The following is a 57023-nucleotide window of genomic DNA, read 5'->3' as shown; positions in this document are numbered from 1 at the left end:
GCCGCGCAGAAAGCTAAGGCTTACGCCCTTCAACGCTTTGGTGCCGGCGAACTCCTTCTCGAGATTCCTCAGTTCAACCAGTGGTGTCGCGTTCATCGCCGTCACCTCAGATAAACTTGAGATGGACTTCTTCACGGTTGAGAAGCGCATTTGCTCCAACCGCGACGATGAGCACCAGTCCCTGGAAGATGTGGCGGGCGGCAAAGGGGAAGCCGACCATATTCATCCCGGAATCCACCATATACAGGAAAAAGACGCCAACGAGAGTGCCAAACAGATGTGGCTTGCCCTTTCCGAGCACGGTTGCGCCAAGGAACACCGCGGCGAAGGCCTCGAGGAGGTAGCCCTCGCCACCGACCGGTTGCGCCGAGGATGAGATAGCGGTCACGATCACGCCCGCAATCCCCGACATCAATGCCGAAAGCACGAATGCGAGGATGACCCATCGATAAACGTTGATCCCGGAGTAGAACGCCGCCATCGGATTGTCGCCGACCGCCGCGATGTAGTGGCCGATCCGTGTCCGCGCTGCGGCGATGAGGGCTACGATGAACACCGCTACCAGGATGATTACGGGCACGCCGACGATTCCGAGCTTACCCTGGCCGAGATAAAGGAATGCGGTTTCGTCGTAGCTAACAGGGACCTGATAACCGCCCGTGATAAAAACGTTGATCCCATCGAGCACGAACATCACGCCAAGCGTGACGACAATGCCCGATAGCCGTCCATAGGTCACCAGAAGCCCGTTCACCACACCGATCAGGCATGCGGCAAGCAGAGCAAACACGATTGCAAGCCAAGGGCCGGTGATAGGGATCAGAAAGGCGACGAGGATTGATGATGTCGTCACTGTGAGACCGATCGAAAGGTCAAAGCTCCCCGCGATCACGACCCAGGTCAATCCCATAGAGACCAACGCACTGACGATCATCGAAAAGAGGATGTTGTTCAAGTTGGAAGCGGTGGCGAAGTAGGGCGAGGCTATGGAAAATCCAACGGCGGCCACGACCAGGACGATGATTGTTCCCCATTGCCTGAGAAACCGCATGACGGCGGATTCGCGTCTTCCCGCTGGCACTGCGTTGACGGCAGTGCCCTTGGCTGTGTTCGCCTTGGCAAGGCTTTCCTGCTCCACATGCGTCACTTTTTAGATTCCAGTCGTTCGTTGATCAGATGCAAGGGTACGGTCCAGTGCCACGCGATTGCCGTCACCAAATGGATTGGGTCCCGGCACCCTTCGGCACGAGTCGCATTCTGCTGAAAGCGGGGCATACGGCGGCAACGCTCTGCTCGCCGTATGCCAGTTCGCGTCTAGCCGCCGTACTGTTTCAGCAGGGCGATTGCCTGCTCGTCCCAGCTTTTGAGTTCGGCGAGAGCCTCGCTCGCCTGATCCGGCGTCTTGGTGATCACGGGGATGCGGTAGACGATATTTGGCACGTCCTCGCCTCGCGCGAGCTTAACCGCGAGTTCGCCGGTCTTGCGGCCGATTTCAGGGAAGGGCGAGTCGCAGCTGAAGACCACCGGCACCTGCTTGGCCGCCCAGGCTTCAAGGAACTGGGTCGACAGGTAGTGATTGAACAGCGGAACGTCGTCCCTGTTCATCTGTTTCAGCGCCTGCGCCGCGCCGAGCGTGAATGGCCACCACCACGAGATGAAGGCCGCAAGCGAACCAGGCTCCGGATGGGCCTGCAAAAGCGACAGCATGTTCTTACGGCCGACCGAAATCTCATCGGTCGTGCCCTGGCCGCCGTCGATGAAGGGCAGCACCTTCATGCGCGGCTCGTAGCGGCACATGAGTTCGAACATGTCCACTTCCATGTCGAACGGCGTGAAATAACCACGCTGTTCCGCGGTCTGGGCGAAGGTGCCCTGGCGGCCGGTATAGTTCTGAACGAAGTAGCCGAGCGTGGTCGCAGTTCCCCAGACATCGTCCATGACGGCCGGTGAATTCTTGACCGGAATGGTGAAGCCGACCGTCTTGATGCCTCTCTTGTGCGCCTCGTCCGCAATATAGGCGGTTTCGGATTCTTGCGAGTAGATCCCCATCACAAGCGCGTCGATCCCGCGGTCGAGCAGCGCCCGCTCGGCGGACTGTTCGCTTGGCTTTGTCGGCTCGCCGCGAATCGTGACGACCTCGCCTCCGGCATCGAGCACCGCCTTGACGATCTGCCAGCAGCCACGGCGCCACGGCTGATTGAACGGCCCGTAGGTCAGCGGGACGCCAATGCGCACCTTCTTGCCGGCAGCGGGCGGCGTTATTTCCTCGGCGCTGGCAAGTATCGATGTGCTTGCAAGCGCCGCGCCGCCGATCAGACCGCCCACACTCTTCAGAAGAGTCCGGCGATTGAAATCGGTGTATTCGGTGGCCTCTTGTGCAAGCCGGCGTAACCGTTGCGGATCATCAAAAATATTCATGCGCTTCCTCCCGTTTCTCTATCCGTTCTTGCGAAGACCCGACCGGTCACCTCAGCGACTGAGCGTTCTCACGCTTCGGACCGTTGCCGACACGACATCCCAGCGTTCGCGCACCAGCAAGGCGTTGGTACCGCATGTCCGCAGTTGCCAATGAACCATATTGCCAGGTTGCCTGACAAGTTAAATCTGCTATTCTGACAAAAGAAAATTCGCGGCGGCGTGGGTACAACAGAGCCACAACGGCTTAGATGTGCCGTCCGAAAGCGACGATGTTGGAGCACCGTATGGTTTATGATGAAAAGGTTAGACGAGGACCTTCACTTGCCGATTCCGTAGCCTCGAGGATCAGGAGCGACATCACTTCGGGCGCACACGCCAAGGGCGACAAGCTGCCAACGGAGCACGAGCTATCGGAAAAATATGGTGTGAGCCGGCCGATCGTCAGGGAAGCAATCGGCATCCTCAAACGCGACGGACTCGTTGCAACCCGGCAGGGTCTAGGGGCGTTCGTAATCGAGACGAAGGAGATGGCGTTTCGATTGGCCGGTGTTGATCTGACCGATGCATTGGATGTTGAAAACATCATCGAGCTTCTGATGGCGGTGGAATCGGCTGCAACAGCTTTGGCTGCCGAACGGCGCTCAGCAAAGCAGCTTGCGGCGATTGAAATGCAATTACATGCCATCCAGCGGGCGTTCGACAACGATGAAGCCGGCGTTGAGGAGGATATGGCCTTTCACAGAGAGATCGTCGATGCCTGCGGCAATCCGCATTTCAAGGAAATGTCCAATTTCCTGGAGTCGCATGTACGGAATTTTATCCGAAAGGCTCGCGCCAGTTCGCTGCGAAATGCCCTACTCTCTCAAGTTCAGGAAGAGCATATCGCCATATTCAACGCGATCGCGGAGGGGAATCCACAAGAGGCTCGCAAAGCTGCGGAAAAGCACCTTCGAGGAGCTGCAAATCGACTGTCCTTGCATCTGGGACTGAAGTGAGCCCGTTCGCCTAAAGTGCGCTCCCCAGTGAGATCAGGGTGTGAACGTCCTGCACGGCGCGACGGCAATCTCTGCATGGTCCATGAAGGTTGCTACATTGGCGCCCGCTGAGGAACAGCTAAAGCTCCTCAGGGGGCAAACCTCGTCACGCCCCCGCAGATCAGAAGATCGAATTGGTGATCGCCTTGACCGGTCCAAGCAGCACCGATCCGTCCGGCACGCCGGCGTCGATCGGAATCGCCTGTCGGTTGGCCGTCGCCACCATGGGTTGGCTGGCGTCGCTGGTCACGACGACCGGAGTCTTCGAGGGCACGCGATCATAGAGGTCGATAATGTCCTGGTTCATCAGACGCACGCAGCCTGACGAGACCGACTTGCCGATCGACCGCCACTCAGGCGAGCCGTGCAGACGATAGAGCGTGTCGACATTGCCCTGGAACAGATAGAGCGCGCGTGCGCCGAGCGGGTTCTTCAGGCCGCCGGGCATGCCGCCATTGTCGGCGCTATAGGGCTTCAATTCCGGCTGACGGGCGATCATTTCGTCCGGCGGCGTCCACTTCGGCCATTTCTGCTTCCACTGAACGACGGCGTCGCCGGACCATTCGAAGCCGGCACGGCCAAGGCCGACACCGTAGCGTATCGCCTGACCGCCTGGACGAACCAGATAAAGGAAGTGGCCGGTGGTATCGACGACTATGGTTCCCGGCTTCTGTCCCGTCGGGTCGGGAACGATCTGACGCAGGAACTGCGGATCGATCTTGTCGACGGGGATGGCCGGCAAGTCGAAGCCGCCGTCGCTGACAGCGGCGTACATCGTCACATAATCGGCCAGAGGCGGCTCGACATAGGTTGGTGGCGGCGGCTCGACCGGACCCGGCCCGGTGGTAGCGCATGCGGAAACCGCGATCGAAGCGGCGCCCAGGGCTGCGGCGTTGAGAAAGCCGCGACGGCTCAGGCGAAAAGATTCGATTTCGGTAATGGACATGGTTGCCTTCTTTAAGTCTCAAATCGCAACAAAACGTGAATTCGCCGACAGTTGCGCGGGTGCCTGACAACACCTGGGGCGATAGGCGGTTCCGATTCTGGCCCGAACGTGGGCAAACAAAGGCGAAGCTGTGACCAGGCTGCTACTGTGGCGCCAGAGACACAGGTTTCCTAGCTGCCGGGCACAAGGGCTTCGAGCGACGGCAGGATAAGGGCCGGTGGGAAATCCCGGTATTCTTCGGGCTGGTTGGAGCGGTTGATCCACACCGTGCGAAAACCGAATTTGGTGGCGCCTGCAATGTCCCAGCGATTGGACGACTGGAAGGAAACCGCGCCGGGGTAGAGGCGCCAGCCGGTGGCGACCATATCGTAGACCGCCGGGTCGGTCTTGAAGCGCCGCACCCTATCGACGGAATAGATGTCATCCAGAACCTGGTCGAGCGCGGCGGATTTGACCGCCGCCTGCAGCATTTCGGGCGAGCCGTTGGACAGGATCGCCAGCCTCGCTCCCGAAGCCTTGAGCGCCTTGAGCACGGCCGGCACTTCCGGATAGCAATCCAGCCGCCAGTAGGCATCCAGCAATATCGCCTTGAGACCGGGGTCGGCCGAGGGAACCTTGCGGAAGGCGAAATCGAGCGCCTGTTCGGTCAGTTGCCAGAAATCGGCATAGGCGCCCATCAGCGTGCGCACCCAGGAATATTCGAGCTGCTTGGCGCGCCAGATCTCGGACAACAATTGGCCGTCCGGCCCGATCCGGTCGGCATGACGACGCACGGCGGCATGCACGTCGAACAGCGTGCCATAGGCGTCGAAGACATAGGCGGCGTATTGCATGACAGCAGTTTTGAGGGCAGGTGCGACAAGGTGCAAGCTTTGATTGCATTGCGCCCCGGCACTGGCCTCAACAAAACTCCATGATGCCGGTTGACGGCGCCCGCCAAAGCATCTTCCAATGGCCGTCACACGAGACCGATTGAGGCGGGACCACACGATGACACTGGCGGCGGCGGCGCAATCCGCGACATGGACTTTCGTCGATGGTGATTGGCACGAGGGCAACGTCGCCATTCTGGGGCCGCGCAGCCACGCCATGTGGCTCGGCACCAGCGTGTTCGACGGTGGCCGCTGGTTCGAAGGCGTGGCGCCGGATCTCGACCTCCATGCCGTCAGGGTGAATTCTTCGGCGATCGCACTCGGCCTGAAGCCGAACATGAGCGCCGACAAGATCGTCGGGCTGACATGGGACGGGTTGAAGAAGTTCGACGGCAAGACGGCGGTCTATATCAGGCCGATGTACTGGGCCGAGCATGGCGGCTATATGGGCGTCCCGGCCGACCCGGCGTCGACCCGCTTTTGCCTTTGCCTCTATGAATCGCCGATGATTCCGGCGACTGGCTTTTCGGTGACCGTGTCGCCGTTCCGGCGTCCGACCATCGAAACCATGCCGACCAACGCCAAGGCCGGCTGCCTTTACCCCAACAACGGTCGGGCCATTCTCGAAGCCAAGATGCGCGGCTTCGACAACGCAATGGTGCTCGACATGCTGGGCAACGTTGCCGAGACCGGGACCTCGAACATCTTCCTGGTCAAGGACGGTCATGTCTTTACACCGGCGCCGAACGGCACCTTCCTGTCCGGCATCACCCGCTCGCGCACGATAACGCTGCTTGGCGAGTATGGGTTCAAGACCACGGAAAAGACGCTGTCGGTGCGCGATTTCCTCGAAGCGGACGAAATTTTTTCGACCGGGAACCATTCCAAGGTCGTGCCGGTCACGCGTATCGAGGATCGCAATCTGCAACCCGGGCCGGTGGCCAAAAAGGCGCGCGAACTCTATTGGGATTGGGCGCATTCGACTTCCGCTGCTTGAGCGGATAAAAAGGCGACCGACGCTTCATCCGGAGTTGTCCCAATCCATTCCAGACCTATCTTACTCCGGTATCGACACCGGATTTTTCCACGAGGGAGTACTATCCATGGCCTTTGAATTGCCCGCTCTGCCTTACGACTATGAGGCCTTGCAGCCTTACATGTCGAAAGAGACGCTGGAATATCACCACGACAAGCACCACAAGGCGTATGTCGATAACGGAAACAAGCTCGCCGCCGAGGCAGGCTTGGGTGATCTGTCGGTCGAAGAGGTGGTCAAGCAGTCGTTCGGCAAGAATGCCGGCCTCTTCAACAATGCCGCCCAGCACTACAACCATATCCATTTCTGGAAGTGGATGAAGAAAGGCGGCGGCGGCAACAAGCTGCCGGGCGCCTTGCAGAAGGCAGTTGATAGCGATCTCGGTGGCTATGACAAGTTCAAGGCCGACTTCATTGCCGCCGGCACGACCCAGTTCGGTTCCGGCTGGGCCTGGGTTTCCGTCAAGGATGGCAAGCTGGCGATCTCGAAGACGCCGAACGGCGAGAACCCGCTCGTCCATGGCGCGTCGCCGATCCTCGGCGTCGATGTCTGGGAGCATTCCTATTACATCGACTATCGCAACGCCCGGCCGAAATATCTCGAGGCGTTCGTCGACAGCCTGATCAACTGGGACCATGTCCTTGAATTGTACGAAAAGGCGAAGTGATCGATTTCCAGGAAGCCCCGGTATCACCCGGGGCTTTTCTTTTTCAGTGTCCCATAAAAAGCAAAGATCTGGCAAAAGTCGTCCGGGGAGGGAATTTTCCTCCTGCGGCATCCGTTAACGTCCTGTCCCGAAATGCCTTCATCATGGAGCCAATTGAATGAGAAAGCTTGTTATCGCCATCTCTATGCTCGCACTCGCGGCCTCGGCGGCTTTTGCCGACCCGGTCCTCGACCGGCAGGCACTGATGAAGGAACGTGGAAAGATCGTCGGCGGCCTGTCGAAAGTTGTCAAGGGCGAGGAGCCCTTTGATGCCGCGGCTGTGCTGACGCAACTTCAGGCGTTGCAGGCGAATGCGGAAAAATTTGATGCCGATGCGCTGTTTCCGGCCGGCAGCGACACCGGCGACACCACGGCCTCGCCGAAGATCTGGCAAGACATGGCTGGCTTCAACGCAGCCGAGGACAAATATCTCGCAGACGTGAAGGCCGCGGTCGCTGCGGCTCCCGCCGATGCCGACGCGCTGAAGGCGCAAGTCGGCGCTATCGGCTCGGATTGCGGCACCTGCCATCAAGGCTACAGAATCAAGAAGGGCTGATCACCAGCCATGGCATGGCTGAAGAAACTTGTCGGCGCCGTCGTCATTCTGGGCGGCGTCGGCGCGGTTGCCGGGTGGGTCCTGTCGGCGCCGGTGAGGCTCGACAGGGAAACCCTGGCCAAGCTCGGTCCTGGTGACGCAGCCAGGGGCAAGCGCATCTTTTATGCCGGCGGTTGCACATCCTGCCATGCAAAGCCGGGCTCACAGGGCGACGCCCGGCTTCAACTCGTGGGTGGCCTTGAACTCAAGACGCCGTTCGGAACCTTCGTGCCGCCCAACATTTCGCAAGATCCCAGGGACGGTATCGGCGCATGGTCTGTCGAGGACCTCGCCAATGCCATGCTGAAGGGCGTGTCGCCGTCTGGTGAGCATTTCTATCCGGCGTTTCCCTACGCATCCTACGCGCGCATGAATCCGGCTGACATTGGCGATCTCTATGCCTTCTTGAAGACGTTGCCGGCCGTCGCCGGCAAGGCAGCGGGCAATTCGCTCGATTTCCCCTTCAATGTCCGCCGCGGCATCGGCCTGTGGAAATTGCTCTATCTCAGCGATCAGCCGGTTGTTGCCTTCCCCGAAGGCACGCCTGATCCGGTGATGGCAGGCCGCTACCTGGTCGAGGGTCCGGGCCATTGCGGCGAATGCCACACGCCGCGCGATCTTGCGGGCGGCACGAAGAAGAACGAGTGGATGGCGGGCGCCGTGGCCGCCGAAGGCAATGGCGTCGTGCCGAACATCACATCGGGCGAGGGCGGTCTCGCCGAATGGTCGGAGGCCGATATCGCCAACTATCTCGAAACCGGCTTCACGCCCGATTTCGATTCGGTCGGCGGCGCCATGGTCGATGTCCAACGGAACATGGCCGAACTGACGCCGCAGGACCGTGCGGCCATCGCCGCCTATCTGAAGGCGATACCGGCGCATCCAAACGGCTATCCGGCCCGCAAGAAGACGGCAAACTAGACCGAGTCTTCAGACAGGTGACGGTCGCCGAGAAAATCGAAACCCGTCTCGAAGAAATGGTTGTAGTTGCAGGTCAGCTCTTCGCCAGGCGCGATGTCGCGCAACGCAAAGCTCTCCTCCGGTGAGGAGACGTCGCAGTTCGGCTCGTCGGCATGGTTCATGTAGCGCGCGTCGTCGGCTTCGAAGACGATGTAGTTCGGATCGCGGCGGTCGGGATAGGAGTAGCGATCGAGATAGCTCTTCACCGGACCGGCCGCACGTTCATAAGTCTCGACCTCGATGAGCCGATCGAACCTTGGGTCCAGCTTCCAGATCAGAGTGCCACGAGGAATGTGGTTCTTGGCAAAGACGCCGATTCCCTGGATAGGCGATTTGTCGAGATAGACGTCGACGAGCAGCATAATGGACCTTTACGCGATTGGAGGCTGTCGGGCCGGGAAAACCGTGCACTGGGTAGCGCGCGGTCATCGCAATTGCGAGTGAAAATGAGCAACGGGAACCTAAAAAGCCCTGATCGCGCAGCCTCTTCGGAAGGCGCGTCGATCATCGTCTGGAGTCAGCGTTGCTGCAGCGCCAGACGGACGCCCAAAGCGCAGTAGATGCCGCCGACAACTTTGCCCTGCCATCGTAACACCGACGAATTTCGGCGCAGGAACGTGCCGAGCCGGCCAGCGCTCACGGCAAAGACGACCGTGCTGAAAAGGCCCAGTACGACGAAGATGGCCCCCAACACGGTCATCTGAAGCATCACCGTCCCGTTTTCAGGCCGCACGAACTGAGGCAGGAAGGCAAGGAAGAACAGAGCGGTCTTGGGGTTGAGCACTTCGGTCAGGACAGCCTGTCGAAACGCCTTCCCGGCAGAGATCGCAAGCGCGCCGGCAGCCGGGCCGCCTGGTGTTTTCTCCATGATCGCGCGAATGCCGAGATAAACCAGGTAGCCCGCGCCGATGTACTTTATGACGCTGAACAGCGTCGCCGATGCGGCGATGATCGCCGATATGCCGATCATGGCCATGACGGTGTGAAAGATGTCGCCGACAGCGATCCCGGCGCCGGTCGCGATGCCAACCTTGGTTCCGGAACTCGTTGCCCGCGCTATGGTAAGGAGCGTGGCCGGACCCGGGATGAAGACGAAGCCGAGCACAACCGCGACATAAGCAATCAGTGTAGCGAGATCGATCATCGGTCGATTTCTCCCGTAGGCTGCGCCTTACCCATCACCTTCAGCGCGAAGGAATAGGTGTAGGCGATCTCCTCCAGCCGCGAAAACCGGCCGGAGGCACCGGCATGGCCGGAATCCATGTTGATCTTGAACAGGACCGGATTGTCCCCGCTCTTGCGGTCGCGCAGCCGGGCCACCCATTTGGCCGGTTCCCAATAGGTGACGCGCGGATCGGTGAGACCGGCCAGCGCCAGGATCGGCGGATAGTCGTGATCAGCGACATTGTCATAGGGCGAGTAGGCGGCAATGGTCCGGTAGTCGTCGGCGGACGCGATCGGGTTGCCCCATTCGGGCCATTCCGGCGGCGTCAGCGGCAGGGTCGCATCGAGCATGGTGGTGAGGACATCGACGAAGGGAACCTCGGCGACGATGCCGCCAAAACAATCCGGCGCCATGTTGGCGACGGCACCCATCAGCATGCCGCCGGCCGAACCGCCCTGGGCGACGATACGGTCATGCGCCGTGTAACGCTCCGTCACCAGATGGCGCGCGACGGCGATGAAATCGGTGAACGTGTTCATCTTGTGCTCCCGCTTGCCGTCATCGTACCAGCCATAGCCCTTGTCCTTGCCGCCGCGAACGTGAGCGATGGCGAAGACGAAGCCACGGTCGACCAGCGAGAACCAGTTGGTGTTGAAGGCGGCGGGCACGGTGATGCCATAGGAGCCGTAGCCGTAAAGCAGGCAAGGTGCGGATCCGTCCAGCGGCGTGTCGCGATGGTGCAAAAGCGAGATCGGCACCAGTTCGCCATCGCTGGCCGGCGCCATCAGCCGCCGCGTGACATAGTAGTCCGCATCATGGCCGGACGGCACTTCCTGGGTCTTCAGCAATACCCGCTCGCGGGTACGCATATTATAGTCGAACACCTGGGCCGGCGTCGTCATCGACGAGTAGGAAAAGCGCATGATCTCGGTGTCGTACTCATAGGAACCCGACAGGCCGAGCGAGAAGGCCTCCTCGTCGAGGGACAGAAGATGCTCCTCGCCGCTGGTGCGGTCGCGCACCACAATGCGCGGCAGGCCTTCCTTGCGTTCGAGCCGAACCATGTGGTCTCTGAAGCCGATCACCGACAGGATCAGCCGGCCGGGCTCGTGCGGCACCAGTTCCTGCCAGTTGGCGCGCACGGGATCGCCCGCTGGTGCCGTCATGATCTTGAAGTCCTTGGCGCCGTCGGCATTGGTCAGGATGAAGAAGATATCGCCGCCTTCTTCCAACTCGTACTGAAGGCCAATCTCGCGCTGCGACACCAGTTTCGGTTCGGCAAACGGATCGTCGGCGCGCATCAGGCGGTATTCCGAGGTCTCGTGATCGTTGATGCCGATCATGATCCACTCGTTGTTGCGGGTGCCGTCGACATTCATGAAGAAGCCGGGATCGGTTTCCTCATAGATCAGCCGGTCGCTTTGCGGGCTGTTGCCAAGCGCATGGAACAGCACCTTCGACGGGCGGTGGTTGGGGTCGAGACGTGTATAGAAGAAGCCGTCATTGGCGGCGTTCCAGACACCTGAACCGCCGGTGTCGGGGATCTGGTCCGCAAGTTCCCTGCCGTCGGCAAGGTCACGCACGCGAAGCGTGTAGAATTCGGAGCCCTTGTCGTCGAATGCCCACAGCAGCCTTGCGTGGTCGGCCGAATGGTCGACGCCGCCAAGACGGAAATAGGCCTTGCCCGCGGCCTCCGCGTCACCATCGAGCAGGATATGCTCGGCACCGCCGTCTCGCGGCATGCGGAAATAGCGCGGCTGCTCGCCACCAAGTTTGAAGGACGAGCCATAGGCATAGGGCCCATCCTTCATCGGCACGGAAGAATCGTCTTCCTTGATACGGCCCTTCATCTCCTTGAAAAGCTGCTTTTGCAGTTCGACCGTGTCGGCCATCAGCTTTGACTGGTAGGCATTCTCCGCCTCGAGTTCTGCGCGGATCCCGGTATCGAGCAATGACGGGTCGCGAAACATTTCCTGCCAGTTGTCGGCCCGCAGCCAGGCATAGTCGTCGGTTCGCGTGATGCCGTGATGCGTGTCGGAAACCGGCCGCTTCTCGGGCGTTGGCGGGCTGACGATCGGAAATATGGATGTCTTGGTCATTGCGTCTCGCTTTGCCAGTATCTTCAATGGGCCAGTATCTTCAATGGGCCAGTATCTTGAATGGACCATCTCGAATGGAGAATATCTTGAACGGCGAATGAACACGCCGATCAGGGCAGGTTCAAGAGCCGGAGCGTATGGATTGTGTCGGCTCCAGGAGATGAGCCGGGAGGAGAGATGATGACTATTTGGTCTCGGACTGCTGCGGCTTTCGCCGTTGCTTCACTAACTCTGGCCTTTGCCGGCCAGTCTCATGCGACCGTATTCGCGGCTTGGCAAGTGGCCAATGTGCCGTTCGGCGACACGCTCAATGTGCGCAAATACCCTTCGGGCGCATCCCAGAAGCAGGCGGCATATCCGAACGGGACCGTTCTGCAGATGACCGGGCGATGCACCGGCGGAATAAACCTGCTCGACATCGCCAACCAGCCGGCATGGAAGCAGGAACAAAAGATTCGTTTTCGCTGGTGCGAAGTCTGGCATGATCCGGCCCAGAACGGCAAATTCGTCACCGGCTGGGCGTATGGCAAATACATCACGCCGCATTGATTGATCCGGCAGCAATCAGCCGATCCGCCGGATGACAGGCATGTCGCCTGATTGCTTGCGTATGACCACGGCAACCTGTGGTTTTGTGGACAAATATGAACAACCAATATTGCCCGACGATAGCCAAGCAAAATCAAACATTAAAACCCATTCCGTGAGATGCCGCGAATGTAACGGCGAGCTGACGTTGCGTCAGCCGTTGCCGACGAGCGCGCGAAATATCGATAAATTACACAATGCACGAAAGATTGAAGCTGATCGCGGAATAATTGATCAATATCGTTCAATATAGCGTAAGGGCCGAATTGACTTACTTGGTCTGGGCGCTCATTGATGTGCCCGCGACACGAATCGTAGAAACTCTACCTGCACAAAATTCGTGCGATGCCCTGCTTGTAAAAAAGGGCGCAGATCGATGTAACTCTTGTTGGGGCCCGAAGACCATGGATATTGTCGAAACACCTTCCAGAAACAGCGATGCGCTGATCGAATTGACCGCCGATGTGGTGGCCGCCTATGTCAGTAACAATCCCGTGCCGGTCGGCGAATTGCCGAACCTGATATCCGATGTCCATGCTGCGCTCGGGCGTGTGGGCGGAACCGCCGAACAGCCGCCTGCCGACAAGCAGAAGCCGGCGGTCAACCCGAAGCGGTCGGTTCATGACGACTACATCGTCTGCCTTGAAGACGGCAAGAAGTTCAAGTCGCTGAAGCGCCATTTGATGACCCACTATGACCTGACACCGGACCAGTATCGCGAAAAGTGGAACCTTGACCCGACCTATCCGATGGTTGCACCCAACTATGCGGCTGCCCGGTCACAGCTTGCCAAGAAGATGGGCCTCGGCCGCAAGCGCAAAGCGCGGTAATCGCTGCCAGAGCAATTCAAGGAAAAGTGAAACGGTTTTCCCGGGAAAGCGCATAGAGCTCTCCCTTGGGAATTGCGTCAAAATAAGCCAGATCGGATCGACATCAACGGCGCCTTCGGGCGCCGTTTGATTTTTGCGCCGCGAGGCGCGGATCCGGTATGAAGGTGTCAGGCGGTCTGCTTGAGCGCTGCCTCGGCGTCGCGCTTGATGCGCTTGACCATCGAGCGAAGGCCGTTGGCGCGCTGCGGCGACAGATGTTCGTCGAGGCCGAGTTCTTTCAATGTCGCTTCCGCATCGGTCTGCTGGATTTCGCTGGCGGTCCTGCCGGAAAACAGCGCAAGTATGATCGCAACCAGTCCACGCACGATGTGAGCGTCCGAATCGCCCGTGAAGGTGATGACTGGGTCGGCTCCAGCCCCGCGTTCGGTGGTCAACCAGACCTGGCTCACGCATCCTGGCACCTTGTTGGCGGCGCTGCGCTGCTCGTCGGGAAATGGCGGCAGCGCCTCGCCGAGTTCGATGACATAGCGATAGCGGTCTTCCCATTCCTCGAGGAACGAAAAATCGTCGCGGATCGTCTGGATCGTGGTGATCATAATGCCGGATATAGTCACGCGGCGGCGCCGCGTCACGGAAAAAACAAGGACACCGCGGGCGTCGAGAGGGCAGACAGCCCGCGGTGCGCCGTCGAAACGGCTTAATTCTGAGGAGGCAGGTTGACGGTCTCGGGCAAGACGATTTCTTCGGGCAGGCTGCCAGTCATCGTCGACGTGTCGGGGCCGGCGGCGGACTTGTCGTCCATCATCGCTGCCGCGATCTTGGCGGTCTCCTTGGCGCGGGCGGTGATGGTGTGCATCGCCGACTTGCCGGTCTCGCAGACATCGGGTTTGCGTTCGCAAATGCCGGCGATATCGCCAACCGCTTCGCGTGCCGCAAACAAGGCCTGGATCGGCCCGACGCTTTCGCGGCCCGATTCATCGGGGCCGACAGCCAGCGGCAGCGCCAGCAGCACCAGCGAAAACCAGAAAGCCATTCTTATGAGGAAGACCATGCCCTTGCCCTCTCGTCGTGACCGGATCATGCATCCATATGGCATGACCTCTTTTGTAGGCAGGATCTTGGCACACAGGCGCAAAGGACGGCTTGCGGGCAAAGAGAGAATTTTCCTCAAATTTTAGGCAAATTCGAAACGAAGCGTTCTGCAATCGATTTGTCTCAATTGCCAGTGATTTTCCTTAACAACAAATAACCATACATCCCCATGATTTTCCTGTATTTTTCTTTGAATGTGGAAGTCCGGGTGCCGTGTGCGCCTGTCCGATAGGTGCCGTCGCCGGATAACTCTCCGTTTACTATGGCTGCATTTGCCCGTGCTTTCGGCGGCCGGCATCCCGATATTTGCCGCAGGCCAGGGCCTTGGTCGGCCCTGCCTTATCCATTCCTTAAACGCTGGATGCGAGTTTCAAAGCCAACCAGAACCATCTGCAAAGCAGAGCTGTCCACGACAAGTGCGAGTGCGTTGAGTTGAGTTCAATCAAGGCCAGATACGTTGAATTGCCTGGCGCGATTTCTGCCGGTTGCGAACGTATGGTCCATCCGTCCATCCTTGGGCGGAGCGACCGCGAGCGCCAGCGCCGTTTCATCGGCGTCATGCTCGCCGCTCCTTTCTTTGCCGCCGGCGCCGCGGTCATGCTGGTCACTTCAGGCATGGGCGTCGCCGTCACCATGGCCGCCATCTTCGCCGCTTTTGGCCTGTGCTGGTTCGTCGCCTTGCTGGTGGCGGCGACCGGCAAGATGGCGATAGCGAGTGGGCTCGCCCTGGTGCTGGCCGGCATTTCGCTCGGCAGTGTCATTGCCGCCGCGGGTGGGTTGGGTTCGCCTGTCGCCATGCTTGTCCTGGCGCTGCCTTTCGAAGCCTGGTGGATTGGCGGCTCGCGACGTGCAGCACTGTGGGGAGCCGTGTCGGCCGCTGTCGCCATCCTGGCTCAGCCTCTGGCTGGAACCGTATTTCCGTTCGCAGGAGCGCAGATCGCGGCGTGGCACTGGCTGGTGCCGTTGGCGTGGGCGCTTACGCTGATGCCGCGTGCATCGGCATTTCAAAACACCGCCGACGCGGCTGTGGTCGACACTGCCGACCGGCTCGAAGAAATCATCGATGCGGTGGTCTTGCGGGTCGCCCGCCATGGCGAGGTCCTGGACGCGTCGCCGAAAGCGCGCACGCTTTTGAAACTGCCGCCCGAACTGCTGTCCGGAAACGGCCTCTTCGATCGCGTCCATCTGTCGGATCGCGTTTCCTATCTCAGCGCAATGGCCGACATGCGCGACGGTGCGTTGTCGCGCCGGCTCGAATTGCGCATCCGGCTGCCTCAGAACGGCAATAGCCTGACGGCCGACAATTACCGGCCGTTCTCGCTTGATCTGGTGCGTGGTGAGGAACAGGGTGACATCTTTACGCTCGTCCTGCGCGAGAATGACGAGATCGCCCGGTTGCGCGAGGATCTCGCCGCAGCCAATGAGGCGGCCGCATCCGCCGAAGTGGCGAAGGGGCGCTTCCTGGCGGTGGTCAGCCACGAACTGCGCACGCCGTTGAATGCCATCATCGGCTTCTCGGATATGCTGCTGCATGAGATGTTCGGCGGCTTCAAGGATCCGCGCCAGAAGGAATATGTCGGCCTGGTGAGGGATTCGGGCCAGCATCTGCTCGCCGTCGTAACCTCGATACTCGACGTGTCCAGGATTGAATCGGGCGTTTATGCGACCGAGCCGGAGCCGTTCCGGTTCGCGGAAGCGGTCGACATGTGCCAGTCGATGATGCAGCTGCAGGCGCAGGCCAAGAACATCGATCTGCGGGCGCAGATCGCGCCGGACGCCGGCGACATCAATGCCGACCAGCGCGCCGTGCAGCAGATGCTGATCAACCTGGTCTCCAATGCGATCAAGTTCACCCCCGACGGCGGCGACGTCGTCGTCGCTGCCAAGCGGATCGGTTCGCGCCTGCATTTCTGGGTCAGGGACACCGGCATCGGCATCGCCGAGGAGGATTTCGCCAATCTCGGCAAGCCCTTCATGCAGATCCAGAACGACTATACCCGCCGTTTCGAGGGGACTGGTCTTGGCCTTTCACTGGTCAAGGGCCTTGTGGCGCTGCACGAAGGCACGATGTCCATCGAAAGCATGCCGGGCGAGGGCACCACGGTGACCATCAGCCTGCCGGTGAACGGACCGAAGGGACATCAGGCGGAGAAGGCCGGCGTGCTGACCATGCCTGTAGCGATGGCGAAAGGGGACAGAAATGGCTCGCTCCGCAAAACAGGCTAAGGCGGTCAAGCGCCGCAGCAACGCCTTTCAGGACGGCGCTGTCGCCGTCGGCGGAATGATCTCGCGCAACCCTGTCCTGGTGGGCGGCTCGACGGCATTCCTGGTGACGCTGTTCTACGTCTCCGCAAATGCCTTGTGGTACCAGCCTTTCCCGCATGCCGGCGCATTCTTCGCGACCCGCAGCATTGCGGGCTTTCCGCACGCGGCGCCCGACGAGCCGGAAACGACGTTCAACATCGTGCGGCCATCCGGCGCGCCGGCACCGATCAAGGGCGATCCGGTTGTCGAGCAGGTGCAAGGCATATTGAAGGATCTTGATTTCTATTCGGGAACGGTCGACGGCATTTCCGGACCCAACACCCGCAAGGCCATCCAGGACTATCAGCAGAAGGTCGGGCTCAACGCGTCCGGCGAGATCGACGCGCTTCTGCTCGATCAACTGGGCGCGACGCCGAAAACCGCTTCCGTCGTACCCAGGCCGCAGCCGCGCCCGGATATGCCGGCCGCCGTTCCGGTGTCTTTGCAGACAGGTTCAGGACAGACAAATTCCGGGCAGGCGGATGCCGAGACGCAAGCGCCCGATGCCCGCATCGTCAAGATCCAGGCCGGGCTCAAGGCGTTCGGCAATGACGACATGCAGCTGGATGGTGTCGTCGGCGCGCGAACCAAGGCGGCGATCAAGGAATTCCAGTCGCTGTTCGGGCTGCCGCAGACCGGCGAGCCCGATGAGATCGTCTACGTCAAGATGCGCGAGATCGGCCTGACCAACTGACGGCTGAAACGACGGCTCGCCCAGCGGCGGAAATATCGACAAAGCAATTCCAGGAAAGTGTGAAACGGTTTTCCGTCCGGAATCGCGTCAAACAAGGGTTAAAGTAGTTTGCCGTTTCCTTGAAACGGCAAACTACTTTAGAGAACCCGCTTGCCTTGTTTGCCTGCATGTCGTGTCCCAAACCGAGGCGACATGCATTCGCGGAGTTTTCTCATGCGTGTCACATCGGATCTGTGGGTCTCGGCCCTGTTGCGCCGGGTTTTCGGCGCCGGTGGATTTGCCGCCGTGGTCAAGCGCGGCGCGACCGAGGCCGGCGCTGTGTTCGTGCTGGCGCGGGGCAGGCTGGGTGAGGTTGCCCTGTTCGGGCCGGCGCCGCAGACAAGCTATGATTCGGCCAAGCCCGACGACCGGTTTTTCACTCAGCTCGGAACCGGCGAGGATGCCACAGTGCTCGACGTCAGGCTGGAAAGGGAGAAAAAATTCGATCCCGATATCTGGGTGGTCGAGATCGAGGCCGGCACCGTGCCCGTCGAGGAGCTTATTTCCGTGAAGACGCCCTGAGGCCGGACGAAGCCGCCGCATCGTCGCTGTTCGAGGCGGTGCGTGTATCGCCGTTGGCAGGTGCTGCGCCGCGAACCACCCTTGAAAGGGCTTCCGCCCGCCACGACCGCATCTTGTCCTGGGCCGCTTCACGATGCAGCAGCCGGTAACGGTCGAGGAAGGTGCGGATAGCCTGCGGATGCGGGAACTGGTTGGGATAGACGGCAACCGTGATCAGGAAGGCCCTGTCTTCGCTGAGGTCGAGCGAGCGCAAGGCGGCAAGCAGCGAGGCATAATTCTGGTTGGCGGTGAGCGATCGCGCGATCTCGAAATCGATATCGAGTGCATCGGCGAGCGCGGTCTGGAAGAACGCGGCGTTTCCCGTCAGCGCTGTCTCGCGCAATTTCACATAGATGTCGGCGCCCTTGAAAGGATCGGCGTTCGTCGCTGCCGCCTCGTCGCCCGCGCGCATCATCGAGCGCAGCCTGCGCCGTGCATTCTCGGCCGCGATGCCGAGTGCCTGTTCCCGGGCGGGCTCGTCAGAGGCGGTTTCCGTGCTCGCTGGCGCGATCTTGTCTGCCGCGGCGGCATTCGCATCCGGTTGCGGCGCGCGCACCAGGGTTGGCCTCTCGAGGGCCCTGATCAGATCAGCGATGGTCGGGTTCAAACCCTTGCGGCGCGCGATGGCACGCGCATGCGGCAGGCCATGTCGCCCGATCAGCGCGATGAGATCGATGTCGCTGACGGCGCGTGAGCGGATGAGCAGCGGCGCGGCAATGTCGACCGATTCCTCGCAAAGGCGGCGCACCAGGGCGGCGGGGGCGTATTCGCATTCGGAAAGGGCGGCTGCCACGTAACGGCGAGATTCGACGGACACGTCATTGAACAGCGGCAGCGTCAGGTCTTCGAGTTGACCGATCTCGCGGCGTGATGGGCGGGTGAGCGAACAGAACGCCGACACCGCGGCTCGGAACAGCCTTTCGGCCTTTCCCGAGTCTTTTCGCACCGCGATTTGCCTGAAGTCCGAAGATGACACGAAGGATACGCCCGTACTCGACACAACCTTGACGACGCTCGACCGGGACCGTGCCGGTTCCGAGAGTGCCAAGAACAAAGTTCAAGTTAGCGACGATCCGTTAGCGTTCCGTTAACCCTCTGCCGGCCTTAATGACATTTGGAGGCGTTGCGTTGTGCTCCGGGGAAACCGAGAGGAATGCGCGAACCATGGGCATGGTACTGTCTTTCGTGCCGCGTACGGCACCAAACACCAGAGTAAAGCAAACCGCCGAAATGCCGGCGGCGGTGATCATCTTTCCCGGCATCCGTTACGAGCGGCCGCATGCCGGCGAAGTGCGGCCGATCGATCCCGGCAAGCCGGGCTCGCCAGGAACAAAACCGGTCCCGCACCACTGAGTTTCGGCGGCCACGGACCTTTGGTCCGGGGTCATGTCTAGTGCATGTCGCCCAAAAGTGACCTCGGTTTTGGGAGAACGACATGCATAAAAACAAAGATCCAAAGCGGGTCGTCTGAATCCGTTCAGACGCGACACGCTTTAGAAGTCCTGCAACTCGCAGGAACTCTGTTCGAAGAAGCGCGACACGATCGGCTTCCAGCTGCTGTCGGGCACGAAGGCGCGGATGACGAAGATGCCTTCCTCGATCGGCGCTTCGACGAAGATCGCTCCTTGAAGATCCTCTGGAAGATCCTTGCGCACGTCGATCATCTGCGCCGGCGTCAGCACGACGGCATCCAGAACGCCGCCGGTCGCTGTGTGGTCGTTGAAGGAATAGATGTTGTGGCCGCTGCGGTCATAGACCGACACCGACCAGAACGGGACATGTCCAGGTGCCTTGACGCGGACCATGCCTTCGCCCAGATCGAACCGGCAGGCCGTCGCGTAAAACAGCGGGTCGACGGATTTCACCACGGGCGCGCCACCGGCCTCGGCATCGAGCCGCGTCATCTTGTAGAGATCCGACGCCATGGACAGCCGCGACCAGGCATCGCGTTCGGAAAACTCGGGCACCAGCAGCAGCACGGCGATGTGCACGATGCCGGCGCCGAGCAGACCGAGCAGGACGGCATGCAGCAGTCCGCGCATCGCAGCGTAAAAACTACGCATTGCAGCCGACCTTGACGATATGCGGCAGCGAGACGTCCGACAGGCCGGTGCTGCTGGCGATTGGCGTGTCGTAGAAGGTCAGCACGAAATACATCCTGCCGAAGCCGTCTGTTAGCAGCCAATTGCCTGGCATCGGGTGATGGCCGACGGAAATGATCACCGAATTGTCGGGCTGGCGCACCACCCCGTAGGATTGCAGCGCCGCCAGCCGGGGTTTGCCGGTTTCGACCACGCCGAGCGACTGGTCGGCGGCATAAAGCGTCCAGAACCGTGCCGTCGGAAAATCACCCTCGATTGTGTAGGTGCATTCGCGCTTGAGCTCGGCGCCGCTCGCGTCTCGCTCGGCGACGAAGGACAGCCCCTCGGCGCGGCCGAGCGCAAGCACACCCTCGCGCGCCACGCGGGCCTTGGAATAGGGATCGGCGGCCGGCGTGCCGATATCGGGAAAGGCCGTCCATTGGCCGATCCTGATGGCGCCGACGCCATCCTGGATTTTCAGCGCATACCAGACGCTGCCGCCACCGCCGACGATGGCTATGGCAAGCGAAAGCAGCGTCAGGAAGGCAGTTTTGAGCATGAGGGGCCGGGAACACGAAGAGTTGCCGCTCGGGGATATCGCGGCGTGGGGCCTTGTGGCAAGCGGGCCGACGTAGAATTGCAGACGGCTCTCCCTTCTCCCCTTGCGGGAGAAGGTGGCCGAGCGAAGCTCGGTCGGATGAGGGGTGTTCCAGCTTGGCAATGGCGGTGATCCGGCCATCACCCCTCAACTGTATCGGCGCCAATCACAGCGCCGATAGCGTCTCCGGCAGTTGCGGCGTACTGAGGACGGGCGCCGAATGGAACAGCGTGGTCATGTCCCGCAGCGTCTGGGTCGTGCGGCTGGACAGCACCGGCGGCCGTTCGGCGGCTGCATCGGCCGCCGCCTGATCGTCGCTCTTCTTCTGTGCTTCCTCGGCCTTGGCGGCGATCTCCTCATCGACGAAGGGCTTGTCGATGCCAGGGATCGGCTTGAGGTCGATGTTCTGGTGCGCGTAGACCATCAGTCGCTGCCACACCATCGCCGGCAGTGAGCCACCGGTCATGTTCTTGGTCGGCGTGAAGTCGTCATTGCCCATCCATACCGCCGCCGTGTAGTTGCCGGTGAAGCCGACAAACCAGGCGTCGCGGTAGGACTGCGTGGTGCCTGTCTTGCCGGCGACGACGATGTTGGGAAGTTGGGCTCGCCGCGCCGTACCCATCACCGGCACTGCGGCCAGCATGGTGTTCATCGATTTGAGCGCCTGCTCGGACAGCACCCGGTGTGGCGGCGGCGCGTCCTTGGCGAAATCATAGACCACCTCGCCGGTCCGGGTGACGAGTTGGCTGATGCCGTGCCGGGAGCCGACGAAGCCGTTGTCGGCGAACACGCTGTAGCCCGTCGCCTGGTCCATCACCGTCATGCTCGAGGTGCCGAGCACCATCGTCTTATGTGCTTCGATCGGCGATTCCACGCCCATCGCCTCGGCCATGGCCTTGATCGGGCCGATGCCGAGATGATCCTTGGCCAGCCGCACCGGCACGGTGTTAATCGACTTGGCCATTGCCATGATCAACGTGACGTTGCCGGCCGATCCGCCGTTGTAATTGTGCGGCGACCAGCTGCCCCAGCTGATCGGGCCGCCGGAAATGATGGAGTTGGGGGTGAAGCCGTGTTCCATCGCGGTTGCGTAGACATAGGGCTTGAATGATGAGCCGGTCTGGCGCAGCGCCTTGGTGGCGCGGTTGAACTGGCTGGCCCCATAGTCGCGGCCGCCGACGATGGCGCGCACGGCGCCGTTGGTCTCGATGACGACGACGGCACCTTCGGTGACGTTGTACTCCTTGCCGAACTGGCGCAGGTGGAACTCCACCGATTCTTCCGCCGCCTTCTGGATGTTGGCGTCAAAGGTGGTGTGGGCGAGAAGCGAGTGCTGGCCAGGTTTGGCGATCTTCTTGACCTCGTCGAATGCCCAGTCGAGGTAATAGTCAGGGCTTTTCTGTTCGCCGCGGTCGACGACATCGGCCGGATGCAGCCTGGCCTGCAGGACCTGGCCTTCGGTCATGAAGCCGGCATCGACAAGGTTGGACAGCACCACATTGGCGCGCGCGCGCGCCGCCGGCAGGTTGATGTGCGGCGCATATTTGGTCGGCGCCTTGAACAGGCCGGCCAGCATCGCCGCCTCGGCCAGGTTCAGGTCCTTGACGCTCTTGCCGAAATAGAAGTCGGCGGCAGCCTCGATGCCGAACGTGCCGCCGCCCATATAGGCGCGGTCGAGATAGAGCTGCAGGATCTCCTTCTTCGACAGATTGGCCTCGAGCCACAGCGACAGGAAGGCTTCCTTGATCTTGCGCTCCAGCGTGCGCTCATTGGTGAGGAACAGGTTCTTGGCCAACTGCTGGGTGATGCTCGATCCGCCCTGGACGACGGAGTTCGCCCGCACATTCTCGAAGATCGCGCGCGACAGGCCGAGCACATCAATGCCGTAGTGATCGAAGAAGCGACGGTCCTCGGTGGCAAGCACCGCCTTGATGACGTGATCGGGCATCTCGTCGACCGGCACGGAATCGCGCTGGATGATGCCGCGCTGGCCGATCTCGTTGCCATAGCGGTCAAGGAAGGTGACGGCGAAGTCGCCCTGGGCGCGCCAGTCGCCAGCCGTGTCCTGGAAAGCCGGAATGGCCAGCGCCAGCATCACCACGATGCCGACGGCGCCGAGCGTGAAACCTTCGCTCAACAGTTCGATGATGCCACGGCGCCAGCCGTTGACGCGGAAGCGCCGCGAGAAGATCGTCGCTGATTCCCAGAACTGGCGCGCCTTGAAGCCGATCTCATAGAGCGAGGAATCGATCCACGCATCGAGCGCCAGCAGCCGGGCGGCGATCGGACCTCTTCTCTTGCGCGGTTCGGGACTGGCCATTCGGAATCCGGCTAGCAATTGCACGACCTGAGAACCGCAAACCGGCAATTTCAGGGCGATGCATTCCGGGAGACTATTCCTCCATTTTTCCAGCACTCACAAGGGCGGCGAAGACACAGTATTGGGTTTGTTGCTGATGGGCCGGCCCAAGAATACAGCCCGGCGCCAACAGCATGTGCCCGCGCCTCCAGCGGAGGCGTGAGCTTTTTCACTGCAGCACGGCACGTCTCATGCGGCTCGCAAGCTTTCTTTCGGACGCAAATTCTGGTTCATGCGGAACAGGTTCAGCGGGTCGTAGCGCTGCTTGATTTCCAGAAGCCGTCGATGGTTGCCACCATAGGCCGCTTCGACCCGGTCGACCTCGTCCTCCGGCATGAAGTTCACATAGGCGGTGCCGGCGGCATAAGGTTTGGCCGCCTCGTAGATTGAACGAGCCCAGTCGGTGCAAGCCTTGTCCATCGTGGGTTCGCGCCAGCGGGCGTGAACGTTCATGACGAAATGCGAACTGCGCTGTGGGAACGCCGTTGCGTCCGCCTTGACGCGACCTGCCGCGCCGCCGACATGGCCGATAAATATCTCGCACTCGGGTCCCGGCAGCTTGGCTATTGCCCCCCTGACGACCGCAGCCGCCTCCTCGGAAAACTCGGTGAAGTCATGGCTCTTCCAGTAGTTGCGGGCGCCGGGCGTGAGCAGTGGGTCGAATGCCTGCTGCCAGCCGGTGAACGGGCTGGGGCCCACGACATCGGCAATCGGCGTGCCGATGGCTCGAAGTTTCTGCGTCGCCTTTTCACCTGCCTCGATATCGCCGCAATAGCACATGGCCAGAACCAGAACCTCCTTGCCATGCCATTCCGCGGGCAGGAAGGGCAGCGGCGGCGCCTGCCGCATGACTACCCAGCAGGTCAACTCGTCAGGAGCGGTTTCGAGCGCCTTGCGATACTCCCGCAGCACCTTTTCGGCATCGGCGAAGGGATGGACGACAAGCCCTGCCAGCACTTGCGGTCCAAACTCATGGAGATGGAACTCGAATGCGGTGACGACGCCGAAATTGCCGCCGCCGCCGCGCAGCGCCCAGAACAAATCGGGATTTTCAGTCTGGCTGGCCCGGAGCAGTTTGCCATCGGCGGTGACCACATCGACGGAGGCAAGATTGTCGATGGTCAGGCCGAATTTGCGGGTGATCCAGCCGAAGCCGCCACCCAGCGTCAGGCCGGATATGCCGGTGGTCGAGTTGATGCCGGTCGGTACCACCAGCCCGAAGGCCTGCGTTTCCTTGTCGACATCGGCAAGCGTCGCGCCAGGCCCGACCCATGCCCGCCGCGCAGCGACATCGACCCGCACCGATTTCATCAATGACAGATCAATCATCAGGCCACCATCGCAGACCGCACTTCCGGCAATGTTGTGGCCGCCGCCGCGCACCGAGACGAGAAGCCTGTTCTCCCTGGCGAAATTCACGGCACTGATGACATCGGAAGCTCCGACGCAGCACACGATCAGCCCGGGCCGTCGGTCGACCGTGGCATTCCAGACGGTCCGTGCTTCGTCGTACGCGCCATCGCCTTCGCTCAGCATTTTGCCGCGCAATTGTGCCGAAAACGCTTCCAGGGCTGCGGCGTCGACTGTCGTTTTGCCGCGTTCAAGCGTGGTGAGGCTCATGGTGTTCATGCTTTCCTCCCGATTTGCAGATGAGCTGTCCTCTCCCAAAAGACGTTTTTACTGTGCGCTTATATTAGCTATCGCGCAAGTTTCGCATCGGGCAGCGTTGCGACTCGCAAGCGGGGCACACGGTGCCGCCAGCCGGCGATCTCAGCCGTTTTGCGCGCGCGACCTTGCACCCTCGGCCGCCAGGATGCCGATCATGGTGATGCGAATGTGAGCGAAGCAGCGTAGCGCTATCCCACTCCTCAGGCCGGTTCGCGCTTCAGCGCCTGCGCCATGCAGTGGATGCCGCCGCCGGTCTTCGAGATCTCGCTCATGTCGACGGCCGCGACCTCGAAGCCGCGCGCCTTGAGCTGGCCGATCAGTACCTGGCTGGAGGTCGGCGCGATCACCCGGTCCTTGCCCAGCGACATGAAGTTGCAGCCCAGCGCCATCGTATCCTGGAACGGCACGTCGATGATCTCGTGGCCCTTGCCCTTCAACCAGTCGACAATGCCGGGTTCGGTGCAGGCGAGGCAGACAGCGGTCAGTTTCTCGGCGATCGGCACCACCATCAGGTCGATATGAACATAATACTCGTCGATGAAGGCGATGCGGGTTTCCCAACCTTCCTTGTCGAACCATGCCTGCACCTGGCGGGCGCCTTCTTCCTGCGTACGCGCGCCGCCGCAGCCGATCAGCACGACGCCGTCCTCGATGACGTTGAAGTCACCGCCCTCGAACGTGCCTGCGGTGACCATGTCGTAGATCGGGATGCCGAGCTTTTCGTAGGTGCGGATCGCGGCATAGTTCTCGCCGCGCCGCCACCAGTTGGCCATGGCGGTAATGAAGGCGCCGTAAGGCGTCATGACGCTGGAATCGCGGGAATAGACCTGCATCGGCAGCTCAGGCGTCGGCTCGTGCCAGTGGATGTTGACGCCGAAATGCTCGTAGGCGGCGACCAGGTCCTTGTGCTGGGCCTGGGCGATCTGGACGTTGCAGGGTGCCTCGCGCAGATGCTTTCGCGACAGCGAGCTGGTCGACAGATGGCGCAGGAAATTGGGTGAGCCAAGCAGGACGTCGGTCAGCACGTCGGTCTCGTTGGCAAAACCCCAGGCGGTCAGCGGCTTGGTGCCGCCGGCGGGGTTGCGGCGCTGCAGCGAAAACGGCTCGGCGACAATGCGGTCATGAACGGTCATGGGATGCTCCTCGTGAGGTGGTTTGGGGTGTCTGATTGCTCGGTATCCACCAGTCGCGTCCACGCGGGGTGGTGACATATTCTGGCCATCGAAACCCGATCGGCGGGTCGTAGTCGCAAAGCGGCGCGATCCAGTTCGAACCGCCGATTCCGCCGCCGGTGCGGGCGACGAATTCATTCATCGCTGCATCGCGGGCGGTCTGGTCTTCCAGCAGGCGGAGCGCCGCCAGCGCGACCGTCTTGGACGCGCAGATGACCATCGGGTCGATCGTCGCCGAAATGCCGCCCAGCGCATTCATCACCCATGCCGGATAGGGGTAGCCGGTCTCCGAACGTAGCGCCGGGCGGGCGACATAGAACCGCGCTGTCGGCGTATGCCAGCTCATGTCGGTGTAATCGTCGGAGGTCGAATTGACTTGCGAGGGCGCCAGATCGCGGCGCAGGATCGCTTCCGCCGCCTGCGGCTCGATCAAGCGCTCGAGTTCTTCGATGAACGGCTCGTCGCTCGCCATGCGCCCGGCATTGACCTGTATTTCGCGGGCAACTGCCTTGGCGTCCTCGTCCCAGCGCGGCGGCCCAGCCGTCGACAGCGCTTCATAGGCGATTTCGGCCATGGCATGATTGGCAAGTCCCGGTCGTGACTTCGACACCCAATGCCGCTCATGGCGGCAGCCGCTCATGCTGGCAGCGGCCTCGGCATTGCGGTCGAGCACCGTGGTGACCTGCTCGGCCATGGCAAGCGTCGGCACGCGGATCATGTACTGGATCTCGGCCAGCCCCGCCGGCAAATTGTCGGCGGTTGCTTGCCCCGCCGTCAGAATCGCTTCGCTGATCGACCAGCCGCCCTGGTGCGGCAGCATGGAATCGCGCAGAGCCTTGGAGGCCATGTACATCATCAACAATGCGTCGTTGGCGCCGGGGGCGCGCGCCGCCGAATGTGCTTGCGGAATGGGTGCAGCACCCGCAGCCAGCGCCCAGCGCTCCGGTTGGTCGCAGATGAAGCGATAGATCATCGCGTAGGCCGCGCCGCAATGCGTGTCCCAGCGCGCCGTGTTGCAGAGCGGCAGCATGTAGAACGGATGAAAGGAGATCATGCCGGCAAGGCCGTCATAATAGCCCTTGGCGGCATGGATCGGCTTTGACCCGCGCACCTTTTCCGCCGGCTCGCCGGTGAAGCGCAGCGTGCCTGAAATGCCGTGGCGCTGCATCGCCGCCTTGGTCGCCAGCAGCCCGCCGAGGCTCGAAATGCCCAGCCCGGAATGCGGGTCGGTGTGGCCGCCGGCCTGGTTGCCAAGTCCCCGGCGCGGACGCTCGACCGTAGCGGCATCCTGGCAATTGCCCGGCACCGCGTCGTATTCGGCGTACATGCCGATGGTCGGGCCGGGGCCGTTGGTCCAATGCGCGCAGAAGGCGGTCGGCATGCCGGCGGAGCCTTCTTCGACGGAAAAGCCTTCGAGTTTCAGCCGCTCGACATACCAGGCGGCTGATTGATACTCCCGCCACGCGGTCTCGCCGTAATCGAAGATGGTGCGTGTCCACGCGGACAACAACGGCTGGATGCCGTCGAGACAGGCAAGGGCGGTTGCTTGCGCCGAGGTGGCCACCGGTTTCTCCATGGCATGAGAAGAAAGCAGTGAAGCGGGTCGCTAAAAAGTGATATGTTTTCCCGGTTCGTGCAAATTCGGTTCACCTGAGGTTCCTTGCGTATACCATCGACACAAGCGCTGCGCGCGCTCGACAGCTTCGCCCGCCACGGCAGCGTCTGGCGCGCCGCCGACGAGTTGCACCTGACCCGCAGCGCTGTTAGCCATCAGCTTCGCCTGCTGGAGCGCGACCTCGGCTTCGATCTGCTCGAACGCATCGGCAAGGGCGTGGCGCTGACGCCGCGCGGCCAGCGCTACGCCAGCGACGTGCGCAAGGCGCTCACCGTTCTTGGCGACGCGGTGACGCGCGATGCCGGCACCGGAGTCGGCGGCTCGTTCGCCGTCAGTTGCACGCCCGGCTTCGCCTCGCTGTTCTTGTGCACCCATATCGGCGAGTTCCGGCAGATGTATCCTGACGTGGCGCTGCGCATCCTGACGCCGCGCCGGCTCGACGATGTCAGCAATGCCGATGCCGATGCCTTCATTGCGTTTGGTGTCGGCAATTGGCCGAACCGGGCGGTCGAGCCGCTCTGTGAAATCTCGTTCACGCCGCTCTGCAGCCCGACACTGCTCAACAAGGTCGGTGGTTTTTCCCGGCCGTCGGACGTGCTGCGCGCCAACCTGCTGCATCTCGATGACACCGAGGATTGGGCGCGCTGGCTGGCGCTGTCCAAGGTGGAAAACCCCGACATTGAGGGCGGCATCTTCTTTTCGGACATGAACCTCGTCTTTTCGGCGGCGATTGCCGGCCAGGGCATCGCCATGGGCGACGAACTGACCAGCCGGCGGGCGCTGAGCGAGGGCCGGCTGGTCAGGCCGTTCGACATAGCGATCAAGTCGCCGCGTTCCTATTTCCTGGTCTCCGAACACGCCAAGGCTTCGCATCCGGTGCTGGAAGCGTTAGCAGGATGGCTGCGGTCGAAACTCCAGGAGAACCGCATTCTGCCGTATTGAGGGCAGGTGGCGACATCTCGCCATAGATGAATGGAATTTGCCGATCACGCGAAAACTATTCGGTTGCGGTGAGCCGGCACCCTGCCTACGATTTCGACAAGCGTTAGGGAAAGGGCAGTATGCAGCAACCCGGCCGTGCCGCAGAGATCAAGGCAATCGGGATCGGCAAGAGCTTCGGCTCATTCCGTGCGCTGGACAATCTGTCGCTCGATATCGGCCGTGGCGAGTTCCTGACCCTGCTCGGGCCGTCCGGTTCGGGCAAGACCACCTTCCTGATGATCCTTGCCGGCTTCGTGCAGCCGACCGAAGGCAAGCTGTTCAGCGACGGCGTCGACATCACCGACCGGCCGGCCGAGCAACGTGCCGCCGGCATGGTGTTCCAGGGCTACGCGCTGTTCCCGCATATGAGCGTCGAAGCCAACATCGCCTTCCCACTCAAGGTGCGCAAGAAATCGGCCGCCGACATCAAGCGCCGCGTCGGCGAGATGATCGAGCGCGTCGGCCTCAAGGGCCACGAGAAAAAACTGCCGGCGCAATTGTCAGGCGGTCAGCAGCAGCGTGTGGCGCTGGCCCGCGCGCTGGTGTTCGAACCGGGCGTGCTGTTGCTCGACGAACCGTTTTCCGCGCTCGACAAGGGCCTGCGCGGCCAGATGCAGGCCGAGATGAAGCGGCTGCACCAGGAGACCGGGACCACCTTCGTCTTCGTCACCCACGACCAGAGCGAGGCGCTGGCGCTGTCGTCACGCGTTGCCATCTTCAACCACGGCAAATTGCTGCAGGTTGGAGCGCCCGACGAGGTCTACGACCGGCCGGACAACCGCTTCGTCGCCGAGTTCCTCGGCGAGATCAACATGCTGCCGCTGAAGGGGGTCAAGCCTGCCGGCAATGGCTCGACCGGCCTGTGCGAGGACCGCGCGGTCAGCATGGGCTGCAAGGCCGAACTCGTGCGCGGCGATGCCATCCTGGCGATCCGGCCCGAATACATGTCGATATCGAGCGAGGCGGCAGATGGTGAGAATGGGATCGCCGCTACCGCCACCAACTCCACCTATCTCGGCGCGGCAACGCGGCTCGACCTGACGACGCGGCAAGGCGCCAAGGTCACGGTCTCGGTGCCGAGCGAGGTGGCTGCCGCGGCGTTGAGCAAGGGCAACTCCGTCTGGCTCACCTGGCCGGCGGAAAAGGGTTTCCTCCTTCCGCATGGAGGGCAATGACGAACGGTGTGGCGAGATATCGCAGCACCGATTCCGGCACTATCAACAACAAAAAGGGGAACTGACATGACACATGATACCAAGAAACAAGCCATCGAGAGCCTGTCCGCCAGGGCAGGCCGCGGTGAGATCTCGCGCCGGCAGTTCACACAGTTGGCGGCACTCGTGCTGGCCGGCACGCCGATGCTGCTGCGCTCGACAGGTGCCTTTGCGCAGGCCAAGGAGCTGGTGCTGGTCAACTGGGGTGGCGATGCCATCACCGCCTACGATGCCGCCTATGGCCAGGCCTTCACCAAGGACACCGGCATCACCGTCAAGATGGACGGTTCGGGTCCGACCGAAGGTGCCATCGCCGCGCAATTCAAGAGCGGCGCGCCGACCTGGGATCTCGTCGATGTCGATCCGTTCTCGGCCATCACGCTCGGCGCCCAGGGGGCTCTCGAGCCGATCGATTACAACATCGTCGACAAGAAGAAGATGCGGCCCGGCTTTGGTTGGGAATACGCCGCCTCGACCTATTTCTTCTCCTATGTCATCGCCTATGATTCCGAGAAGTACGGCAAGGACGCGCCGACCGGCATGGCCGATTTCTTCGACGTGAAGAAGTTCCCCGGCAAGCGCTCGCTCTACAAATGGGGCGTGTCGAGCTGGGAAGCGGCGCTGCTCGCCGACGGTATCGCGCCTGCGTCGCTCTACCCGCTCGACCTGAAGCGCGCCCATGACAAGATCGCCGCCTTCAAGGAAAACGTCGTTGCCTATTGGGGTGGCGGCGCCGAAAGTCAGAGCGTGCTGCTCAATGGCGAGGCCTCGATGGCAATCGTCTGGTCGACCCGCGCTTCACTGATCGAGCAGGATAGCGGCGGCAAGATCAAGTTCATCTGGGACCAGGGCCTGATCTCGCCCGGTGCGCTCGCCGTGCTCAAGGGCAATCCCGGCGGCAAGGACGCTGCGATGAAGTTCATCGCCAGTGCCCAGGACCCTGAAAAGCAGCTGGTCATGTTCGACAAGCTCGGCCAAGGTCCTGCAAACCCGGCGGCAGACGCGCTGATCCCTGCCGACAAGAAGCGCATCAACCCGGTCGATCCCGAGAACATGAAGAAGCAGATCGCGCTCGACATGGACTGGTACGCCAAGAACTACGGGCCGGCGCTCGACGAATACACCAAGATCATCTCGGCCTGATCAGGGCAGGGGTAATCGGGTCGACATGAGATCCTATCTCTCCGACAGGATGGGCGCGGCGCTGTTGATGGCGCCGCTGCTCCTGTTTCTTGTCCTGGCCTATGCCTGGCCGTTCCTCGGCGTCGTCAAATGGAGCTTCACGCTGCCGACGCCCGGCCTCGGCCAGTATGAGGCGCTGCTTACCGACGATCTCGTGCAGTCGGTGTTCATCCGCACGCTGCGCATCGCGGCGGTCGTCACCGTGGTTTCGGTGGCCGCTGCCTACGCCATCACCGTCGTCTGGGTGCGTGGAACCCCGGCACAGCGCCTGGTCGCCGAGTTCTGCATTCTCGTTCCCTTCTGGATTTCCGTGCTGACCCGTGCCTTCGGTTGGGTGGCGCTGCTCTCCAATCGCGGCCTGATCAACAGCTGGCTGCAGGCGATCGGCTTCATTTCCGAACCGTTGGCGCTGGTGCGCAACGAATTCGGCGTCATCGTCGGCATGACGCATTTCCTCATTCCTTTCGCCGTCTTCCCGCTGGCATCGGCTATGCGCAGCCTCGACGACCGCGTGCTCCTGGCCGCGCGCGGGCTCGGCTCCAGCCGCATGCGCACCTTCTGGACAGTGTTCGTGCCGATGACGCGCTCCGGCATCATCGGCGCGGCGATGATCGTGTTCGTCTTCTCGCTCGGCTTCTTCGTCACGCCGGCGATCCTCGGTGGCGGCCGCAGCGTCATGATCGCCGAGCTGATCTATCTCAGGATCTTCCAGAGCCCGGACTGGGGCCTGGGGGCGGCGATCAGCGTCGTGTTGGTGCTGTTCGTCGGCGCGCTGATGGCGCTTTTGTTCCGATACGTCAGACCGAAGCAGTTGATCTGATGCCGACCTACCGCCCCGGTCCCGTCTCGCTGATCATCGCCGCCCTCGTGGCGCTGTTCCTGCTGATGCCGCTGCTCGCCGTCATCCCGGTGTCGCTGACGCCGAGCCGCATGCTGGCGATGCCGTCGGGCGAACTGTCGCTGCGCCACTACCGGGCGCTGGTCGAGGACCCGCGCTGGCTCCAATCGATCCTGCTCTCGATCCGCATCGGTGTCGTCAGCAGCGCCTTTTCAACCGTGCTCGCGCTGTGCTTCAGCCTCGGCGTCTGGATGTTCCAGCCCCGCTTCACCGCGGCCCTGGTCGGCTTCGTGCTACTGCCGATGGTGGTGCCGCCGGTGGTCTCGGCGATCACGCTCTACTTCCTGCTGACCTCGATCTCGGGCTTCAGCACGTTCTTCGGCTATGACACATGGCTCGGCGTCGCCATGGCGCATTCGGTGATGACGGTGCCCTTCGCCACCGTGCTGATGCTGGTCTCGCTCAGCCAGCTCGACCGGCGCATCGACCTTGCCGCGCGGGGCTTAGGGGCCACTGTGTGGGAGCGCGCCACCCGCATCATCATGCCCAACATCAAGTTCGGCATCATCACAGCGGCACTGCTCTCCTTCGTGCTGTCCTGGGAAGAAATCGGCGTCACCCTGTTCATCACCTCGGTCAACGCCATCACCCTGCCGAGGCTGATGTGGATGGGCCTGCGCGACAACATCGACCCGGCGATCGCCGCGCTCTCGGTGATCCTGATCATCATCACCGTGCTGGTGCTGGCGGTGCGCAGTTTCGTGGCCAGGCAGCGCGGAGCCTAGACAAACCGCACCGAGACGCGGCCAAACCGGCCGAGATCGCCGGTGACTTCGTCGCCTGCCTCGACGCTTATCGGCGTCACGCAGGTGCCTGTAATCACCACCTGTCCCGGTTGGAGCGCTATGCCCAGGCCCGACAGCTCGTTGACGAGCCAGGTGAGCGCGATGCGAGGATCGCCCAACACGGCCGCTCCCGATCCGTTGTGCTGCGACTTTCCGGAAACGAAAGCGACCACGGGGTGCTTTGCAAGGTCCACGCCGCGCCAGTCGCCTTCCGCCGCCTCGCCGATGACAAACAGATTGGCGCAGGCATTGTCCGCAATGAGCTGCGGCGCCCCGACGGCGCAGAAATCGTCATAGCGTGAGTCCGGAATTTCGATCGCCGGGTGCAAGGTCGCCACGGCTTTCATCACTTCAGCGATTTCATAGGGTGCCGGACGAGGCGGCAGTTCGCGTCCGAATCGGAAAGCGAACTCGATCTCGGCCACGCGCATCTTGCTCGTCGCCAGGGAAACGGTCCCGCCGACCTCCACCGCTTTTTCGGCCAGGAGACGTCCGGCCATCGGGCCGTCGACATTGATGTGCCTTTGTCCGGCCAGACTGGTCGCGGCAATCTTCCAGCCGAAAAGCGAGGCCGCCGAGCGATCCAGGACATGCGACTGGATGGCGTAACCTTCGAGCCGTGTTTGTGGGCGCAACGCCTCAGGTATGGCGCCGAGACGGGTGCCCTGGTCCCAGTGGCCTACCAACAACCGCGAGGCAGCCCTGGTCTTTTCTGCATCGAGCATCGTCAGCTTCCGAAATTGCTTCGTGGATCGTCATGCGACCCTGTAGCGAGAATATGTAACCAGGAATCGAGAGTCCATGTTCACGGCGCGGTGCCCGCGGACGATGGTGTTGGCAAAGTCGCCCTTTCGAGATCATCGGCATCCATCATTCCGATGACGAATCGCCATCGCCTCCGCGCGTCGAATGGCTATATCTGTCAGAACACGCAGAACGCGGACAGCTTCCGAAAAGCAATAATCGGCAGCGCAAGAACTGGAGGAAAAGACGATGACCGCGCCAGGCGATTTACAGCAGGCACTGTTTCTCAGGCTGAAAAGCGATGCATCGCTATCGGCCTTGCTGGGCGGCGCCGGACTGCTCGAACGGCCAACCGACAATGCCGCTTTTCCGTACGTGACCTGCGGCCAGACCTCTGCTTTCGACTGGGATACGAGCACCGAGAACACCGATGATCAGTTGATTACGCTGCATGTCTGGTCGAAAGCCCATGGCGACGCCGAAACGCTAGCCATCATGGCCGCCATCCAGGCGCGCCTTGCCGACGCAGCATTGGTGATTGGCCCTCGCGGCCAGACACGACTGTCGCTGGAATTTGCCGAAGCCCGCCATGACGAGGATCTGCTCGTGCATCACGGGCTGCTGCGTTTTCGCGCGATAACGCAGGAAAATGCCTGATGCGCTTTCAATATGGTCAAAACCGAGTCTAGACTGGACTTTCGCGGGATTTCACCTGTTCGAGGCGGTGAAATTCCAGGTTGATTGTCTCGCGTTGCAGGGGTGTGGCGAGGATGTTTTCAGCGGCGTTCACCGTTCATTTCACGTTCAGCACCGATGCGTTACAACGCCGGTCATGAAAACGCTTCGCTCCCCCCTCCGAACCGCGACACTGGCGCTTTGTGCTGCCGGACTGTTCGCGTCGCAGGCGATGGCGATACCGGTCATCGCGCCGCCCGACCTGGCCAGCCCGATCGTACTGGCTGCGTCCGATTGCTACGCCATCGGCCAGCAGGTGGCCGAGCAGAATGGCGGAACGCTGGCCAAGGCCTCGCAATCGACGCGCGGCGGTCAGCCTGTCTGTGTCATCGTGGTGCTCGTTCCAGGCAAGGACGGACAACGTCCGCGCCGTTCCGAGATCGTCGTTCCGCTGAACTGACCCAATCAACCTTAGGCTACGTTTCCCAGGCCGCCGGAATCGGCCTATATCTGCCCCAGTCTTCAATCTGACAAAGCTCTTCATCTGACCAAGCCCTTCAATCTGACAAAGCTCTTCAACAGGTATCGAACTCCGCATGCGTGTACTCGTCGTCGAAGATGACAAGGATCTCAATCGGCAGATATCGGATGCGCTGGTCGATGCCGGCTATGTCGTCGACCGCGCCTTCGACGGCGAGGAAGGCCATTTCCTTGGCGACACAGAGCCCTATGACGCGGTCGTGCTCGATATCGGCCTGCCGCAGATGGACGGCATAAGTGTGGTCGAGCGCTGGCGGCGCGGCGGCCGCAAGATGCCGGTGCTGATCCTGACGGCGCGCGACCGCTGGAGCGACAAGGTCTCCGGCATCGATGCCGGCGCCGATGACTACGTCACCAAGCCGTTCCACATCGAGGAGGTGCTGGCGAGGTTACGAGCCCTGATCCGGCGAGCAGCCGGCCATGCCTCGTCCGAACTGACCTGCGGGCCGCTGCGTCTCGACACCAAGGCCTCCAAGGCCGATGTCGACGGCGTGCCGCTGAAACTGACGTCGCACGAATTCCGCCTGCTCGCCTATCTGATGCACCATATGGGCGAAGTGGTCTCGCGGACCGAACTGGTCGAGCATCTCTACGATCAGGATTTCGACCGCGATTCCAACACCATCGAGGTGTTTGTCGGGCGGCTGCGCAAGAAGATGGGCATCGACATGATCGAAACCGTGCGCGGCATGGGCTACCGCATGCGTGAGCCGGAGGCGTAACTCGGAACCGCTCAAACCAACCGCAAGGACGCCGCTTTCGCTGCGTTTGTGGCCGCGTTCGCTGACGTTCCGCGTTATCGCCTTTTCCACGGTCTGGGCGATCGTGACGCTCGTTGTCATCTTCACCTTGATCACCACCCTATACCGCCAGGCCAGCGAGCGCGGCTTCGACAGCCTGCTTTCGGCGCATCTGTTCAACCTGATCGGTTCGATCGGCATCTCCGACAGCGGGGCGCTGACCGGCGCGCCAGACCTCGGCGACCTTCGGTTCTCGGAGCCGAATTCGGGCTGGTACTGGTCGGTCGAGCCCGCTTCGGAGGGCGTGCATGGCGATCTCCACTCGTCGTCGATGACCACGACGATCCCATCACCGAGCGTTGCCGAGGTGCCGTTCAATGCCAGCTTTCAGCGCAGCTACGCAGCTGAAGGCATCGACGGCGAGCAACTCGAAGTTTTCGAGAGCGAATTCGTTCTCGACGCCAAGAACCGGGCCGCGCGTTTCCGCGTCATGGGCAACCAGAGCGAACTCGAACAGGAAATCGCTACCTTCCAGCGCCGCCTGCTGACCTATCTCAGCCTGTTCGGCGTCGGCATGATCGCCATCAACGCGATCGCCATCCTGCTCGGCCTGCAGCCGCTGCGCCGGGTCAGGAACGCGCTCGCTATGGTGCGCGAAGGCACCGCCCAGAGGCTCGACGGCCGCTTCCCGGCCGAGATCGAACCGCTTGCCAACGAAACCAATGCCTTGATCGAAAACAACAGGCGCATCGTCGAGCGGTCGCGAACACAGGTCGGCAATCTCGCCCATTCGCTGAAGACGCCGCTGGCGGTACTTCTCAACGAGGGCCGCGCGCTCGGCGGCGCCAAGGGGCAGCTGATCGCCGAACAGGCCGCTTCCATGCAGAAGCAGGTCGAACACTATCTCCAGCGCGCCCGCGTCGCGGCACAGCGCGACAGCGTCGTCTACCGCACGCCGGTGACGCCGCTGGTGCAGCGCATGGTGCGGGTTCTGCAGAAGCTCAATCCGCAGACAAATCTGTCGCTGTCGCTGCCGGCGGCCGAAATCGTCTTCGCCGGCGAGCGCGAGGATCTTGAGGAATTGCTGGGCAATCTCCTTGAAAACGCGATGAAATGGGCAAAGAGCGCGGTGCAGGTTTCGGTCGTGCCCTTGACCGGCAAGGACGACCCGGCCGGCCTGTTCGAGATCAGCATAGAGGATGACGGTCCGGGCATTCCCGAGGACAAGGCGCGCGAGGCGCTGAAGCGAGGACGGCGTCTGGACGAGACAAAGCCCGGAACAGGTCTGGGGCTGGCCATTGTCGCAGACCTCGTCAACGAGTATGGAGGCGTTCTGGCGCTCGAACGGTCCGGTATGGGCGGATTGAAGGCGGTGGTGCGATTGCGGAGCCTTCAGTGATGTTCACCAGGGCCAATCGACATAGAGGGACGGGAGATGTTATTGGCGGCATGTCGATTGGTCTCGCAGCTGCCAACGGCCAAATTTCCGACAAATATCAATACTATGGCCACGCCAACTTCTCCGATGACGCGGCCCCCGGCGCATCCATGGCAGGCTCCCACTCAAGAAAATCGGTTGTTGGCATGAAGATTCGCGTCGCTCTCGTTTCCGCATTGCTGGCCGTTTCCGGCTGCACCACCTTGAGCGGCAAGGGTCCAGCCATAGCAGTGACACCGGCCTCGACACCTCCTTCCAGCGGCAAGGTGACCACGACGATCATTTCGGCGATGGGCGGCGGCCTCATCAGCGGGACGATCGGCAACGGCCTCAGCGAGACCGAGAAGCGCAGCGCGCTCGAGGCTGAATACAAGGCGCTGGAATATACGACCAGCGGCCAGAAGGTGACGTGGAAAGGCGCTCAGGCTTCGCGCTACGGCGAGGTGGTTCCGGCCCAGCCGTACCGCGTCGGTTCGCAGGACTGCCGCCAGTACACGCAGACGGTGTTTTCCGCCGGCGCCGGGGTCACGGCGCGCGGAACCGCTTGCCGCAACGCCGACGGCAGCTGGACGCCGCTGACCTGACGACCGTCTGCCGACGATTGGCGGCTGGCGTCGTCAAAGCGTCGCAGCATGCATCTGTTGGCACGGCAGAGCTCTGCCGGTATTGGAAGAACCATGCTGTTCTGGGTCATAGCCGCCATTCTCACGCTGGGTGCAAGCCTGGCGGTGCTGCTGCCGCTGGCCGCCAGCGCCAAGGGCGCGTCGTCGAGCGGCGAACATGATCTCGAAGTCTATCGGGACCAATTGTCCGAGCTTGACCGCGACGCCGCGCGTGGCTTGATCCAGCCGGCCGAAGCCGCCGAGGCCCGCGCCGAGATCGCTCGCCGCATCCTTCGCCTTGACAATGCGGGTACCGCCGGCGGCGCAAACCCTGGCCGAGCGTCGATCACGGCAAGGCTGGTGGCAACCGTAGCCGTGCTGGCGGTGCCGCTGGTCAGTTGGGGGCTCTATGTCCAGCTTGGCTCTCCTGACCTGCCGTCGCAACCGCTCAGCGAGCGGTTGGCCAAGAATCCCGCCGACAGTTCGGTCGACGAGCTGGTGGCGCGGGCCGAAGCCCATCTGGCCGCCAATCCCACTGACGGCAGGGGCTGGGACGTGCTCGCACCGGTCTATCTGCGCATGCAGCGCTTTTCCGACGCGGCGGGAGCCTATCGCAACGCCATTCGGCTCGATGGCGACAGCGCCGTTCGCCAGGCCGGTCTCGGCGAGGCGATCGCCAGCGCGGCAGGCGGCATTGTCTCGGCCGATGCCCAGGATGCCTTCGAGGCAGCCCTGAAGCTCGATCCGGCCAACGCGAAGGCGAGTTTCTACCTGGCCATGGCGTTGGCGCAGGAGGGGCGCGCCAAGGAAGCGACCACGGCATGGCAGGCGATGCTGGGCAGATTGCCGCCGGACTCGCCATGGCGCGGTGCCGTCGAGCAGGCGCTGGCCAAATCCGGAGGCTCCGACGTCGCCTCCAGCGGCGCCAGCAACGGTCCCGATGCCGGCGATGTCGACGCCGCATCCTCGATGTCGCCGCAGGATCGGGAGGCCATGATCAATACGATGGTCGCCGGCCTCGACGACAAACTGCGGCAAAATCCGCGTGATCCGGAAGGATGGATGCGGCTCGTTCGTTCCTATGTCGTGCTCGGCAAGGCCGATCAGGCGCGTGAGGCGCTCGGTCGCGCCATCGCCGTCTTTGGCGCAGACAGTGAGCAGGCGAAGAAATTCACCGCCTTTGCCGCTTCGCTTGGCCTTGCGGCGACGGAGTAGAACAAGACATGACGCGCAAGCAGAAACGATTGTCGGTGATCACGGGCGGGCTGGTCTTTCTGGGTGCCGCGACGGGGCTGACTTTTTACGCGCTTGGCCAGAAGGCCTCCTTTTTCTACATGCCGGCCGATCTCACCACCGCCAGTGTCCAGCCTGGCCAGCGCATCCGGTTGGGTGGATTGGTCGAAAAAGGCACGATCCAGCGCGGGCAGGGGGCAACGGTCGGCTTTTCGGTGACCGACACGCACAAATCGGTCAAGGTCACCTACACCGGCATCCTGCCCGACCTTTTCCGCGAAGAGCAGGGCGTCATCACCGAGGGTACTTTCGGCCCGGACGGGGTTTTTGTTGCCGATAGCGTGCTGGCCAAGCATGATGAGCGCTACATGCCCAAGGAGGTTGCGGACGGCCTCAAGGCCAAGGGCGTCTGGCAGGAGAACAAGAGTGAATAGCTCCGGCAGGAGAGCGACAATGGATCACGGGCATGGTTGAAACCGGACATTTCGCCCTCGTCCTGGCGTTTGCGCTTTCGCTGGTGCAGACGGTGGTGCCGCTGTTTGGCGCGCGCCTGAACAACCAGCGCCTCATGGCCGTCGGCGGTCCGGTCGCGGTGACCGGCTTTGCCTTAACGGCGCTGTCCTTCGCAGCGTTGGCGAGTGCCTATGCAAGCTCCGATTTCTCAGTGGCAAGCGTGTGGGAAAACTCGCATTCCTTGCAGCCGTTGATCTACAAGATCACCGGAACCTGGGGCAATCATGAAGGCTCGATGCTGCTTTGGGTGTTGATCCTGACCTTCTTCGGCGCGCTCGTCGCCGCTTTCGGCTCCAACCTGCCGGCGACGCTGCGCGCCAATGTGCTTGCGGTGCAAGGCGCCATCGGCGCCGCCTTCTTCCTCTTCATCCTGGCGACGTCCAATCCGTTCATCCGGCTCAATCCGGCGCCGATCGAAGGCCGCGATCTCAACCCGATCCTGCAGGATCTCGGCCTCGCCATACACCCGCCGTTCCTCTATCTCGGCTATGTCGGCTTCTCGATCTGTTTTTCCTTCTCGGTCGCCGCTCTCATCGAAGGCCGCATCGACGCGTCCTGGGCGCGCTGGGTGCGGCCGTGGACGCTGGTCGCCTGGATGTTCCTGACCGGCGGCATCGCCATGGGATCGTACTGGGCCTACTATGAACTTGGCTGGGGCGGTTTCTGGTTCTGGGATCCGGTCGAGAACGCCTCCTTCATGCCGTGGCTGGCGGGCACAGCGCTGCTGCATTCGGCCATCGTCATGGAGAAGCGCTCGGCGCTGAAGATCTGGACGCTGCTGCTCGCCATCCTGACCTTTTCGTTGTCGCTGCTCGGCACCTTCCTCGTGCGTTCAGGCGTGCTGACCTCGGTGCACGCCTTTGCCACCGATCCGACGCGCGGCGTGTTTATCCTGTGCATACTGACGCTGTTTATCGGCGGCTCGCTGGCGCTGTTTGCGCTGCGCGCTTCCCGGCTGACGACCGGCGGCCTGTTCCAGCCGATTTCCCGAGAAGGGGCGCTGGTCCTCAACAATCTGTTCCTGACGACGGCGACGGCGACCGTCCTCGTCGGCACACTCTATCCGCTCGCCGTCGAAGCCTTTTCAGCCGACAAGATCTCGGTCGGCGCGCCGTTCTTCAATCTCACCTTCGGACCGCTGATGGTACCGTTGCTGCTCGTGGTTCCGTTCGGGCCGTTGCTGGCTTGGAAGCGCGGCGATGTCTTCGCCGTCGCGCAGCGCCTTATGGTGGCCTTTGCAGCGGCGCTGCTGGCGACGCTGGTCACCGCTTTGTTCATCGACGGCGCCTCGGTGTTCGCAGCCCTGGGCGTTGGCCTTGCCGTCTGGCTGATCCTTGGCGCGCTCACCGATCTCGCCGTCAAATCGGGGGTCGGCAATGTCGCCGCCGGGATCATGGTCAGGCGCTTGCTCGGCCTGCCGCGCTCGGTCTTCGGCACTGCCTTCGCTCACCTTGGCCTCGGCCTGACCACGCTCGGCATCGTCGGCACACTTTGCTTCGGCACCGAGAAGATCCTGTCGATGCATGCCGGTGAGACCGTCGAACTGTCCGGCCATACGCTGCGTTTCGTCGGGCTTTATCCGGCCCAGGGACCGAATTACAGCGAGGATCTCGGCCGCTTCGAACTGATCGGCGTCAGCGGCAGCCCTGTTGGCGAAATCAGCTCCGCCAAACGGTTTTATCCGGTGCGGCAGATGACGACGACGGAATCGGGCATCAGGACGATTGGTTTCTCGCAGCTCTACATCTCGCTCGGCGACGAGGGCAATGACGGTTCCGTCGTCGTGCGTTTGTGGTGGAAGCCGCTGGTGACGTTGATCTGGGGCGGCGGCCTGATGATGATGGTTGGCGCGGCGATGTCACTGATGGACCGGCGCCTGCGCGTCGGCGCGCCGTCGCGGCGGCGCAAGCAGGCGAGCGCGGCGCCATCCGCGACCCTGCCATGAACGCGCGGCTTTCGCTGACCTCCATTGTCCTGCTGCTGGCGCTGTTCTTTGCCGGCACGGCCTTGGCGGTGAAGCCTGACGAGGTGCTGCCTGATCCGACGCTGGAGGCGCGGGCGCGGGCGCTGTCGGAAGGCTTGCGCTGCATGGTCTGCCAGAACCAGTCGATCGACGAATCCGATGCCGACCTTGCCCGCGACCTGCGCGTCCTTGTGCGTCAGCGCCTCGTCGCCGGCGACACCGACCAGCAGGTCATGGACTACGTGGTTTCGCGATATGGCGAGTTCGTGCTGCTGAAGCCGCGATTCGACCTGCGCAATGCGTTGCTATGGGGCACGCCCGTCCTGCTGTTGCTGGTGGGAGGTGTTTTCATCGTGCTGACCGCGCGGTCGCGCCGCGTGCTGGCAACAAAATCCCTGTCCGCCGAAGAACAGGCATCGTTGGACGCCATATTGCGCCGCGACTGACGTCCGCCGTCACCCGCAAACATTACCAAAGTTTCATGTGTCGGAAATGGCGCTGTAATGTGTGCCGCTCTAATTCTCCTTTCCGAGGATGCCGACCAAGCAGCGTCCGTTGAAAGAGGATAAGAGATCCATGAATATTGCCCCCAATTCATATTCCGTCACCCGCAAGCGTCTCATGGCTGCCGTCGCATCTGTCGCCGTGGCCGGTGCGATCGGGGTTGGCGCGCTGACCAGCGGAACCAGCCCTGTTCTGGCCGATGCCGTGCGCGTCGAGGCGCCGCAGGTGCCGGGCTTCGCCGATGTCGTCGAGCGCGTTTCTCCCGCCGTTGTCAGTGTCAAGGTCAAGGCCAAGATCAGCCCGGCCGCCGATGATGGCTCCGACCCGTCCGACGACCAGGATGGCATGAACAACCTGCCCAACAATCCACAGCTACGCCGCTTCTTCAAGGAATTCCGTGGCTTTGGTGACCAGGACGGCCAGGGTGGCGGCAACAGGCGCTTCAGCCACCGCGACCGCAACAACGATCAGCCGCGGCCGGTTGCCCAGGGCTCGGGCTTCTTCATCTCGGATGACGGCTATCTCGTCACCAACAATCACGTTGTTTCAGAAGGCTCGGCCTTCACCGTGGTGATGCATGACGGCAAGGAACTCGACGCCAAGCTGGTCGGCACCGACCCGCGCACCGATCTCGCCGTGCTCAAGGTCGACGGCGTCGGCAAGTTTACCTATGTCGACTTCGCCGATGACTCCAAGGTTCGCGTCGGCGACTGGGTGGTGGCCGTCGGCAATCCGTTCGGCCTTGGTGGAACCGTCACCGCCGGCATCGTCTCCGCCCGCGGCCGTGACATCGGCGCTGGCCCTTATGACGACTTCATCCAGATCGACGCATCGGTCAACCGCGGCAATTCTGGCGGTCCGACCTTCAACCTCAACGGCCAGGTCGTCGGCATCAACACCGCGATCTTCTCGCCATCCGGCGGCAGCGTCGGCATCGCCTTCGACATTCCCGCTTCGACCGCCAAGCAGGTCGTTCAGGACCTGATGAAGAGCGGCTCCGTGCAGCGCGGCTGGCTCGGTGTGGAAATCCAGCCGGTCACCTCCGACATCGCTGAGTCGCTTGGTCTGAAGTCCAACAACGGCGCACTGGTTTCCAGTGCCCAGGATGATGGTCCCGGCAAGAAGGCGGGCATCACGGCCGGTGACGTGATCACCCAGGTCGACGGAAAAGATGTCGCTTCGCCGAAGGAACTGGCCCGGCTGATCGGCGCCTATTCGCCTGGCAAGTCGGTCGACGTCACCGTGTGGCGCGACGGCAAGAGCCAGACGGTCAAGGTCGATCTCGGCAAACTGCCCTCGAGCGACAAGCAGGCCTCTGTCGACCAGCAGCAGCCCGCCGCCCCGGCCAAGCCCGACACGCTGGCTGATCTCGGCCTGACCGTTACCAAGTCTGAAAACGGCAAGGGACTGGTGGTGACCGATGTCGATCCCGACAGCGATGCCGCCGATCGCGGTATCCAGCCAGGCGACGTCATCACATCGGTCAATTCGACCGAAGTGAACGGCACCGACGACGTCACCAAGGCGATGACCGATGCAGTCAAATCCGGCCGCAAGGCAGTGCTGATGCAGATCACCCGCGACGACACCAATCGTTTCGTCGCGCTGCCCGTCGCCAAGGGCTGAGGTCAGCCCCGGAGCGTTCTCTCGGCCTTTCCAGGGTGGGTGAGGGCGTTTCGGCGGCAGGTTGGGCTTTTCCAGTGCGGCAGTTTCAACACCCCCGAGCCGCCGTACGGGAAAGCATGGAGGAGCGCGCGTTAGTCAGTCATCGCGCCTTCCCCCGGCGGCAGCGGGCTTCCCATCGTCCGCTGCCGCACACTTTCAAAAGCGCTTCCGCGATCCGACGCAAAATGACATCGGCAGCGAGCAGCTTTATCTCGCACGGCTTCGGGCAATCTTGATCGCGGTGCGCTTTGGCAAAGGCCACAATGCAGATGTCTGCCACTCAACCTTCCGGCGAAATCGCGTATAACAGCCCTATGAAGATTCTCGTCATAGAAGACGATCGCGAGGCTGCGGACTACTTGCAGAAAGCCTTTGCCGAGGCCGGTCACACTGCTCATGTCGCCGGTGACGGCGAAACCGGCTTTGCGCTCGCCGACGCCGGCGACTACGACGTGATGGTGATCGACAGGATGATGCCGCGTCGCGACGGCCTGTCGGTCATTGCCGGTCTCCGGTCCAGGGGCAACACAACGCCGGTGCTGATCCTCTCGGCGCTCGGCGAGGTCGATGACCGGGTCACGGGTCTGCGCGCCGGCGGCGACGATTACCTGACAAAGCCCTATGCCTTCTCCGAGCTTCTCGCCCGCGTCGAGGTTCTGAACCGGCGCGCCAGCGCCAAGGAAGCCGAAACCGTCTACCGCGTCGGCGATCTCGAACTCGACAGGCTGTCGCATTCGGTCCGCCGTGCGTCACGCGAGATAACGCTGCAGCCGCGTGAATTCCGATTGCTCGAATATCTGATGCGGCATGCCGGCCAGGTGGTAACGCGCACCATGCTGCTGGAAAATGTCTGGGACTACCATTTCGATCCGCAGACCAATGTCATTGACGTCCATGTCTCCCGGCTGCGCGGCAAGATCGAGAAGGGCTTCGACAAGCCCATCCTGCATACGGTTCGCGGCGCCGGCTATATGCTGAAGAGCGGCTAGCTGCGGCATGGCTCTTTCCGTGCCAGCCATCATGAAGACAACGGCAGCGCGGCTTTCGGCGCTCTACCTCCTGCTCTTCGCGCTCTGCGCGGTGGCGCTCGTCTTCTATATGACCTCGTTGTCGGCGCGCATGCTGACCGGGCAGACACAGGACACCATCAATGACGAGGTGCTCGGTCTGGCTCGCGCCTATCAACGCGGCGGTCTGCCGGTGTTGGTCCGTGTAGTCGAGGCCCGCTCGCGCCAGCCCGGCGCCAACCTCTATCTGATCGCCGACGCCAACGGACAGATCCTGACCGGCAATGTGCAGAGCCTGGAGCCGGGCGTTCTCGAAACCGAAGGCTGGACCAGCAGTCCGTTCTCTTATCAGCGTTTTGGCGAGGGAGAGCTCGAGCGCCTGCGCAACCTTCCCGCCGAGCAGGGCACCACCACCCAATCCGAGCAGAACGATGCGCAGGCGCAGGGCGAAAAGGGCCACAACGCCATTGCGCTGGTGCTGCGGCTGCCGAACCAGATGATCATGCTGGTCGGCCGCGACCTTGGCGAGCCGGAGCGGTTTCGTGCGGTCATCCGCCGTGCGCTGATGCTGGCGCTCGGCATGATGGGGCTGGGCGGATTGCTGATCTGGTTTTTTGTCGGTCGCGCCGCGCTGAAGCGCATCGACAGCGTGTCGGAAGCCAGCCGTCGCATCATGGGCGGGGATCTGTCGGGCAGGCTGCCGGTGACGGGGGTTGGCGATGAGTTCGACCGGCTCTCCGAAAATCTCAATGCCATGCTGGCCAGGATCGCCACGCTCAATGAAGGCTTGAAGCAGGTTTCCGACAACATCGCGCATGATCTGAAGACGCCGCTGACCCGGCTCCGCAACCGGGCCGAAGCGACGCTTTCGGGCAAGCAAAAGCCCACCGACTACCGGCGGGCACTGGAAGGCACCATTGCCGAGTCGGACCAGTTGATAAAAACCTTCAACGCCATCCTGATGATTTCCCGGCTGGAAGCTGGCTACTCCTCGGAGAACACCAACCGCGTCGATCTGGCGGAGGCCGTGCGCGATGTCGTCGAACTCTACGAGCCGGTGGCGGAAGAGGCAGGCGTGTCGCTGGAAGCAGACGCGCCCGAGGCGGTGTCCGTCAACGGCAACCGCGAACTGATCGGTCAGGCGCTGTCGAACATCGTCGACAACGCCATCAAATATTCCACCGGCGCCAATGCCCAGCCGGCGGTGCGCGTCACGCTCGAGCGAGCCGGTGCGGACGTTCGCCTGTCGGTTGCCGACAATGGACACGGCATTCCGGATGATGGCGACCGCGCGCGCGCCACGGAACGTTTCGTGCGGCTGGAGAAGAGCCGTTCGCAGCCAGGTTCCGGTCTTGGCCTCAGCCTCGCCAAGGCGGTCATGACGTTCCACAATGGCCGGCTTGAACTCTTGCCTGGCAATCCCGGATTATCCGTGGTCATGAGTTTCCCGGCTCGGGAGGATCACTGATGAGCACTGCAGCGAAGCGGGTGGAGACTGGATGGCTGCTGAAGCCGGAGACCAGCCTGGCTCCGCTGGACGAAGACCGTGCGCGGCTGGAACTGGCCGAGATCGCTTCCGCGGCATGCGAAGAAGGACTGACGCGGCTGGCCAAGTTCCTGGCCGGCAAGGGCGAGGGCCAGGATTTCCTTGCTGCCGTCTTCGATCTGTCGCCGTTCCTGCGCGATACCGCACGTCGCCGGCCGCAAATCCTGGACGGGCTGTTCGAGCAGACGATCGAGGCTCGGCTGAAGGTGATCGGCGCCGCCATCGACCAGGTGCATCTAGCCGAAGCAGTCTCGGAATCCGGCTTGATGATGGAGCTGCGCCAGTGGAAGGCGGAGGCGCATTTCCTCATCGCGCTGGCCGATCTTGCCGGCGAGGCCGAAACGGCGCTGACGGTCCGGCGGTTGAGCGACCTCGCAGACGCCTGCACCCGCGCCGCCGTCGACTTCCTGCTGCGCGACGCGCATGGCCAGGGCAAACTCAAACTGCCGGATGTCGGCAATCCGTCGAAACAGTCGGGCTGGATCCTGCTCGCCATGGGCAAGCTCGGCGCGCATGAGCTGAATTTTTCCTCCGACATCGATCTGGTGGTTTTCTTCGATCCGGAAGCGCCCGCCGTCGTCGATCCGCTCGACGCCACCGAGTTGTTTTCGAGGCTGACGCGCCGCCTGGTGCGCATCCTGCAGGACCGCACCGAACACGGTTATGTCTTCCGCACCGATCTGAGACTGCGCCCAGACCCCGGTTCGACACCGCTGGCGATCCCGGTCGAGGCGGCACTGCGCTACTACGAGGCGCGCGGCCAGAACTGGGAGCGCGCCGCGATGATCAAGGCACGCCCGGTGGCAGGCGATCTGGCCGCGGGTGCGGCCTTCCTCAAGGAGTTGCAGCCCTATATCTGGCGCAAATACATGGACTACGCGGCGATTGCCGACGTCCATTCGATCAAGCGCCAGATCCACGCCCACAAGGGCCATGGCGAGATTGCGGTCAAAGGCCACAACGTCAAGCTTGGCCGCGGCGGCATTCGAGAGATCGAGTTCTTCGTCCAGACCCAGCAGCTCATCGCCGGCGGACGCTTCCCTGAACTGCGTGGCCGCGAGACCGTGCCGATGCTCGGCGAGCTTGCGCCCCGCGGCTGGATCACCGCCGAGGCGCGCGATGCGCTTGCCCGCCAGTACTGGTTCCTGCGCCGCGTCGAACATGCCGTGCAGATGGTTGCCGACGAGCAGACGCACACGCTGCCGGAAGATGATGAAGGCCTGGAGCGCATCGCCCGCATGCTCGGCTTTGCCGATGCTTCTGCCTTTTCTCAAGCGTTCCGTGCCTCGCTGCAGCAGGTCGAACGCCACTACGCGGCACTGTTCGAAACAGCACCCGAACTGTCGACCGGCATCGGCAACCTGGTCTTCACCGGCGATGTTGACGATCCCGATACGCTGCAGACCTTGCACGGGCTCGGCTTTCAGCGGCCAAGCGACATCTGCCGCGTCATCCGTGGCTGGCATTTCGGCCGCTATCGCGTCACCCAGTCGGCGGAGGCACGCGAGCGGCTGACGGAACTGACGCCGGCGCTGCTGCGCGCCTTCGGCCAGACGCGCCGGGCCGACGAAGCTCTGATGCGCTTCGACGAGTTTCTCGCCGGCCTGCCGGCTGGCATCCAGCTGTTCTCCCTGCTGCAGTCCAATCCTGCCCTGCTGAAGCTTCTGGCGACGATCATGGGGGCCGCCCCCCGGCTGGCGGCGATCATCACCCGCAGGCCGCATGTCTTCGATGGTTTGCTCGACCCGGCCTTGCTCACCGAACTACCGGACCGCGCCTATCTGTCGGCGCGGCTTTCCGCCTTCGTCGGGGGCGACCGGCTTTACGAGGATGTGCTCGACCGGCTGCGCATTTTTGCCTCCGAGCAGAAATTCCTGATCGGTGTCCGGCTGCTCGCCGGCTCGATCGATCCGGCGCGGGCCGGCCGCGCCTTTTCTGATCTGGCGGATCTCACCATCGAGGCTGCGTTGCAGGCGGTGACGGCCGAATTCGCGGCCCGCCACGGCACCATTGCCGGCGGCGCGGTTGCGCTGCTCGGTATGGGCAAGCTTGGCAGCCGCGAGCTGACCGCCGGATCGGATGTCGACCTGATCCTGCTCTACGACCACGCGTCGGATGCCGAAGAGTCCGATGGCGACAAGCCGCTGGCACCTTCGCATTACTACACCCGCATGACGCAAAGGCTGATCGCGGCGGTGTCCGCGCCGACGGCGGAGGGGGTGCTCTACGAACTCGACCTGCGCCTGCGGCCGTCCGGCAACAAGGGACCGGTGGCCACCCATATCGATGCCTTCAAGAAATACCAGCGCCAGGAAGCCTGGACCTGGGAGCACATGGCGCTGGCCCGCGCGCGCGCCATAGCCGGTGACGCTAGCCTGTGCGGCGAGGTTGAAGCGGAAGTAGCGGCTGTACTTGGCCAGCCGCGCGATGCTGCAAAGGTGATGGCCGAGGCTGCGGACATGCGGGCTATGATCCAGAAGGAAAAGCCGCCGCGCGATCTCTGGGACATCAAGCTTATTCCCGGAGGATTGATCGATCTGGAATTCATCGCCCAGGTGGCTGAAATCACCGGGCAGGTCGAGACCGGGCGCCGCGCCACCGGCACCGCCGAGATCCTGTCGCGCCTGGCACCGGGCTTCGCGGCTGCCGGGGTGAGGCAGGAGCTTGGCGACGCCTACGCGCTCTATCTGGCACTGACCCAGATGACGCGGCTGTGCCTCACCGGAGCCTTTGAGCGCGACGACGTTCCGCCGGGGCTTTCGGATCTGCTTCTGGCGGTGACCGACCTGCCGGATTTCGGTGTGCTGGAAGCGCACCTCAAGGAGACGTCGCAGACGGTCAGGAAGGATTTCGATCTTTTGCTTCGTACGGGATGACCGTGAAGCGATCGTCCCCTGGAACCGAAGACGTTTCGTGCTCTTCCGGTCTCATGCAGCTACTCTGTTCGCCGAATCTGCTGGAGCGCCCGGCTCGCGTGAGACTGCAAAATCCGGTCGCGCAGATAGGCATAGAAACGCGGCGGCAGCATGCCATAGTCGAATCGGGACGGTTTGCTGCCCGCGATGGGCCTGAGATCGGGACCCGGCCAGAGGAAGCCATTGGTTTCGGTCACGACGATCCATGACGGCGTGTCATCGAGGCCGAGATGGGCTTTGAGTGGCGCAGGTATTTCTACTGCATCGGCAGGATCAGCCGGTGGCGAGTGTGTGACCGGAACGACCGTTATAACTTCACGGCCCTCCACGACCCGGCGCGCGGCGACAATGGCGCATGGTCGGTTTTTGCGACCTTCTTCGGCATCCTTTTCGTGTTCTCTCACCCAGAGGTAAGAATAGGAAATCACCAGACCCGGGATAGGTTTGGGCAGGCTCACGGTGTCCAGTCTTTAAGCATCGCATCGAGCCCGGCATATTCGCTCGGTACGGCGCTTTCGGCGATGGCGTTCAGCGTCTCATCGTCCAGTTCTTCCGCGTTACGGGCGACTCGTCCCTTGACCAACACCTCGAACATCGCCGCCGACAGGAGTACCGTGTGGGTCCGGCCATTCTTTGTGATTGCGACCGGCGCACGCTGGGCAGCGTCCTGAAAACGCCCGACATTCTGCTGGAATTCTGTTGAAGTCACTCGCATGGCAATGCCTCTCTTTTCTATCTAAAATAGATAAAATAGATAGTTTTGTCAAAGCATCTCACCTCGGGCCTGCGAGGTGGGATCAAGCCTGGAATGGTGATGAAATCTTCAGGCTGCGGCTTTGATCGCCGGCGCGGCCTTCTTCACCGGGATGCGCACCGACACGATCGTGCCGACTCCTTCGCTCGACCGGATCTTTAGCGCGCCGCCCTGGAGTTCGGCCAGCGAACGTGAGATGGCAAGACCAAGGCCGGACCCGGCATGGCTCTTGGAGAACTGGTTCTGCACCTGCTCGAAAGGTCGTCCGAGCTTGCCGAGCGCATCCTTGGGGATGCCGCAGCCATTGTCCTCGATCGTCAGCACCAGCGCGCCGGATGTGTTGCGGGCCCTGACCGATATGTGGCCGCCCTGGCCGGTGAACTTCACCGCATTGGACAAAAGGTTGATGACGATCTGCTTGATCGCACGGCGATCGGCGACCAGCGTCAGCGCATCGGCAATGCGCGTTTCCACGGTGATGGCCTTTTGCGCCGCCTGCAGCGAAACGACGCGTACGGTTTCGCTGATGAGCGGGCCGAGGTCGATTTCTTCCCGGTCCAGCGAGAATTGGCCGGCCTCGATCTTGGACATGTCGAGAATATCGTTGATGACGCCCAGCAGATATTTGCCGCTGCTGTTGATGTCGGTGGCATATTCCTCGTAGCGCTCCGATCCGAGCGGGCCGAACAGCCCTTGTTCCATCAGTTCGGAGAAGCCGATGATCGCGTTCAGCGGCGTGCGCAACTCATGCGACATGTTGGCCAGGAATTCGGATTTGGCCCGGTTCGCCGCTTCGGCGCGTTCGGTTTCCTTCATGTATTTGCGGTTGAGGTCGACCAGTTCGCGCGAACGCTCCTCTTCGGCCCGCCGCGCCAGGCTGAGATCATGGATCGTCGCCATCAGCCGGCGCTCGCTGTCGACCAGCTTCTCCTGGTGCAGCTTGATCTGGGTGATGTCCGAGCCGACCGAGACGATGCCGCCGTCCCGGGTCTTCAGTTCGTTGACCTGCAGCCAGCGGCCATCGGCCAGCTGGCGCTCGAAAGTGGCGCCGCCCTGCAGGCCGCTGGTGTGGGCGAGCCGCCGTTCGGAAGCAAAGGCCAGCATGCGTTCTTCCAGCGCCGCGCGCGCGGTGCCCGGCATCACGTCGCGGTCCGAAAGCCCATTGTCCTGCTGGTATTTGGAATTGCACATGATCAGGCGCTGCGTCGAATCCCACAGCACGAAGGATTCGTTGATGTTCTCGATCGCCGTCCTGAGGCGAAGGTCGGCAGCCTCGGAACGCAGCGCCAGATGACGCTGTTCGGTGACGTCGACGGCAATGCCGATCAGCTGGATCTCCGGCGCTTCCGGATCGATGACCTGTGCCCGTGCGCGCATCCAGACCCATTGGCCGTCGGAATGCCGCATCCGGAACACCTGGTCGATATGATCGATCTCGCGTGCGACAATTCTGTTGGCGAGTTCGAACAGGTCGCCGTCCTCGGGATGGATGATCTGATCGACCTCGCCGAAGGACAGCATCGTGTCGCAGGGCTTGTAGCCGAGCATGTCGTACATCGAGCGCGACCAGTACATCTTGCCGCGCACCATGTCCCAGTCCCACAGGCCGCAGCGGCCGCGCACCAGCGCCATATCGATGCGCTGATGCGCTTCGAGATAGATGCGGTCGGCCGCCTGCGCACGCGCGGCCTGGCCGAAATAAGCGTAGAGGATGACGATCAGCACGCCGGCCGTCAGCACGAACAGGGTGACGTTCAGTGAAACGGTCTTGCGCCAGGCATCGAAAACCGCGTCCTGTGGCACCAGGGCCGCCGATGCGCCCTTTCCGCCATCCGCCAGGCTGACCGCCGCGTACCAATCCCGTCCGTCGATGTTGACGTCCATGACGCCGGCACGATCGCCGAACATGAACAAGGGCTGGCCGCCCTCGACGAGGCCGTCGAGCGAATGGCCCTGCCATGGCATTGAGCGCGGCGTCACCGCGACGATCTTGAAAGCGCTGTCGGTGATGACAAGCACATGGCTGCGGCCCATCGCGCCCTGACGGCTGGTGGTCTCCAGCAGATCCTGTATGGCACCGGGCACCGTTTCCGAGGTGGTGGCGAGCGAACTGGCCAGCTGGCCCGCCGCCAGCGTCAGGATCGCCTTGGCATTGCGCTCGACATCGTCACGCTCGTTCATCAGTGACAGCACGCGCAGCGCCGCGATGACGATCAGGAAGGTGATGATGAGGACGGGTATTGATCGGCGCAGCAGCGGCTCGGCGGCCAGAAGCCGCCGGTAGGCCGGTTCGGCGATGAGCCGCGTATTCCCGGCAAGACCGTCGCCGCGCGTCTCGCGACGCGCAAAAGCCGTCCCTCCGGGCGCGCCCCACGCGTCCGCCTTCGCCATAAATGGCACTCCCCGAATTTGCCTATGCTGCTTGGTGATCCGGCAAACGCCGCACATCCGAATCGTCAGTAAAGAATCAAAGGTGATTCGCCTTGTCCAGTGGTCCGGCCAAAAAAGATTAAAAATCGACTAAAATAATCGCTTTTACCGACGCTATGCCAGGCGCCGGTAGCTAGGAAAGGCTCCTAAGCCAGCGTGCGCTCGACAATATCCCGCAGATCCGCCGACAGGTTTTCGGCGCCGGCGATCGACAGCAGCGCTTCCCTTGCCTTGGCTTGCCGCAAAGGTTCGAGCGAACGCCACGATCTGAGCGCCGTCGCCAGCCTGGCCGCCACTTGCGGGTTGCGCTTTTCAACCTCGAGCACAGTCTGGGCAAAGAACCAGTAGCCTTCGCCGTCAGCACGATGAAAGCCGGTCTGGTTGGCGCTGGAGAAGGTGCCGATCAGCGAGCGAACTCGATTCGGATTGCCCATCGAGAAGGCCGGGTGGTTGGTCAGGGCCTTCACGGTGTCGACGGTTTGCGGTCCCGGAACGCTGGCCTGGATCTGGAACCATTTGTCCATGACCAGCGGGTCGGACCCATAGGTCGTCTCGAAAGCCGCCAGCGCCTCGACCGCCTCGGGCGAACCGTGGTGACGATGCGCGAGCACGGCAAGTGCTGCCGCGCGGTCGGTCATGTTGGTCGCCGACTGGAAATGCCCGGCGGCGAGTGCTGCTCCGCCCGGCTGCAGCGACAGATAATCCAGCAAGGTGTTGCGCAAGGCGCGTCGTCCGGCGCTCGCCGCGTCGGGGCTGAACGCTGCTTTGTCGGCAAGGCCGCGGTAAAGGCCCGAAAAAACGTCCCGGTTCGCAGTGCCGATCGCCAAAGCCAGTGCCTCGCGAGCCGCATAGATAGCATCGGGGTCGATGTTCCGGCCGATGTCGCGGGCGATGTCGGCTTCGCCGGGCAATGCCAGCGCCAGTGTTCGATAGGCCGGCTCCAGCGTCTCGTCGCCGGCGATGCTGCCGGCGAGTTCGATCAGCCGCGGTGCAAAGGCCGGCTGCTTGCCGCCGAGGATCTCGCGGAAGGCGGTGATCAGTGCATCGGTCAGCAATGTATTGAAGGCCTGCCAGCGCGAAAAGGCGTCGCTGTCATGGCGGGCGAGAAAGAACTGGTCGTCGGCTTTCTGCTCGACGGACAATGTCACCGGCGCCGAAAAGCCGCGGTTGAGCGACACGGCCGGGCGCTCGGTGACGCCTGAAAACCGCACCATGTGGCGACGTTTGCGGATATGGATGACGCCGTCCTCGACGCTGGCGCCTTCGACGCCGCTATACGGCACAGGCTTGCCGCCGGCGCCGATCAGGCCGAAAGCCAGCGGGATGTGCATCAGCCGCTTGCGGCTTTCGGAGGGTGTCGGCGGCACCGACTGCTCGATTTCGAGCGTGAATTCCTGCGCCGCCGGATTGTGCGTCGAACTGATCGTCAGGTTCGGTGTGCCCGCCTGATGATACCAGAGCGCGAACTGCGACAGGTCGCGGCCGGACGCATCCTCGAACACCTTGATGAAATCCTCGATCGTCGCCGCGTCACCGTCGTGTCGCTCGAAATAGAGGTCCATGCCGGCGCGAAAGACGTCGGCACCGAGAATTGTGCGGATCATCCGCACCACTTCGGAGCCTTTCTCGTAGACCGTCGCAGTGTAGAAATTGTTGATCTCGCGGTAGCGGCGCGGCCGCACCGGATGCGCCAGCGGACCCTGGTCCTCGGGAAACTGGTGGGCGCGCAAGGTGCGCACTTCGGCGATGCGCTTGACCGCGCGCGAGCGCTGGTCGGCGGAGAATTCGTGGTCGCGGAAAACCGTCAGGCCTTCCTTCAGGCAGAGCTGGAACCAGTCGCGGCAAGTGATTCTGTTGCCTGTCCAATTGTGGAAATACTCGTGCGCTATGATCGCCTCGATATTGGCGAAATCGGCGTCCGTCGCGGTCTCCCGGTCGGCCAGCACATATTTGTCGTTGAAGATGTTGAGGCCCTTGTTCTCCATCGCGCCCATGTTGAAGTCGGACACGGCGACAATGTTGAAGACGTCGAGATCGTATTCGCGGCCGAATGCCTCCTCGTCCCATTTCATCGACCGCTTCAGGGCATCCATCGCGTAGCCGGCCAGCTTCTCCTTGCCGGGCTCGACATAGATGCCGAGTTCGACCGTGCGGCCCGATAGCGTGACGAAACTGTCCGCAAGCCGGCCGAGATTGCCGGCCACCAGCGCGAACAGATAGGACGGCTTGGGGAAAGGGTCGTGCCACACGGCATAGTGCCGGCCGTCGCCGAGGTCGCCTCTGTCGACCGGGTTGCCGTTGGACAGGAGCAGCGGCGCTTCGTCACGCATTGCCTCGATGCGCACCGTGTAGACGGACAGGATGTCGGGACGATCGAGGAAATAGGTGATGCGGCGAAAGCCCTCCGCTTCGCATTGCGTGCAGTAGACATTGCTCGAGCGGTAGAGGCCCATCAGGGCTTCGTTGCCCGCCGGCGCCACCTCGGTCTCGATGAGCAACTGGAAGCGACGCGCCGCCGGTGGCTTGAGGATGGTCAGCTGGTCAGGCGTCGCCAGCAGATCCGCCGGTTTTACCTTCTTGCCGTCGATCTCGATGCGCTTAAGCGTCAGCCCGTCGCCGTCGAGCACCAACGGTGCCGACACGGAGACGTCGTCACGGCGCTCTATCGTGAGGACGGCGGTGACACGCGTTGCGTTTGGCGAAAGGCGGAAGGTAAGGTCGGTTTTCGGAATGAGGTAGTCGTTGGGGCGATAGTCTTCGAGTTTGAAGACCTGGCCGGTGTCCGTGCGCATTCCGTGGGTTTTCCTGTCGATTGCGTTGGCGGCGGATTGTGTCCGCTGGTCCAAGAAATTTGAAGTCCGCGCTCTTTACACGAAACGGCCCCTCGACAAAACTGAGGCAATGCCTATTTCAGGCGTTCCTTCTCCTGTCATCATCACGAGGCACCCATGACCGTCGTCACACCGAAATTCGGCATGGGCGCATCCGTGCTGCGGCGCGAGGATGCCGCCTTCATCCAGGGCCAGGGCCGCTATACCGACGACATCCAGCCGGCTGGCGTCCTGCATGGCTATGTCCTGCGCTCGCCGGTCGCCAAGGCCAGCTTCACCATCGGTTCGACCGAGGCGGCGAAGACGGCACCTGGCGTTCATCTGGTGCTGACCGGCAAGGATCTTGCCCATCTCGGCGATCTGAAATCCGGCGTCATGCAGGAACAGCCGGACGGCACCAAGGCTCCGACGCGCGACATCCCGATCCTGTGCGGCGACCGCGTCAACTATGTCGGCGATGCCGTTGCCTTCGTCGTCGCCGACAGCCGAGCCTTGGCGCAGGATGCCGCCGAACTGATCGATGTCGACTATGACGGCGAAGATGCGGCCTCCGGGACGGCAACGGCATTGGCCGAAGGCACGCCGCTGGTCTGGCCGGAGCTTGGTTCCAACCGCGCCTTCAGCTACCACATGGGCGACAAGAAAAAGACCGAAGCGGCTTTCGCCAAGGCCGCCCATGTCACCCGCATCGAGTTCGTCAACAACCGGCTGGTGTGCAACTACATGGAGCCGCGCTCCGCGATCGGCGAATGGAACGTCGAGGAGAAGCGCTTCGTGCTGACCACCGGGTCGCAAGGCGTGCACTCCATGCAGTATATCCTGGCCAGCGTGTTCAAGATCAAGAAGGACCAGCTGCGCGTCATCACGCCTGATGTCGGCGGTGGTTTCGGGCCGAAGAGCTTCGTCTACCGCGAATATCCGCTGGTGCTGGAAGCGGCAAAGCGGCTTGGCCGCCCGGTGAAATGGGCCGGTGACCGCACGGAGCACTTCCTGACCGACGCGCAAGGCCGCGACAATTTCGTCACGGCCGAGATGGCGCTGGACAAGGACGGCCGCTTTCTCGGCATGAAGGTGGACCTGCTCGCCAACATCGGCGCCTATATCTCGCAATACGGCCCGTTCATCCCCTATATCGGCGTCACCATGTCGACCGGTGTCTACGATATCCAGGCGCTCGATGTCTCGGTGACCGGCCTTTACACCAACACCTGCCCGGTCGATGCCTATCGCGGTGCCGGCCGGCCGGAAGCGGCGTTCCTGTTGGAAAAGCTGGTCGATGCCTGCGCCCACGATCTCCGCCTGCCTGTCGAGGAGATCCGCCGCCGCAACTTCATCCGGCCGGAGCAATTTCCCTACCGGACGCAAACCGGCCGCCTCTACGACACCGGTGAATTCGAAGGCCATATGGAGCGCGCTATTGAGCAATCCGAATGGAAAGCGTTTCCCGAGCGGCTGGCGCAATCGAAGGCCGGCGGAAAAATCCGCGGCCTCGGCATGGCGACCTATATCGAGGCCTGTGCCTTTCCGGGCTCCGAACCGGCCTTCGTCGAACTCAACGGCGATGGCACGGTGACGCTGAAGATCGGCACCCAGACCAACGGACAGGGGCACGCCACCGCCTATGCCCAGTTCCTGTCGGAAAAGCTCAATCTCGACATCGACAAGATCCATGTCCGCCAGGGCGATACCGATGAATTGAAAGCCGGCGGCGGCACCGGCGGCTCGCGCTCCATACCGCTGGGGGGTGTATCGGCTTCCCGCGCGGGCGAGGATCTGGCCAACAAGATCAAGCGCATCGCCGCCGACGAGCTTGAAGCCTCGGCCGGCGACATTGAGCTGTCTGATGGTGTTGCCCGCATCGTCGGCACCGATCGCTCGATCGATTTTTCCGCCATCGCCAAGGCCGCCAAGACGCCGGATGATCTCAAGGGCTTTGGCGAGTTCGTGCAGGACGAATGCACCTATCCCAACGGCACTCATATCTGCGAGGTCGAGATCGATCCCGACACCGGCGCGACCGAGATCGTCCGCTACACCATCGTCGACGATTTCGGCGTCACCGTGAACCCGATCCTGCTCGCCGGCCAGGTGCATGGCGGCGTCGTGCAAGGCATCGGCCAGGCACTGACCGAGGACACCATCTATGGCGAGGACGGACAGCTTTTGACGGCGAGCTTCATGGATTACGCCATGCCGCGCGCCGACAATTTCCCGTTCTTCCATTTCGAGACCCGCAACGTGCCTTCGACCACCAATGCACTCGGCATCAAGGGCGCGGGCGAGGCCGGCACCATCGGCTCGACCCCGGCGGCACTCAATGCGGTGACTGACGCGCTCTGGCGCGCCTATGGCGTCAAGCACATCGATATGCCGGCAACGCCGGCGCGTATCTGGGCGACCATCCGAGAAGCGTCGGGAGCGTGACAGCAGG

The 57023-nt window shown here is 62.4% G+C and carries 53 protein-coding genes (2 of these 53 cut by a window edge); 31 read left to right on the top strand and 22 right to left on the bottom strand.

All coding sequences use genetic code 11. From position 1 onward, the window contains the following. From NP945_RS04935 to NP945_RS04925, 3 genes are all read right to left on the bottom strand, one after another. Nucleotides 1-96, bottom strand: partial view of a sugar ABC transporter ATP-binding protein gene (locus tag NP945_RS04935; RefSeq protein ID WP_128307593.1) — the 5' portion only. The gene continues 1449 nt to the left of window position 1, outside the view; only the first 96 of its 1545 coding nucleotides appear in the window; it begins with the start codon at nucleotides 94-96; the stop codon falls past the left edge of the window. 10 nt (nucleotides 97-106) lie between these two features. Next, entirely contained in the window at nucleotides 107-1147 is a 1041-nt protein-coding gene (locus NP945_RS04930; RefSeq protein WP_245463626.1) for an ABC transporter permease, read from the bottom strand. 167 nt (nucleotides 1148-1314) lie between these two features. Continuing rightward, nucleotides 1315-2418 (bottom strand): substrate-binding domain-containing protein, encoded by a 1104-nt coding sequence (locus NP945_RS04925; RefSeq protein ID WP_127269964.1) that lies wholly within the window; start codon nucleotides 2416-2418, stop codon nucleotides 1315-1317. Nucleotides 2419-2702: 284 nt separating this feature from the next. Here NP945_RS04925 and NP945_RS04920 point away from each other — a divergent pair, with 284 nt between their 5' ends. Continuing rightward, nucleotides 2703-3413 (top strand): FadR/GntR family transcriptional regulator, encoded by a 711-nt coding sequence (locus tag NP945_RS04920; protein ID WP_127269962.1) that lies wholly within the window; start codon nucleotides 2703-2705, stop codon nucleotides 3411-3413. Between the two features lie 160 nt (nucleotides 3414-3573). Here the strand turns inward: NP945_RS04920 and NP945_RS04915 are convergent, their stop codons facing one another. Continuing rightward, the gene (locus NP945_RS04915) at nucleotides 3574-4398 is read right to left on the bottom strand and encodes a L,D-transpeptidase (protein WP_127269960.1); all 825 of its coding nucleotides are present in this window, start codon (nucleotides 4396-4398) and stop codon (nucleotides 3574-3576) included. A 170-nt stretch (nucleotides 4399-4568) separates the two neighbouring features. Further along, nucleotides 4569-5231: a haloacid dehalogenase type II gene (locus NP945_RS04910; protein WP_256745714.1), complete on the bottom strand. Its 663-nt coding sequence runs from the start codon at nucleotides 5229-5231 to the stop codon at nucleotides 4569-4571. A gap of 157 nt (nucleotides 5232-5388) precedes the next feature. Here NP945_RS04910 and NP945_RS04905 point away from each other — a divergent pair, with 157 nt between their 5' ends. From NP945_RS04905 to NP945_RS04890, 4 genes are all read left to right on the top strand, one after another. Then, nucleotides 5389-6267, top strand: a complete 879-nt coding sequence (locus tag NP945_RS04905) for a branched-chain amino acid aminotransferase (protein WP_256745713.1) — start codon at nucleotides 5389-5391, stop codon at nucleotides 6265-6267. Nucleotides 6268-6373: 106 nt separating this feature from the next. Further along, nucleotides 6374-6973, top strand: coding sequence for a superoxide dismutase (locus NP945_RS04900; protein WP_013532667.1), 600 nt, complete (start codon nucleotides 6374-6376; stop codon nucleotides 6971-6973). A 157-nt stretch (nucleotides 6974-7130) separates the two neighbouring features. Continuing rightward, nucleotides 7131-7568: a cytochrome c gene (locus tag NP945_RS04895; protein WP_127269954.1), complete on the top strand. Its 438-nt coding sequence runs from the start codon at nucleotides 7131-7133 to the stop codon at nucleotides 7566-7568. A gap of 9 nt (nucleotides 7569-7577) precedes the next feature. Then, entirely contained in the window at nucleotides 7578-8528 is a 951-nt protein-coding gene (locus NP945_RS04890; RefSeq protein WP_127327188.1) for a cytochrome c, read from the top strand. Here NP945_RS04890 and NP945_RS04885 read toward each other — a convergent pair. The 3 genes from NP945_RS04885 to NP945_RS04875 form a co-directional block, all read right to left on the bottom strand. Further along, a complete protein-coding gene (locus NP945_RS04885) occupies nucleotides 8525-8929 on the bottom strand; it encodes an SET domain-containing protein (protein ID WP_127321379.1) in 405 nt (134 codons plus the stop codon). The genes NP945_RS04890 and NP945_RS04885 overlap by 4 nt on opposite strands. Before the next feature lie 155 nt (nucleotides 8930-9084). Beyond that, nucleotides 9085-9711 carry a LysE family translocator gene (locus tag NP945_RS04880; RefSeq protein WP_256745712.1) on the bottom strand — a complete coding sequence of 209 codons (627 nt, stop codon included), beginning with the start codon at nucleotides 9709-9711 and terminating at the stop codon, nucleotides 9085-9087. Continuing rightward, nucleotides 9708-11831, bottom strand: a complete 2124-nt coding sequence (locus NP945_RS04875) for a S9 family peptidase (protein ID WP_256745711.1) — start codon at nucleotides 11829-11831, stop codon at nucleotides 9708-9710. Before NP945_RS04875 ends, NP945_RS04880 begins: the two co-directional genes overlap by 4 nt. A 180-nt stretch (nucleotides 11832-12011) precedes the next feature. On the opposite strand from NP945_RS04875, the gene NP945_RS04870 reads away from it, so the two are divergent. Continuing rightward, nucleotides 12012-12380 carry an SH3 domain-containing protein gene (locus NP945_RS04870; protein ID WP_127268166.1) on the top strand — a complete coding sequence of 123 codons (369 nt, stop codon included), beginning with the start codon at nucleotides 12012-12014 and terminating at the stop codon, nucleotides 12378-12380. 443 nt (nucleotides 12381-12823) lie between these two features. Next, nucleotides 12824-13249 (top strand): MucR family transcriptional regulator, encoded by a 426-nt coding sequence (locus NP945_RS04865; RefSeq protein WP_013532660.1) that lies wholly within the window; start codon nucleotides 12824-12826, stop codon nucleotides 13247-13249. Nucleotides 13250-13416: 167 nt separating this feature from the next. On the opposite strand, the gene NP945_RS04860 is transcribed toward NP945_RS04865, so the two are convergent. Further along, the gene (locus NP945_RS04860) at nucleotides 13417-13845 is read right to left on the bottom strand and encodes a SufE family protein (protein ID WP_256745851.1); all 429 of its coding nucleotides are present in this window, start codon (nucleotides 13843-13845) and stop codon (nucleotides 13417-13419) included. Between the two features lie 101 nt (nucleotides 13846-13946). After that, the gene (locus tag NP945_RS04855; RefSeq protein ID WP_027035810.1) at nucleotides 13947-14300 is read right to left on the bottom strand and encodes a DUF5330 domain-containing protein; all 354 of its coding nucleotides are present in this window, start codon (nucleotides 14298-14300) and stop codon (nucleotides 13947-13949) included. Between the two features lie 536 nt (nucleotides 14301-14836). On the opposite strand from NP945_RS04855, the gene NP945_RS04850 reads away from it, so the two are divergent. The 3 genes from NP945_RS04850 to NP945_RS04840 all read left to right on the top strand — a co-directional run bounded on the left by NP945_RS04850 (nucleotide 14837) and on the right by NP945_RS04840 (nucleotide 17900). After that, complete coding sequence (locus NP945_RS04850; RefSeq protein WP_256745710.1) at nucleotides 14837-16567, top strand: ATP-binding protein; 1731 nt, start codon at nucleotides 14837-14839, stop codon at nucleotides 16565-16567. After that, nucleotides 16542-17339 carry a peptidoglycan-binding protein gene (locus tag NP945_RS04845; RefSeq protein ID WP_127268164.1) on the top strand — a complete coding sequence of 266 codons (798 nt, stop codon included), beginning with the start codon at nucleotides 16542-16544 and terminating at the stop codon, nucleotides 17337-17339. The genes NP945_RS04850 and NP945_RS04845 overlap by 26 nt, the downstream gene beginning before the upstream one ends. A gap of 213 nt (nucleotides 17340-17552) precedes the next feature. Further along, nucleotides 17553-17900: a DUF1491 family protein gene (locus tag NP945_RS04840; protein ID WP_256745709.1), complete on the top strand. Its 348-nt coding sequence runs from the start codon at nucleotides 17553-17555 to the stop codon at nucleotides 17898-17900. Here NP945_RS04840 and NP945_RS04835 read toward each other — a convergent pair. Next, nucleotides 17878-18915 carry a hypothetical protein gene (locus NP945_RS04835; protein WP_256745708.1) on the bottom strand — a complete coding sequence of 346 codons (1038 nt, stop codon included), beginning with the start codon at nucleotides 18913-18915 and terminating at the stop codon, nucleotides 17878-17880. The genes NP945_RS04840 and NP945_RS04835 overlap by 23 nt on opposite strands. Before the next feature lie 188 nt (nucleotides 18916-19103). Here NP945_RS04835 and NP945_RS04830 point away from each other — a divergent pair, with 188 nt between their 5' ends. Next, nucleotides 19104-19292 carry a hypothetical protein gene (locus NP945_RS04830; protein ID WP_256745707.1) on the top strand — a complete coding sequence of 63 codons (189 nt, stop codon included), beginning with the start codon at nucleotides 19104-19106 and terminating at the stop codon, nucleotides 19290-19292. 140 nt (nucleotides 19293-19432) lie between these two features. Here NP945_RS04830 and NP945_RS04825 read toward each other — a convergent pair whose 3' ends face one another. The 6 genes from NP945_RS04825 to NP945_RS04800 all read right to left on the bottom strand — a co-directional run bounded on the left by NP945_RS04825 (nucleotide 19433) and on the right by NP945_RS04800 (nucleotide 27393). Continuing rightward, entirely contained in the window at nucleotides 19433-20002 is a 570-nt protein-coding gene (locus NP945_RS04825; RefSeq protein ID WP_127271883.1) for a DUF1254 domain-containing protein, read from the bottom strand. After that, nucleotides 19995-20579, bottom strand: coding sequence for a DUF1214 domain-containing protein (locus NP945_RS04820; protein WP_256745706.1), 585 nt, complete (start codon nucleotides 20577-20579; stop codon nucleotides 19995-19997). Before NP945_RS04820 ends, NP945_RS04825 begins: the two co-directional genes overlap by 8 nt. A 205-nt stretch (nucleotides 20580-20784) precedes the next feature. After that, complete coding sequence (locus NP945_RS04815; protein WP_127327194.1) at nucleotides 20785-22938, bottom strand: transglycosylase domain-containing protein; 2154 nt, start codon at nucleotides 22936-22938, stop codon at nucleotides 20785-20787. Nucleotides 22939-23166: 228 nt separating this feature from the next. Next, nucleotides 23167-24606, bottom strand: coding sequence for an FAD-binding oxidoreductase (locus NP945_RS04810; protein WP_256745705.1), 1440 nt, complete (start codon nucleotides 24604-24606; stop codon nucleotides 23167-23169). A 239-nt stretch (nucleotides 24607-24845) separates the two neighbouring features. Further along, nucleotides 24846-25778 (bottom strand): dimethylarginine dimethylaminohydrolase family protein, encoded by a 933-nt coding sequence (locus NP945_RS04805; protein ID WP_256745704.1) that lies wholly within the window; start codon nucleotides 25776-25778, stop codon nucleotides 24846-24848. Then, nucleotides 25765-27393 carry an amidohydrolase gene (locus NP945_RS04800; protein ID WP_256745703.1) on the bottom strand — a complete coding sequence of 543 codons (1629 nt, stop codon included), beginning with the start codon at nucleotides 27391-27393 and terminating at the stop codon, nucleotides 25765-25767. The genes NP945_RS04805 and NP945_RS04800 overlap by 14 nt, the downstream gene beginning before the upstream one ends. 84 nt (nucleotides 27394-27477) lie before the next feature. On the opposite strand from NP945_RS04800, the gene NP945_RS04795 reads away from it, so the two are divergent. The 5 genes from NP945_RS04795 to NP945_RS04775 all read left to right on the top strand — a co-directional run bounded on the left by NP945_RS04795 (nucleotide 27478) and on the right by NP945_RS04775 (nucleotide 32432). Continuing rightward, entirely contained in the window at nucleotides 27478-28374 is an 897-nt protein-coding gene (locus NP945_RS04795) for a LysR substrate-binding domain-containing protein (RefSeq protein ID WP_256745702.1), read from the top strand. 119 nt (nucleotides 28375-28493) lie between these two features. Beyond that, nucleotides 28494-29588: an ABC transporter ATP-binding protein gene (locus NP945_RS04790; RefSeq protein ID WP_127267593.1), complete on the top strand. Its 1095-nt coding sequence runs from the start codon at nucleotides 28494-28496 to the stop codon at nucleotides 29586-29588. Nucleotides 29589-29654: 66 nt separating this feature from the next. Further along, a complete protein-coding gene (locus tag NP945_RS04785; protein ID WP_023812803.1) occupies nucleotides 29655-30770 on the top strand; it encodes an ABC transporter substrate-binding protein in 1116 nt (371 codons plus the stop codon). Between the two features lie 25 nt (nucleotides 30771-30795). Further along, nucleotides 30796-31629, top strand: a complete 834-nt coding sequence (locus NP945_RS04780) for an ABC transporter permease (protein WP_127267594.1) — start codon at nucleotides 30796-30798, stop codon at nucleotides 31627-31629. Beyond that, on the top strand, nucleotides 31629-32432 hold the full coding sequence (locus tag NP945_RS04775) for an ABC transporter permease (RefSeq protein WP_127267595.1): 804 nt from the start codon (nucleotides 31629-31631) through the stop codon (nucleotides 32430-32432). The genes NP945_RS04780 and NP945_RS04775 overlap by 1 nt, the downstream gene beginning before the upstream one ends. Here the strand turns inward: NP945_RS04775 and NP945_RS04770 are convergent. Further along, nucleotides 32429-33217 carry a 2-keto-4-pentenoate hydratase gene (locus NP945_RS04770; RefSeq protein ID WP_256745701.1) on the bottom strand — a complete coding sequence of 263 codons (789 nt, stop codon included), beginning with the start codon at nucleotides 33215-33217 and terminating at the stop codon, nucleotides 32429-32431. The genes NP945_RS04775 and NP945_RS04770 overlap by 4 nt on opposite strands. A 268-nt stretch (nucleotides 33218-33485) precedes the next feature. On the opposite strand from NP945_RS04770, the gene NP945_RS04765 reads away from it, so the two are divergent. From NP945_RS04765 to NP945_RS04705, 13 genes are all read left to right on the top strand, one after another. Then, the gene (locus NP945_RS04765) at nucleotides 33486-33893 is read left to right on the top strand and encodes a DUF3168 domain-containing protein (RefSeq protein ID WP_256745700.1); all 408 of its coding nucleotides are present in this window, start codon (nucleotides 33486-33488) and stop codon (nucleotides 33891-33893) included. A 175-nt stretch (nucleotides 33894-34068) separates the two neighbouring features. Further along, nucleotides 34069-34371, top strand: a complete 303-nt coding sequence (locus NP945_RS04760; RefSeq protein WP_127380058.1) for a hypothetical protein — start codon at nucleotides 34069-34071, stop codon at nucleotides 34369-34371. Between the two features lie 136 nt (nucleotides 34372-34507). Further along, nucleotides 34508-35173, top strand: a complete 666-nt coding sequence (locus NP945_RS04755) for a response regulator transcription factor (protein ID WP_023812809.1) — start codon at nucleotides 34508-34510, stop codon at nucleotides 35171-35173. Further along, nucleotides 35157-36590 carry an ATP-binding protein gene (locus NP945_RS04750; RefSeq protein WP_127269160.1) on the top strand — a complete coding sequence of 478 codons (1434 nt, stop codon included), beginning with the start codon at nucleotides 35157-35159 and terminating at the stop codon, nucleotides 36588-36590. The genes NP945_RS04755 and NP945_RS04750 overlap by 17 nt, the downstream gene beginning before the upstream one ends. Nucleotides 36591-36775: 185 nt before the next feature. After that, entirely contained in the window at nucleotides 36776-37213 is a 438-nt protein-coding gene (locus NP945_RS04745) for a hypothetical protein (RefSeq protein WP_127269161.1), read from the top strand. 93 nt (nucleotides 37214-37306) lie between these two features. Further along, on the top strand, nucleotides 37307-38446 hold the full coding sequence (gene ccmI / locus NP945_RS04740; protein WP_256745699.1) for a c-type cytochrome biogenesis protein CcmI: 1140 nt from the start codon (nucleotides 37307-37309) through the stop codon (nucleotides 38444-38446). Between the two features lie 8 nt (nucleotides 38447-38454). Next, nucleotides 38455-38898, top strand: coding sequence for a cytochrome c maturation protein CcmE (gene ccmE, locus NP945_RS04735; protein WP_127269163.1), 444 nt, complete (start codon nucleotides 38455-38457; stop codon nucleotides 38896-38898). A 32-nt stretch (nucleotides 38899-38930) separates the two neighbouring features. Beyond that, nucleotides 38931-40922, top strand: a complete 1992-nt coding sequence (locus NP945_RS04730) for a heme lyase CcmF/NrfE family subunit (protein WP_256745698.1) — start codon at nucleotides 38931-38933, stop codon at nucleotides 40920-40922. Continuing rightward, the gene (locus NP945_RS04725) at nucleotides 40919-41386 is read left to right on the top strand and encodes a cytochrome c-type biogenesis protein (protein WP_127380054.1); all 468 of its coding nucleotides are present in this window, start codon (nucleotides 40919-40921) and stop codon (nucleotides 41384-41386) included. The genes NP945_RS04730 and NP945_RS04725 overlap by 4 nt, the downstream gene beginning before the upstream one ends. Before the next feature lie 130 nt (nucleotides 41387-41516). Continuing rightward, complete coding sequence (locus NP945_RS04720) at nucleotides 41517-43070, top strand: Do family serine endopeptidase (protein WP_127270962.1); 1554 nt, start codon at nucleotides 41517-41519, stop codon at nucleotides 43068-43070. A 353-nt stretch (nucleotides 43071-43423) separates the two neighbouring features. Continuing rightward, nucleotides 43424-44098 (top strand): response regulator transcription factor, encoded by a 675-nt coding sequence (locus NP945_RS04715; RefSeq protein ID WP_023812818.1) that lies wholly within the window; start codon nucleotides 43424-43426, stop codon nucleotides 44096-44098. Between the two features lie 7 nt (nucleotides 44099-44105). Then, entirely contained in the window at nucleotides 44106-45584 is a 1479-nt protein-coding gene (locus NP945_RS04710; protein ID WP_256745697.1) for a HAMP domain-containing sensor histidine kinase, read from the top strand. Next, nucleotides 45584-48538 carry a bifunctional [glutamine synthetase] adenylyltransferase/[glutamine synthetase]-adenylyl-L-tyrosine phosphorylase gene (locus NP945_RS04705; RefSeq protein WP_256745696.1) on the top strand — a complete coding sequence of 985 codons (2955 nt, stop codon included), beginning with the start codon at nucleotides 45584-45586 and terminating at the stop codon, nucleotides 48536-48538. The genes NP945_RS04710 and NP945_RS04705 overlap by 1 nt, the downstream gene beginning before the upstream one ends. A gap of 59 nt (nucleotides 48539-48597) precedes the next feature. Here the strand turns inward: NP945_RS04705 and NP945_RS04700 are convergent, their stop codons facing one another. From NP945_RS04700 to pepN, 4 genes are all read right to left on the bottom strand, one after another. Next, nucleotides 48598-49035 carry a type II toxin-antitoxin system PemK/MazF family toxin gene (locus NP945_RS04700; RefSeq protein WP_256745695.1) on the bottom strand — a complete coding sequence of 146 codons (438 nt, stop codon included), beginning with the start codon at nucleotides 49033-49035 and terminating at the stop codon, nucleotides 48598-48600. Then, nucleotides 49032-49292, bottom strand: coding sequence for a type II toxin-antitoxin system prevent-host-death family antitoxin (locus NP945_RS04695; protein WP_023812822.1), 261 nt, complete (start codon nucleotides 49290-49292; stop codon nucleotides 49032-49034). The genes NP945_RS04700 and NP945_RS04695 overlap by 4 nt, the downstream gene beginning before the upstream one ends. A gap of 108 nt (nucleotides 49293-49400) precedes the next feature. Next, nucleotides 49401-51722: a PAS domain-containing sensor histidine kinase gene (locus NP945_RS04690; protein ID WP_128288782.1), complete on the bottom strand. Its 2322-nt coding sequence runs from the start codon at nucleotides 51720-51722 to the stop codon at nucleotides 49401-49403. 185 nt (nucleotides 51723-51907) lie between these two features. Beyond that, complete coding sequence (gene pepN, locus NP945_RS04685; protein WP_256745694.1) at nucleotides 51908-54553, bottom strand: aminopeptidase N; 2646 nt, start codon at nucleotides 54551-54553, stop codon at nucleotides 51908-51910. 156 nt (nucleotides 54554-54709) lie between these two features. On the opposite strand from pepN, the gene NP945_RS04680 reads away from it, so the two are divergent. Both NP945_RS04680 and NP945_RS04675 read left to right on the top strand, forming a co-directional pair. Beyond that, complete coding sequence (locus NP945_RS04680; RefSeq protein ID WP_256745693.1) at nucleotides 54710-57016, top strand: xanthine dehydrogenase family protein molybdopterin-binding subunit; 2307 nt, start codon at nucleotides 54710-54712, stop codon at nucleotides 57014-57016. Next, on the top strand, nucleotides 57013-57023 hold the beginning of the coding sequence (locus NP945_RS04675) for a DMT family transporter (RefSeq protein WP_256745692.1). The gene runs 967 nt beyond the window's last position; the window shows 11 of its 978 coding nt (coding positions 1-11); it begins with the start codon at nucleotides 57013-57015; its stop codon lies beyond the right edge, outside the window. Before NP945_RS04680 ends, NP945_RS04675 begins: the two co-directional genes overlap by 4 nt.

The organism is Mesorhizobium sp. LMG17149 (genome assembly GCF_024518695.1).
Taxonomy (GTDB): domain Bacteria; phylum Pseudomonadota; class Alphaproteobacteria; order Rhizobiales; family Rhizobiaceae; genus Mesorhizobium.
Note: the sequence above shows the minus strand (reverse complement) of the source record. Positions and strands in the feature narration are given on the sequence as shown.

Coding starts and splice junctions, on each gene's coding strand:
- NP945_RS04880 (WP_256745712.1), bottom strand. CDS start 9,711: ATGATCGATCTCGCTACACTGATTGCTTATGTCGCGGTTGTGCTCGGC.
- NP945_RS04765 (WP_256745700.1), top strand. CDS start 33,486: ATGACCGCGCCAGGCGATTTACAGCAGGCACTGTTTCTCAGGCTGAAA.
- NP945_RS04810 (WP_256745705.1), bottom strand. CDS start 24,606: ATGAACACCATGAGCCTCACCACGCTTGAACGCGGCAAAACGACAGTC.
- NP945_RS04715 (WP_023812818.1), top strand. CDS start 43,424: ATGAAGATTCTCGTCATAGAAGACGATCGCGAGGCTGCGGACTACTTG.
- NP945_RS04840 (WP_256745709.1), top strand. CDS start 17,553: ATGCGTGTCACATCGGATCTGTGGGTCTCGGCCCTGTTGCGCCGGGTT.
- NP945_RS04865 (WP_013532660.1), top strand. CDS start 12,824: ATGGATATTGTCGAAACACCTTCCAGAAACAGCGATGCGCTGATCGAA.
- pepN (WP_256745694.1), bottom strand. CDS start 54,553: ATGCGCACGGACACCGGCCAGGTCTTCAAACTCGAAGACTATCGCCCC.
- NP945_RS04745 (WP_127269161.1), top strand. CDS start 36,776: ATGAAGATTCGCGTCGCTCTCGTTTCCGCATTGCTGGCCGTTTCCGGC.
- NP945_RS04895 (WP_127269954.1), top strand. CDS start 7,131: ATGAGAAAGCTTGTTATCGCCATCTCTATGCTCGCACTCGCGGCCTCG.
- NP945_RS04850 (WP_256745710.1), top strand. CDS start 14,837: ATGGTCCATCCGTCCATCCTTGGGCGGAGCGACCGCGAGCGCCAGCGC.
- NP945_RS04855 (WP_027035810.1), bottom strand. CDS start 14,300: ATGGTCTTCCTCATAAGAATGGCTTTCTGGTTTTCGCTGGTGCTGCTG.
- NP945_RS04680 (WP_256745693.1), top strand. CDS start 54,710: ATGACCGTCGTCACACCGAAATTCGGCATGGGCGCATCCGTGCTGCGG.
- NP945_RS04875 (WP_256745711.1), bottom strand. CDS start 11,831: ATGACCAAGACATCCATATTTCCGATCGTCAGCCCGCCAACGCCCGAG.
- NP945_RS04755 (WP_023812809.1), top strand. CDS start 34,508: ATGCGTGTACTCGTCGTCGAAGATGACAAGGATCTCAATCGGCAGATA.
- NP945_RS04890 (WP_127327188.1), top strand. CDS start 7,578: ATGGCATGGCTGAAGAAACTTGTCGGCGCCGTCGTCATTCTGGGCGGC.
- NP945_RS04870 (WP_127268166.1), top strand. CDS start 12,012: ATGACTATTTGGTCTCGGACTGCTGCGGCTTTCGCCGTTGCTTCACTA.
- NP945_RS04860 (WP_256745851.1), bottom strand. CDS start 13,845: ATGATCACCACGATCCAGACGATCCGCGACGATTTTTCGTTCCTCGAG.
- NP945_RS04830 (WP_256745707.1), top strand. CDS start 19,104: ATGGGCATGGTACTGTCTTTCGTGCCGCGTACGGCACCAAACACCAGA.
- NP945_RS04915 (WP_127269960.1), bottom strand. CDS start 4,398: ATGTCCATTACCGAAATCGAATCTTTTCGCCTGAGCCGTCGCGGCTTT.
- NP945_RS04800 (WP_256745703.1), bottom strand. CDS start 27,393: ATGGAGAAACCGGTGGCCACCTCGGCGCAAGCAACCGCCCTTGCCTGT.
- NP945_RS04925 (WP_127269964.1), bottom strand. CDS start 2,418: ATGAATATTTTTGATGATCCGCAACGGTTACGCCGGCTTGCACAAGAG.
- NP945_RS04825 (WP_127271883.1), bottom strand. CDS start 20,002: ATGCGTAGTTTTTACGCTGCGATGCGCGGACTGCTGCATGCCGTCCTG.
- NP945_RS04720 (WP_127270962.1), top strand. CDS start 41,517: ATGAATATTGCCCCCAATTCATATTCCGTCACCCGCAAGCGTCTCATG.
- NP945_RS04920 (WP_127269962.1), top strand. CDS start 2,703: ATGGTTTATGATGAAAAGGTTAGACGAGGACCTTCACTTGCCGATTCC.
- NP945_RS04790 (WP_127267593.1), top strand. CDS start 28,494: ATGCAGCAACCCGGCCGTGCCGCAGAGATCAAGGCAATCGGGATCGGC.
- NP945_RS04775 (WP_127267595.1), top strand. CDS start 31,629: ATGCCGACCTACCGCCCCGGTCCCGTCTCGCTGATCATCGCCGCCCTC.
- ccmI (WP_256745699.1), top strand. CDS start 37,307: ATGCTGTTCTGGGTCATAGCCGCCATTCTCACGCTGGGTGCAAGCCTG.
- NP945_RS04725 (WP_127380054.1), top strand. CDS start 40,919: ATGAACGCGCGGCTTTCGCTGACCTCCATTGTCCTGCTGCTGGCGCTG.
- NP945_RS04815 (WP_127327194.1), bottom strand. CDS start 22,938: ATGGCCAGTCCCGAACCGCGCAAGAGAAGAGGTCCGATCGCCGCCCGG.
- NP945_RS04690 (WP_128288782.1), bottom strand. CDS start 51,722: ATGGCGAAGGCGGACGCGTGGGGCGCGCCCGGAGGGACGGCTTTTGCG.
- ccmE (WP_127269163.1), top strand. CDS start 38,455: ATGACGCGCAAGCAGAAACGATTGTCGGTGATCACGGGCGGGCTGGTC.
- NP945_RS04910 (WP_256745714.1), bottom strand. CDS start 5,231: ATGCAATACGCCGCCTATGTCTTCGACGCCTATGGCACGCTGTTCGAC.
- NP945_RS04770 (WP_256745701.1), bottom strand. CDS start 33,217: ATGCTCGATGCAGAAAAGACCAGGGCTGCCTCGCGGTTGTTGGTAGGC.
- NP945_RS04820 (WP_256745706.1), bottom strand. CDS start 20,579: ATGCTCAAAACTGCCTTCCTGACGCTGCTTTCGCTTGCCATAGCCATC.
- NP945_RS04695 (WP_023812822.1), bottom strand. CDS start 49,292: ATGCGAGTGACTTCAACAGAATTCCAGCAGAATGTCGGGCGTTTTCAG.
- NP945_RS04705 (WP_256745696.1), top strand. CDS start 45,584: ATGAGCACTGCAGCGAAGCGGGTGGAGACTGGATGGCTGCTGAAGCCG.
- NP945_RS04900 (WP_013532667.1), top strand. CDS start 6,374: ATGGCCTTTGAATTGCCCGCTCTGCCTTACGACTATGAGGCCTTGCAG.
- NP945_RS04760 (WP_127380058.1), top strand. CDS start 34,069: ATGAAAACGCTTCGCTCCCCCCTCCGAACCGCGACACTGGCGCTTTGT.
- NP945_RS04845 (WP_127268164.1), top strand. CDS start 16,542: ATGGCTCGCTCCGCAAAACAGGCTAAGGCGGTCAAGCGCCGCAGCAAC.
- NP945_RS04780 (WP_127267594.1), top strand. CDS start 30,796: ATGAGATCCTATCTCTCCGACAGGATGGGCGCGGCGCTGTTGATGGCG.
- NP945_RS04885 (WP_127321379.1), bottom strand. CDS start 8,929: ATGCTGCTCGTCGACGTCTATCTCGACAAATCGCCTATCCAGGGAATC.
- NP945_RS04785 (WP_023812803.1), top strand. CDS start 29,655: ATGACACATGATACCAAGAAACAAGCCATCGAGAGCCTGTCCGCCAGG.
- NP945_RS04710 (WP_256745697.1), top strand. CDS start 44,106: ATGGCTCTTTCCGTGCCAGCCATCATGAAGACAACGGCAGCGCGGCTT.
- NP945_RS04905 (WP_256745713.1), top strand. CDS start 5,389: ATGACACTGGCGGCGGCGGCGCAATCCGCGACATGGACTTTCGTCGAT.
- NP945_RS04730 (WP_256745698.1), top strand. CDS start 38,931: ATGGTTGAAACCGGACATTTCGCCCTCGTCCTGGCGTTTGCGCTTTCG.
- NP945_RS04805 (WP_256745704.1), bottom strand. CDS start 25,778: ATGACCGTTCATGACCGCATTGTCGCCGAGCCGTTTTCGCTGCAGCGC.